General features: G+C 69.8%; 51 protein-coding genes and 2 tRNA genes (1 of these 53 cut by a window edge). 30 read left to right on the top strand and 23 right to left on the bottom strand.

The genetic code is table 11. The features are described from left to right. Positions 1-151: 151 nt before the first annotated feature. On the bottom strand, positions 152-511 hold the full coding sequence (locus ACHFIV_RS31795; RefSeq protein WP_398976154.1) for a DUF6344 domain-containing protein: 360 nt from the start codon (positions 509-511) through the stop codon (positions 152-154). A 282-nt stretch (positions 512-793) separates the two neighbouring features. Between ACHFIV_RS31795 and ACHFIV_RS31790 the strand changes: the two genes are divergently transcribed. Beyond that, positions 794-928: a DLW-39 family protein gene (locus ACHFIV_RS31790; protein WP_003958712.1), complete on the top strand. Its 135-nt coding sequence runs from the start codon at positions 794-796 to the stop codon at positions 926-928. A 580-nt stretch (positions 929-1,508) separates the two neighbouring features. Beyond that, positions 1,509-2,846, top strand: coding sequence for a hypothetical protein (locus ACHFIV_RS31785; RefSeq protein WP_398976152.1), 1,338 nt, complete (start codon positions 1,509-1,511; stop codon positions 2,844-2,846). Between the two features lie 6 nt (positions 2,847-2,852). Here the strand turns inward: ACHFIV_RS31785 and ACHFIV_RS31780 are convergent, their stop codons facing one another. Continuing rightward, complete coding sequence (locus ACHFIV_RS31780; RefSeq protein ID WP_398976151.1) at positions 2,853-4,241, bottom strand: serine/threonine protein kinase; 1,389 nt, start codon at positions 4,239-4,241, stop codon at positions 2,853-2,855. Between the two features lie 102 nt (positions 4,242-4,343). Next, the gene (locus tag ACHFIV_RS31775) at positions 4,344-4,892 is read right to left on the bottom strand and encodes a helix-turn-helix domain-containing protein (RefSeq protein ID WP_398976150.1); all 549 of its coding nucleotides are present in this window, start codon (positions 4,890-4,892) and stop codon (positions 4,344-4,346) included. A 169-nt stretch (positions 4,893-5,061) separates the two neighbouring features. Between ACHFIV_RS31775 and ACHFIV_RS31770 the strand changes: the two genes are divergently transcribed. Beyond that, positions 5,062-5,134: transfer RNA gene (locus ACHFIV_RS31770), tRNA-Ala, on the top strand. Between the two features lie 165 nt (positions 5,135-5,299). Here the strand turns inward: ACHFIV_RS31770 and ACHFIV_RS31765 are convergent. Further along, a complete protein-coding gene (locus ACHFIV_RS31765) occupies positions 5,300-7,801 on the bottom strand; it encodes an ABC transporter permease (RefSeq protein ID WP_398976148.1) in 2,502 nt (833 codons plus the stop codon). After that, positions 7,795-8,529 (bottom strand): ABC transporter ATP-binding protein, encoded by a 735-nt coding sequence (locus ACHFIV_RS31760; protein ID WP_398976146.1) that lies wholly within the window; start codon positions 8,527-8,529, stop codon positions 7,795-7,797. The genes ACHFIV_RS31765 and ACHFIV_RS31760 overlap by 7 nt, the downstream gene beginning before the upstream one ends. 235 nt (positions 8,530-8,764) lie before the next feature. On the opposite strand from ACHFIV_RS31760, the gene ACHFIV_RS31755 reads away from it, so the two are divergent. From ACHFIV_RS31755 to bla, 4 genes are all read left to right on the top strand, one after another. After that, complete coding sequence (locus tag ACHFIV_RS31755) at positions 8,765-9,526, top strand: thioesterase II family protein (protein ID WP_398976144.1); 762 nt, start codon at positions 8,765-8,767, stop codon at positions 9,524-9,526. Between the two features lie 232 nt (positions 9,527-9,758). After that, positions 9,759-11,045 (top strand): sensor histidine kinase, encoded by a 1,287-nt coding sequence (locus tag ACHFIV_RS31750; protein ID WP_398976142.1) that lies wholly within the window; start codon positions 9,759-9,761, stop codon positions 11,043-11,045. Then, positions 11,045-11,689 (top strand): response regulator transcription factor, encoded by a 645-nt coding sequence (locus ACHFIV_RS31745; protein ID WP_398976603.1) that lies wholly within the window; start codon positions 11,045-11,047, stop codon positions 11,687-11,689. The genes ACHFIV_RS31750 and ACHFIV_RS31745 overlap by 1 nt, the downstream gene beginning before the upstream one ends. Positions 11,690-12,042: 353 nt before the next feature. Next, positions 12,043-13,002: a class A beta-lactamase gene (bla, locus tag ACHFIV_RS31740; RefSeq protein WP_398976141.1), complete on the top strand. Its 960-nt coding sequence runs from the start codon at positions 12,043-12,045 to the stop codon at positions 13,000-13,002. 161 nt (positions 13,003-13,163) lie between these two features. Here the strand turns inward: bla and ACHFIV_RS31735 are convergent, their stop codons facing one another. Further along, a complete protein-coding gene (locus tag ACHFIV_RS31735) occupies positions 13,164-13,895 on the bottom strand; it encodes a DUF5324 family protein (protein ID WP_398976139.1) in 732 nt (243 codons plus the stop codon). Positions 13,896-14,249: 354 nt separating this feature from the next. Between ACHFIV_RS31735 and ACHFIV_RS31730 the strand changes: the two genes are divergently transcribed. Next, positions 14,250-14,777 carry a peptidylprolyl isomerase gene (locus ACHFIV_RS31730; RefSeq protein WP_398976137.1) on the top strand — a complete coding sequence of 176 codons (528 nt, stop codon included), beginning with the start codon at positions 14,250-14,252 and terminating at the stop codon, positions 14,775-14,777. A gap of 156 nt (positions 14,778-14,933) precedes the next feature. Further along, positions 14,934-15,854 (top strand): rhomboid family intramembrane serine protease, encoded by a 921-nt coding sequence (locus ACHFIV_RS31725; RefSeq protein WP_398976135.1) that lies wholly within the window; start codon positions 14,934-14,936, stop codon positions 15,852-15,854. A 243-nt stretch (positions 15,855-16,097) separates the two neighbouring features. On the opposite strand, the gene crgA is transcribed toward ACHFIV_RS31725, so the two are convergent. Beyond that, positions 16,098-16,352 (bottom strand): cell division protein CrgA, encoded by a 255-nt coding sequence (crgA, locus tag ACHFIV_RS31720; RefSeq protein ID WP_031090433.1) that lies wholly within the window; start codon positions 16,350-16,352, stop codon positions 16,098-16,100. A 178-nt stretch (positions 16,353-16,530) separates the two neighbouring features. Between crgA and ACHFIV_RS31715 the strand changes: the two genes are divergently transcribed. From ACHFIV_RS31715 to ACHFIV_RS31695, 5 genes are all read left to right on the top strand, one after another. Next, positions 16,531-17,256, top strand: coding sequence for a DUF881 domain-containing protein (locus tag ACHFIV_RS31715; protein WP_398976133.1), 726 nt, complete (start codon positions 16,531-16,533; stop codon positions 17,254-17,256). A 140-nt stretch (positions 17,257-17,396) separates the two neighbouring features. Beyond that, complete coding sequence (locus tag ACHFIV_RS31710) at positions 17,397-17,585, top strand: hypothetical protein (RefSeq protein WP_398976131.1); 189 nt, start codon at positions 17,397-17,399, stop codon at positions 17,583-17,585. Continuing rightward, on the top strand, positions 17,582-18,220 hold the full coding sequence (locus ACHFIV_RS31705) for an aminodeoxychorismate/anthranilate synthase component II (protein ID WP_398976129.1): 639 nt from the start codon (positions 17,582-17,584) through the stop codon (positions 18,218-18,220). The genes ACHFIV_RS31710 and ACHFIV_RS31705 overlap by 4 nt, the downstream gene beginning before the upstream one ends. Further along, positions 18,217-19,542 (top strand): class E sortase, encoded by a 1,326-nt coding sequence (locus ACHFIV_RS31700; RefSeq protein ID WP_398976127.1) that lies wholly within the window; start codon positions 18,217-18,219, stop codon positions 19,540-19,542. The genes ACHFIV_RS31705 and ACHFIV_RS31700 overlap by 4 nt, the downstream gene beginning before the upstream one ends. Before the next feature lie 35 nt (positions 19,543-19,577). After that, positions 19,578-20,306, top strand: a complete 729-nt coding sequence (locus ACHFIV_RS31695; RefSeq protein ID WP_398976125.1) for a class E sortase — start codon at positions 19,578-19,580, stop codon at positions 20,304-20,306. 99 nt (positions 20,307-20,405) lie between these two features. Here ACHFIV_RS31695 and pknB read toward each other — a convergent pair whose 3' ends face one another. From pknB to ACHFIV_RS31665, 6 genes are all read right to left on the bottom strand, one after another. Next, positions 20,406-22,403 carry a Stk1 family PASTA domain-containing Ser/Thr kinase gene (gene pknB, locus ACHFIV_RS31690; RefSeq protein WP_398976123.1) on the bottom strand — a complete coding sequence of 666 codons (1,998 nt, stop codon included), beginning with the start codon at positions 22,401-22,403 and terminating at the stop codon, positions 20,406-20,408. Between the two features lie 171 nt (positions 22,404-22,574). Next, positions 22,575-24,029, bottom strand: a complete 1,455-nt coding sequence (locus tag ACHFIV_RS31685) for a peptidoglycan D,D-transpeptidase FtsI family protein (RefSeq protein WP_398976121.1) — start codon at positions 24,027-24,029, stop codon at positions 22,575-22,577. Beyond that, positions 24,026-25,426, bottom strand: coding sequence for an FtsW/RodA/SpoVE family cell cycle protein (locus tag ACHFIV_RS31680; protein WP_398976120.1), 1,401 nt, complete (start codon positions 25,424-25,426; stop codon positions 24,026-24,028). The genes ACHFIV_RS31685 and ACHFIV_RS31680 overlap by 4 nt, the downstream gene beginning before the upstream one ends. 21 nt (positions 25,427-25,447) lie before the next feature. Further along, a complete protein-coding gene (locus ACHFIV_RS31675) occupies positions 25,448-26,935 on the bottom strand; it encodes a Stp1/IreP family PP2C-type Ser/Thr phosphatase (protein WP_398976118.1) in 1,488 nt (495 codons plus the stop codon). A gap of 129 nt (positions 26,936-27,064) precedes the next feature. After that, the gene (locus ACHFIV_RS31670) at positions 27,065-27,580 is read right to left on the bottom strand and encodes an FHA domain-containing protein FhaB/FipA (RefSeq protein ID WP_031090454.1); all 516 of its coding nucleotides are present in this window, start codon (positions 27,578-27,580) and stop codon (positions 27,065-27,067) included. Between the two features lie 10 nt (positions 27,581-27,590). Further along, positions 27,591-28,448 carry an FhaA domain-containing protein gene (locus ACHFIV_RS31665; protein WP_398976115.1) on the bottom strand — a complete coding sequence of 286 codons (858 nt, stop codon included), beginning with the start codon at positions 28,446-28,448 and terminating at the stop codon, positions 27,591-27,593. 315 nt (positions 28,449-28,763) lie between these two features. Here ACHFIV_RS31665 and ACHFIV_RS31660 point away from each other — a divergent pair. Further along, positions 28,764-28,846, top strand: a tRNA-Leu gene (locus ACHFIV_RS31660). A gap of 578 nt (positions 28,847-29,424) precedes the next feature. On the opposite strand, the gene ACHFIV_RS31655 is transcribed toward ACHFIV_RS31660, so the two are convergent. Next, a complete protein-coding gene (locus tag ACHFIV_RS31655) occupies positions 29,425-29,877 on the bottom strand; it encodes a MarR family winged helix-turn-helix transcriptional regulator (protein ID WP_398976113.1) in 453 nt (150 codons plus the stop codon). Between the two features lie 78 nt (positions 29,878-29,955). Between ACHFIV_RS31655 and ACHFIV_RS31650 the strand changes: the two genes are divergently transcribed. From ACHFIV_RS31650 to ACHFIV_RS31635, 4 genes are all read left to right on the top strand, one after another. Next, positions 29,956-31,029, top strand: coding sequence for a hypothetical protein (locus tag ACHFIV_RS31650; protein ID WP_398976112.1), 1,074 nt, complete (start codon positions 29,956-29,958; stop codon positions 31,027-31,029). A gap of 316 nt (positions 31,030-31,345) precedes the next feature. Then, positions 31,346-32,803 carry a DUF2252 domain-containing protein gene (locus ACHFIV_RS31645; protein WP_398976110.1) on the top strand — a complete coding sequence of 486 codons (1,458 nt, stop codon included), beginning with the start codon at positions 31,346-31,348 and terminating at the stop codon, positions 32,801-32,803. A 56-nt stretch (positions 32,804-32,859) separates the two neighbouring features. Continuing rightward, entirely contained in the window at positions 32,860-33,861 is a 1,002-nt protein-coding gene (locus tag ACHFIV_RS31640; RefSeq protein WP_398976108.1) for a J domain-containing protein, read from the top strand. Positions 33,862-33,909: 48 nt separating this feature from the next. Then, a complete protein-coding gene (locus ACHFIV_RS31635) occupies positions 33,910-34,254 on the top strand; it encodes a rhodanese-like domain-containing protein (protein WP_398976106.1) in 345 nt (114 codons plus the stop codon). Between the two features lie 434 nt (positions 34,255-34,688). Here ACHFIV_RS31635 and ACHFIV_RS31630 read toward each other — a convergent pair whose 3' ends face one another. From ACHFIV_RS31630 to paaA, 5 genes are read right to left on the bottom strand one after another with little or no spacing between them, the layout of a single operon-like run. Then, positions 34,689-35,750 (bottom strand): 2Fe-2S iron-sulfur cluster-binding protein, encoded by a 1,062-nt coding sequence (locus ACHFIV_RS31630; RefSeq protein WP_398976105.1) that lies wholly within the window; start codon positions 35,748-35,750, stop codon positions 34,689-34,691. Further along, positions 35,751-36,251 (bottom strand): 1,2-phenylacetyl-CoA epoxidase subunit PaaD, encoded by a 501-nt coding sequence (paaD, locus tag ACHFIV_RS31625; RefSeq protein ID WP_398976103.1) that lies wholly within the window; start codon positions 36,249-36,251, stop codon positions 35,751-35,753. Further along, on the bottom strand, positions 36,245-36,946 hold the full coding sequence (paaC, locus tag ACHFIV_RS31620; RefSeq protein ID WP_398976101.1) for a 1,2-phenylacetyl-CoA epoxidase subunit PaaC: 702 nt from the start codon (positions 36,944-36,946) through the stop codon (positions 36,245-36,247). The genes paaD and paaC overlap by 7 nt, the downstream gene beginning before the upstream one ends. Beyond that, a complete protein-coding gene (gene paaB / locus ACHFIV_RS31615) occupies positions 36,943-37,233 on the bottom strand; it encodes a 1,2-phenylacetyl-CoA epoxidase subunit PaaB (RefSeq protein WP_398976099.1) in 291 nt (96 codons plus the stop codon). The genes paaC and paaB overlap by 4 nt, the downstream gene beginning before the upstream one ends. Beyond that, on the bottom strand, positions 37,230-38,258 hold the full coding sequence (paaA, locus tag ACHFIV_RS31610; RefSeq protein ID WP_398976097.1) for a 1,2-phenylacetyl-CoA epoxidase subunit PaaA: 1,029 nt from the start codon (positions 38,256-38,258) through the stop codon (positions 37,230-37,232). Before paaA ends, paaB begins: the two co-directional genes overlap by 4 nt. A gap of 115 nt (positions 38,259-38,373) precedes the next feature. Here paaA and ACHFIV_RS31605 point away from each other — a divergent pair, with 115 nt between their 5' ends. Genes ACHFIV_RS31605 through ACHFIV_RS31595 form a run of 3 tightly spaced genes read left to right on the top strand, consistent with a single transcriptional unit; the run spans position 38,374 to position 41,233 of the window. Further along, positions 38,374-39,258: a DUF5819 family protein gene (locus tag ACHFIV_RS31605; protein WP_398976095.1), complete on the top strand. Its 885-nt coding sequence runs from the start codon at positions 38,374-38,376 to the stop codon at positions 39,256-39,258. Continuing rightward, positions 39,255-40,526, top strand: a complete 1,272-nt coding sequence (locus ACHFIV_RS31600; RefSeq protein ID WP_398976093.1) for an HTTM domain-containing protein — start codon at positions 39,255-39,257, stop codon at positions 40,524-40,526. Before ACHFIV_RS31605 ends, ACHFIV_RS31600 begins: the two co-directional genes overlap by 4 nt. Further along, a complete protein-coding gene (locus ACHFIV_RS31595; RefSeq protein ID WP_398976092.1) occupies positions 40,523-41,233 on the top strand; it encodes a TrmH family RNA methyltransferase in 711 nt (236 codons plus the stop codon). Before ACHFIV_RS31600 ends, ACHFIV_RS31595 begins: the two co-directional genes overlap by 4 nt. Positions 41,234-41,307: 74 nt before the next feature. On the opposite strand, the gene paaN is transcribed toward ACHFIV_RS31595, so the two are convergent. Next, positions 41,308-43,008, bottom strand: a complete 1,701-nt coding sequence (gene paaN / locus ACHFIV_RS31590; protein ID WP_398976090.1) for a phenylacetic acid degradation protein PaaN — start codon at positions 43,006-43,008, stop codon at positions 41,308-41,310. A gap of 123 nt (positions 43,009-43,131) precedes the next feature. On the opposite strand from paaN, the gene ACHFIV_RS31585 reads away from it, so the two are divergent. Continuing rightward, positions 43,132-43,722: a TetR/AcrR family transcriptional regulator gene (locus ACHFIV_RS31585; protein WP_398976088.1), complete on the top strand. Its 591-nt coding sequence runs from the start codon at positions 43,132-43,134 to the stop codon at positions 43,720-43,722. A 15-nt stretch (positions 43,723-43,737) separates the two neighbouring features. Here the strand turns inward: ACHFIV_RS31585 and ACHFIV_RS31580 are convergent, their stop codons facing one another. After that, positions 43,738-44,259, bottom strand: coding sequence for an Lrp/AsnC family transcriptional regulator (locus ACHFIV_RS31580; protein ID WP_398976087.1), 522 nt, complete (start codon positions 44,257-44,259; stop codon positions 43,738-43,740). Between the two features lie 209 nt (positions 44,260-44,468). On the opposite strand from ACHFIV_RS31580, the gene pdhA reads away from it, so the two are divergent. The 7 genes from pdhA to ACHFIV_RS31545 all read left to right on the top strand — a co-directional run bounded on the left by pdhA (position 44,469) and on the right by ACHFIV_RS31545 (position 53,120). Beyond that, on the top strand, positions 44,469-45,614 hold the full coding sequence (gene pdhA / locus ACHFIV_RS31575; protein WP_398976085.1) for a pyruvate dehydrogenase (acetyl-transferring) E1 component subunit alpha: 1,146 nt from the start codon (positions 44,469-44,471) through the stop codon (positions 45,612-45,614). Continuing rightward, a complete protein-coding gene (locus ACHFIV_RS31570) occupies positions 45,611-46,642 on the top strand; it encodes an alpha-ketoacid dehydrogenase subunit beta (protein WP_398976083.1) in 1,032 nt (343 codons plus the stop codon). Before pdhA ends, ACHFIV_RS31570 begins: the two co-directional genes overlap by 4 nt. After that, the gene (locus ACHFIV_RS31565) at positions 46,642-48,099 is read left to right on the top strand and encodes a dihydrolipoamide acetyltransferase family protein (RefSeq protein WP_398976082.1); all 1,458 of its coding nucleotides are present in this window, start codon (positions 46,642-46,644) and stop codon (positions 48,097-48,099) included. The genes ACHFIV_RS31570 and ACHFIV_RS31565 overlap by 1 nt, the downstream gene beginning before the upstream one ends. A gap of 131 nt (positions 48,100-48,230) precedes the next feature. Further along, positions 48,231-49,106: an NTP transferase domain-containing protein gene (locus ACHFIV_RS31560; protein ID WP_398976080.1), complete on the top strand. Its 876-nt coding sequence runs from the start codon at positions 48,231-48,233 to the stop codon at positions 49,104-49,106. 389 nt (positions 49,107-49,495) lie between these two features. Beyond that, on the top strand, positions 49,496-50,962 hold the full coding sequence (locus ACHFIV_RS31555) for a molybdopterin molybdotransferase MoeA (protein ID WP_458575939.1): 1,467 nt from the start codon (positions 49,496-49,498) through the stop codon (positions 50,960-50,962). Continuing rightward, the gene (locus ACHFIV_RS31550) at positions 50,920-52,062 is read left to right on the top strand and encodes a potassium channel family protein (RefSeq protein ID WP_398976077.1); all 1,143 of its coding nucleotides are present in this window, start codon (positions 50,920-50,922) and stop codon (positions 52,060-52,062) included. Before ACHFIV_RS31555 ends, ACHFIV_RS31550 begins: the two co-directional genes overlap by 43 nt. Positions 52,063-52,133: 71 nt before the next feature. Next, entirely contained in the window at positions 52,134-53,120 is a 987-nt protein-coding gene (locus ACHFIV_RS31545; RefSeq protein WP_398976075.1) for an NAD(P)H-quinone oxidoreductase, read from the top strand. Positions 53,121-53,432: 312 nt separating this feature from the next. Here the strand turns inward: ACHFIV_RS31545 and ACHFIV_RS31540 are convergent, their stop codons facing one another. Together ACHFIV_RS31540 and ACHFIV_RS31535 are read right to left on the bottom strand one after the other, a co-directional pair. Further along, positions 53,433-53,987 (bottom strand): bacterial proteasome activator family protein, encoded by a 555-nt coding sequence (locus tag ACHFIV_RS31540; RefSeq protein ID WP_398976073.1) that lies wholly within the window; start codon positions 53,985-53,987, stop codon positions 53,433-53,435. A 258-nt stretch (positions 53,988-54,245) separates the two neighbouring features. Further along, a protein-coding gene (locus ACHFIV_RS31535) for an FtsX-like permease family protein (protein ID WP_398976071.1) crosses the window boundary here: on the bottom strand, positions 54,246-55,850 show its 3' portion. It continues 1,308 nt past the right edge of the window; the window shows 1,605 of its 2,913 coding nt (coding positions 1,309-2,913); its start codon lies off the right edge, out of view — the gene reads right to left on this strand; its stop codon occupies positions 54,246-54,248.

The raw sequence follows: 55,850 nt of genomic DNA, 5'->3' as shown, positions 1-55,850 counted from the left end.
GGGCAGGCGTAGCCGCTGACCATCGGGACAGTCGGCGACATGTCCGGGCCGCGCGCCCCGCCTGATGCGGCTGGGAGACGTACGGGCACATGGAAAAAGGCCCCCGCCGGTGTGAACCGGACCAGGGGCCTGGATGGCGTTCGCGGCGCCGTCAGGGCGGCAGCGGGGCCGAGTCCCCGGCAGGGGCGGCGTTGTGGCCGGAGCGGGTGCCGTCCGTCGCGTGCACGGCGTCCGTGGTGTCGGCGGACAGCTGGCGGGTGGCCGGTGAGGAGCCGTGCGCCTCGGCGCGGATGCGCTGCTTCATCGTGGGCGGCAGCGCCCTGTCACGCGGAAGGGTCCATCGCACCGACGGAGTGTGCGCGCTTGCCGGGACAGCGCCCGTGTGTTCGTGGCTCGTGGCCGCCGGCTCCGCGGCCGTTGCCTGAGCGGTGGCGAGACCCAGCGACGCGAGCAGTGCGAAGAAGGCGGTGATGAAGGCGGTCCAGATGCTCTTGACCCTGAAGGTGCTCATGGCCCCTCGCTTTCAGGTGGTCCGGTTTGCTTACCTTTCCGATGATGTGGATCCGGCATCCGGAAACCGGGACCGACGCCCCTGGTGCGCTGATCTTCCGATGAACACCACTCGTATGGTGCAACCGGCCCTGAAGAGCTGTTGCGGGAGGTCTCGAGGCCCCTCGGGAGGGGTCCGGAGGGGGCGTCGGACGGGTTCCGGGGAGGTCACCGATCGGTATCGGCCGGTGTGTATAGTCGGGCGGCAGAAGTCCCTTACGTCAAGGAAAGACGAGGTCGCGCGGTGAAGAAGCTTCTCCTGGTCGCACTGGCCGCCATCGGCGGGCTCCTCGTGTACCGCCAGATCCAGGCGGATCGCGCCGAGCAGGATCTGTGGACGGAGGCGACCGACTCCGTGCCCGCAGGTTCAGGTGTGTGAGACGGAACAGTCTGCTAGAAGCCCCGGCCGCCGAGCGGCCGGGGCTTTCTGCTGTCCGGGGCCGCTGTTGCGGGACCGTGACACCGCGCCCTTGAGTTCGCCCGAGCGAATCGCTAGCTTGCGTGAGCAAAGCGTCGGTGGCGTACAGGTGGGGGTTTTCCGTGAGCACGCGGACGCGGGGACGTGGACACGCCACCGCGGGCGGGCGGCGGTTCCGGCCTGTGGAGCGGTGTTCGCCCTGGTGGCGCCCGTGCCGGCGTCCGGCCGGCGCACGCCGAGGGCGCCTTCCGTATCCCGATGACACTCGGCACGAAGGCGGCCGGAACCGCCCGGGGCCGGCGTACCGACACGGTGCCGCGATCAGGCCGCCATCGGTGCGGAGCTCCCGCACCGGCGGGGGAGCCCGGTGGTACGGAAACGGGCATCGGCGGCAATACGGCGGTGGCGGCAGACAGTGGTGGCGCGGGCGGGGCAGGATGGACCGGCATCGCGGCCGCTGACGGAGCGGGCGCTCTGTCGCCGGGCTCCTGCCCGTACGCAGCCGTGACGGGGCAGGCACGCAGACGACGAGGGGAAGTTCGTGAACAGGCAGCGCAACAGGGGCCGGGTGATGCTCGCGACGCTCGCGGCGGTGTGCGCGGTGGCGGCGCTGCCCGGTCAGGCGCACGCGTCCGACGGCCCCGCCGCGTACACCTTCGACCCGGGGGCGACGGCGGTCCGGGGGGCGGAGACGAACGCGGACGCGGAGGAACTGAAGCCCGGGTCGGTCTACAAGAGCTCCATCAAGCACGGGCAGAAGCTCTACTACCGCCTGGAACTCGACGACACGACCGATGCCTACGTCTCCGCCGTGGCCGTGCCGAAGGCAGGCGGGAAGGTCGCCTACGGGGACGGCATCACGATCAGCGTCAGGGACCTCGACGACACCCGGTGCAGTTCCGGGGACGCGGTCTTCGAGTCGGCGGAGTTCCCACGCCCCATCGCCGCCTACGCCCACCGGACGGTGGAGAAGGACAGCACCACCTGCGCGGCGGGCGGCACGTACAACGTCCTGATCGAGCGGGAGAGCAAGGCGACCTCGTCGCCGGACGCCTGGGACCTGGAGCTGCGCTACGAAAGCGAGCCGGCGCCGAAGGACAAGGAGGCGCTGCCCACCGAGGCACCGGAGGACTGGTCCTCCGCCTCACCCGTTCCTCCCGCCGGCAAACAGGAACGGTCCGGCGGAAGCGGCTTCTACGACGCCACCAGCCTGGAGTCGGGGGAATGGGCGGACGACATCCGGCCCGGACAGACCCGCTTCTACCGGGTGCCCGTCGACTGGGGCCAGCAGATCTACACCACGGCGGCGCTGAGCAACAGCGGCAAGTCGACGGAGTACCTCGGCAACGTCCTGGCGCTGGCCCTGCACAACCCCGCACGCGGCCCTGTGGACGACGCGACGCTCTCGTACTCCGGGGCTCCCACCTCGGTGTCCATGGACCCGCTGCCGCCGGTGGCGTACGAGAACCGCTACGACTCGGCGGCGGATGTCAGCGCCATGCGCTTCGCGGGCTGGTACTACCTGTCCGTGGCGCTCTCCCCCGACGTCGCCGAGCACTACGGGGAGGAGCCCATCGGGCTGACGCTCAAGGTGAAGGTCGTCAACGACAGCAAGCCGTCGCCGTACCGGGGAGACGCCGGCATCTTCGGAGTCACGGACGCGGACAGGGACATGGCCAGGAGCGGGCAGAGCGCTCCCGAGGCCGTCGAGAGCGGCACGATGAAGATGGTGGCCGCGGCCGGTATCGGCGCGGGTTCCTTGCTGGTGCTGGGACTCGGGGCGTGGACCCTGCTGGCCAGGCGCCGGGCCGTTCCCGCCGCCTCGCCGCCCGGCACGGGCGGGGAGCCGCCGCTCGGCGGTCCGCCGCCGGCGTGGTGAGGGAGATCAGCCGGGGAGCTGGGTGAGCGCCCAGATCCCCACGGCGAAGCAGATCAGGGCCACCACCAGGACCGGGACCGCCACCTTCAGGGGCGGTCCCGGCCGTCGGGCGGGCGGTGCGACGTACCCGGGAGCCGACAGGTGCTGGGCGGTGTAGGCGCGAGTGGGCGGCGCCCCGTACGGCACGGCCGCCGTGGCGGCCCGGGCGGCATCCGATGCGGTGTCGGCGGCATAGGGGGACGCCGTGGGAACCGGGGCGGGGGCGGGCGGTGTCTGCGACTGCGCTTGGTGCGGAAGGGGCGCTGGGTGCTGCGGGGGCGGCGCGAGATGGAAGCTGCCCGTCTCCGACATCGAGGGCGGCGGCGGCGCGTCCTGCGACGGCGCGTACGGCGCCGGGTGCCCGAGGTCCTGCGGCGCGTACGGCTGTCGCGACGGCTGCGGTGCGGGCGGAGGGCCACCGGCGGCCAGGGCGGGATCCCGGGGCCCGTCTGCGGGCGTTGCGGGTGCGGCGGCGCGGTGGGGTCCGTCGGGGCCGAAGCCCGCCGGCAGAGGGCCGATCTGGTCGAACACCTCCACCGGATCGTCGTCCGGACCGGCATCGGGCAGCATCTCCACCGCCGCCGTCAGTGCCTTGCGCGCACCTGTGGCCGTACGGAAGCGGGCGTGCGGGTCCGGCTGCAGCAGACCGGCGAGGACCTGCCACAGCGGCTCCGGCACCCCCTCGGGCGCTCCCGGGGTCCCGTGCGCGGCGAAGTACTCGATCAGGGCCTTGGAGTCGGGCTTCTGCCCCTGGAGCAGGTAGAGCGCCACGAGACCGACGGCGAACAGGTCCGCCGGGAAGTCGGGCTCCGCGCCCATCATCTGCTCAGGAGCGAAGTAACCGGGCGTCCCGACCACGTAGTTGGTCTCCGTCAGGCGCGGCTCGCCCTTGCGCATCGAGATGCCGAAGTCGGAGAGACGCAGGTGCGGCCGGCCCGTACCGGTGGCCTCCATCAGGATGTTGGCCGGCTTGATGTCACGGTGCACGACCCCCTCGGCGTGCACCGTGGACAGTCCGGACAGCAGCTGATCGAGCAGGAGACAGACGAAACGCGGGGGCAGCGGACCGTAGTCACCGATGACGTGGGCCAGCGAACCGCCGCTGACCAGGTCCATGGTGAACAGGACCTTGTCGTCGTCGGCGGCCCAGCTGGCGGGGGCGAGAACGTGCGGATGCTCGATACGCAGCGCCTGCTCACGGACGAAGCGCAGCAGTGTGTGCGCGTCGCTCTGCTGCAGGACCTTGGCCGCCACGTACCGGCGGCGCCGGTGGTCCCACGCGCGCCAGACGGCACCGACTCCCCCGCGGCCGATCGGATCGATCAGCTCGTACCGCCCAGCGAAGACCTCACCCATTGCGCTGCGCCCGCTCCCGTTCCCGTTTCGGTTCGTGCCCCGGATGTCGGGACACTGCCACGGCTCGGCCGCACCGGGGCCCGGGGGCCCCGGTGGCCCGTCCTAGCTCTGATGGCCTTCGTAGTGCGCGACCGCGTCCGCGGTGCGCCCTGCTCCGTACACCCTGAGGAACTCTGCCAGTTCCGGGTGGGCCGGGGCGAGGGAGTCCGCGGCATCGATGATGTCCCCGGCCGCCGAGACCGACCGCAGCAGCGACTGGATCTCGCGGACGACCCGGCGCACGGTGGGAGCGCCACCGGTGGTGGAGGTCTGACCGGTGTTGGTCAGGACCGAGCCGCCCTGCGACTTCTTGATCTCTTCCATGCGGTCGGTGGCCTCTCCCGCACTGACGCTGCCGTCCGCGACCTGGCTGGCGAGCTCCTGAAGTGCCTGGACCCGCTGGACGACCGCGGGATTGCCGATCTTGGCCCGCTGCCCGCTCATCAACTGGGAGAGCATGGGTGCGGACAGTCCGAGCACCGCCGCGAGGCGTGCCTGGTTGAGGCCGAGGTCGTCGATCAGCCTGCGGAAGAGCGCCCCCAGCGGCTCTCCGTACCAGCTGCGCTGGAGCTCCCGGGCTCTAGCCGTGGCCTCTTGTTGCGCTGCGTCCATTGCGTCTCCCCTTCGCTGCGGCTTCGCTGCTGCGAACCTCGTCGTGCATCTTACGGAGAGCGGTTGCGGGCCGGGAGTCCCAATCCTTTTGCAGGATCAGGGGGGTCACCCGGTACTCTGTTCTGCGACGGACGTCGCGACATGCATGTGTCCTGTGATGTCCTGTTCCGGGGCCTTAGCTCAGTTGGTAGAGCGCTGCCTTTGCAAGGCAGATGTCAGGAGTTCGAATCTCCTAGGCTCCACATCGCAAAAGGGCCTCCGAGCTGCGGAATCGCAGCTCGGAGGCCCTTTTGGTGTCGGAAGGGAAGTGCCGGGACGGGGCGCCGCGCCCAGCTGTTCCGGGCCCGCATCACGTGGTGACGGCCGCGTACCGCCCCGGGAGGCGGATGCTTGCGGGAGGGCGCGGACTACTCGCGCGTCCCGGCCAGTTCCACCGGCCGGGTGCGCAGGGCGAAAGAGGCGGGCAGCACGGCGGAGACGACGGCCAGGAGGGCGCTTGCGGCGACGACCGCGCCGATGAACCCCCAGGGCACGACGACCGCCGACCACACGCCCAGCAGCCCCAGCGCGCCCCAGACCCCGAGCAGGTTCAACGCGGCGACGGCGTTGCCGATCACGGCTCCCACCGCGACCACGACCAGTGCCTCCACCGCGACCAGGCGCAGGACCTGCGGTCTCGTGGCCCCGGAGAGGCGGAGCACCGCGAAGTCGCGGACCCGGTCCGAGGTGGCCATCACCAGCGTGTTGGCCAGGGCGATGCCCGTGTAGACGAGAGCGATGCCGAGGATCATCAGCAGGCCGAGCCGGGTGTTCTCGCTGGAGCGGGGGTAGTGCTCCTCCACCCACTCGGACTTCGTGAGCACCTCGGTCCCGGTCGCGGCACCGGCGTCGCGCAGGGCCGTCGCGACGGCCTCTCGGTCGGAGCCGTCCCGCACCTTGACGTCGATGCGGTCGATTCCGGCGCCCGCGGCGTTGCGAGGGGTCACGTACACCCCGTTGCTGCCGGTGCCCGTGGCGAGGACGGCGGCGACCTTCAGCGAGACCTTGCGGCCGTCGCCCAGCCAGACGGTCACCTGCTGACCCACGGTCGTGGTCAGCCACTCCTCGTTGACGACGATGCTCCGGTCGTCGAGGTCGGTGAGCCTGCCCGCCACCACGGGCAGGGCGGAGACGGCGGCCAGGTCGGCGGGGGTCACGGCCTTCGCCTCGGACGTGACCAGGGCCGTGCCCTCCTCGAGCACGGTCACCCCGGTGGTACGGGAGGCGCTGACCGTCGTGCCTTCGTCCTCGATGTCCCGGAGACGCTGGACGAACTGAGGGGAGACCGGCCGGCCTTCACCGTCCGAGGTGATCACGAAGTCCGCGACGGTGTGGTCGCGTGCCTCGCTCGCCCTGGCCGTGTTGATGGTGGCCGTCGTGCCCATGAGGGATGCGGCGAGGGCGACGGTGACGATGACGGGGGCGGCCACGGCGGCGGTCCTGCGGACACCGGCGTCGGCGTTCTCCCTGGCGAGCAACCCGATCGCGCCGGGCAGCCGGGCGGGCAGCCAGGTCGACATCCGGACCAGCGGCTGTACCAGGACCGGCGCGAGCAGCGCGCAGCCCACGATCAGCACCATCGGCTGGGTGATGTACGTCTTGCGCTTGAGCAGGTCCCCGGGGTCGGCGACCAGGGCCGTGCCCAGCAGTCCCAGCCCTGTCAGCAGCACGAGAGTGGCCAGCAGCCACCGGCTCACCGGCATCGCCCGTCTGTCGACCGCCGATTCACGCAGGGCCTCGGCCGGGCCGGTCCTGCCGGCGCGGTAGGAGGAGACCAGCACACCGGCCATCGCCACGAACAGGCCGGTCCAGAAGGCGGTGTGCAGTGGCCAGGCCTGGTTGCCGATGGCGAACCAACGGGGCGCGATTCCCACGTCGACCATCCAGCCGGCGAGGCGCGGTGCCCCGGCGGAGCCCAGGCAGCATCCCGCGGCGGAGGCCAGGACGCCGATGACGAGGGCTTCCGCGCACACCATCCTGCGCACCTGGTGCGGTGTGGCGCCCGCTGTGCGCAGCAGGCCGAACTCACGCCTGCGCTGGGCCACCGCGAAGGAGAACGTCGAGGCGACGACGAAGACGGACACGAAGCCGGTGATGGCCGCCGCGGTTCCCAGCAGCGCGTTGACGGAGACCAAGGCCTCGTCGTCGCGGTCCGGATCGGGGTCGGCGCGGCGCCGCTCGTCGCCGGTGAGGACGCTCATGCCTGACTTCTCGTCGGCCACCGCCCGCACCTCGTCGGCAGCAGCGTGCACCACCACGGCGTCGATGGGCGGGGAGATCCTGGCGGCCTCGGCGTCGGTGAAGAACACGGCGGTCTCGAAGCCCGCGGCGGCCACGGTGCCGACCACGGTCCGCGTGGTGGTCCCGGCCGGCGTGGCGACCTTGATCCTGTCCCCCGTCCGCACCTCGGCGCCGGGCCCCACCGTCACGACGACCTCACCGGGCGCTGAGGGGGCGTGTCCGCCGGAGAGCCTGTAGGGCGTGGAGCTCGCGACCGACCAGGGGTGGCCGACCGTTCCCTCGCCGTCACCGTCCAGGTCCGTGTCCTGGACGGTGACCGGGAAGGTCCGGTCGTGGAGCGTACGACCGAGACCGGCCAGTTCGGAGGCCAGCTCCCCGGGCACCGGGCGGGGGTTGGCCAGCGGCTGGGTCCGTATGCCGATCTGGGTGTCGACCCGGAGCCGGTCGGAGGCCTGGACGACGACGGGGGCCTGCGCGAAACGTTCGGGGCCACGGTCCGGGGCGCTGAGGGTGGCCGCGAGGGCGAGCCCTGTGGCGGCGATGAGCCCGACGCCCAGGGCCAGGGCGATGAAGGAGCCGACGAAGGTGACCCAGCGGATCCTCATGCCCTGCAGCGCGAGCCTCAGCACGGGACCGCCGCCGGGTTCGTCATGCGCGCGGCGACGTGCTCGGCTGAGGGGGAGTACAGCTCGTCCTGCACCCGGCCGTCGGCCAGGAACAGCACCCGGTCCGCGTAGGAGGCGGCGAGCGGGTCGTGCGTCACCATGATCACTGTCTGGCCGCGGTCCACCATCGAGCGGAGCAGGGACAGCACTTCACGGCTGGTGGTGGAATCCAGGGCGCCGGTCGGCTCGTCCCCGAACAGCACCTCGGGCCGGGTCACCAGGGCGCGGGCCAGGGCCACGCGCTGCTGCTGGCCGCCGGACAACTCGCTGGGCCGGTGCCCGGCCCGCTCGCGGAGCCCCACCTGCTCCAGCACCTCCAGCACCTGGGTCCGTTTCGGGCGGCACCCGGCCAGCCGCAGGGGGAGCGCCACGTTCTGTGCGGCGGTCAGCGAGGGCAGCAGGTTGAAGGCCTGGAAGACGAACCCGATGCGCCTGCGGCGCAGCAGCGTCAGCTTCGTCTCGCTGAGCCGTGTCAGATCCGTGTCGCCGAGGAACACCTGGCCACTGGTGGGCCGGTCAAGACCTGCGGCGCACTGGAGCAGGGTTGACTTGCCGGAGCCCGAGGGGCCCATGACGGCGGTGAAGGTGCCCTGGGGAATGTCCAGGCTGACCCGGTCGAGCGCGGTCACCGCGGCGTCGTTCCTGCCGTAGGACCGGGTGACCGAACTGAGCCGGACGGCTGCTTGATTCATGGTGTCCACTCAATAGCGGCGACGCTTCCGGCACATCGCAGCGGAGCGGAATCCTCGTGGTGGAGGTAGCTCCACCATCCGGTGCACGATGGCTGCACCCGCACGGGAGGCAGCGAACCGGGAGCGGGGGCCTGCCGGACCAGACGGCCGCGCGGGTGCAGGACGCGCGTCGGCACGCGCGGCCGGACCAAGACGTGCACGAGAGGCCCGTGGGGGGCCGGAGAGGCGGATTGACGTGACGGCCATCGATGCCGGCGGAGAGACCAAGTGGTTCCGGACGCACCGACGGAACGGGAGGCTCAGGGCCCGGCTGGTCTGTTTCCCGCACGCGGGCGGCACCGCGGCGTTGTTCCACGACTGGCCGGGGCGCATCCCTGCCGATGTGGAGGTGCTCGCCACCCAGTACCCCGGCCGGCAGGAGCGGATCGCCGAGCCCTGCATCGAGGACATGACCGAACTGGCCGACCGGATCACTGATGCGCTGGAACCCCGGGTGACGGGGGACAGGCGGCTGCCGCTCGTCCTGTTCGGGCACAGCCTCGGCTCGGCGGTGGCCTACGAGGTGGCGCGTCGCCTCGACGAACGGCACGGCGTCGTTCCTGACCGCGTCATCGTGTCCGGACGCGGTGCGCCCCACGCCGGGCGCGGCGGCACGCTTCACACCCTGGACGACGACCGGCTCATCGCCTCGGCCCGGAGACTGGGCGATCTGGCCTCGTCCGCCTACGACCACCCCGATCTTCGGCCCCTGCTGCTGCCCTCCCTGCGCAGCGACTTCCGGCTGATCGAGTCCTACCGGCCGCGGGACCCGGTCCCGCTGCGGGCACCGGTGACCGCGGTCGGCGGCGACCGGGACCCGGGCTGCCGGGTCGCGGAACTGGAATCCTGGTCGGCGCTCACCACCGGTGGCTTCGAGAGCCGGGTCTTCCCCGGCGACCACTTCTACCTCGTGCCGGCGGAGGCGGAGCTGCTGTCGCTCATCGCCGGACACCTCTGAGGAAACGCAGGCACAGGTACCCGGCCGTCGCCCCTCCTGCCGCTCCCCGCCCCAGCGTGGGCCAAGCCGGCAGCGAGGTGGTGCCCCAAGCGGCCCGCTGCCTCCCAAGGCGGTGGTGGCGGCCTCCGGCACCTGGTGACCGGAAGGCCCCCTCCGGGAGAGCCGGCGCCCACCCCGAGGGTGGAGCCAGCTGGGTGGTCCGCCCGCCCCGGCGTCTCATAGCGTGCCTTCCATGCACTCCCCCAGTCTCTGGCGAGCACTCCAGGATCGCCGCTACGTCCGCAGCAGTTGGCCGTGGCGCTCGGCGCTCTATCTCCTGACCAGCGTGCCGCTCGGTATCCTCACGCTGGCCACGATGCTCCTGCTGGCCGTCGCGGGGAGTGTGCTCACGGTGGTCCTCATCGGTGTCCCCCTGCTCCTCATCCTCGTCCTCAGCGGCATCCCGTTGGCCGCCCTGGAACGTCGCAGGCTGCGGCTCCTGGACAGCGCTCCGGTCCCCGGGCCGCACCGTGAGCCGCACGGCACCGGGCTGTCCGTCTGGTTGCGCACACGACTTCAGGAGCGTGCCACCTGGCGGGAGCTGGGTTACGCGCTGCTGTTCGCCTGCCTGCTGTGGCCCCTCGAAGCGCTCGCCCTCGGCACGGTCCTCACGGTGTGCGCCGGCCTGATCACCACGCCCGCGATGATGTTCGCGGGCGGCGACGAGGAGGCGCGTGTACTCAAACTCTGGATCGCCGACTCCTATCCGGAGGCCTTCGCCGCCCTGCTGGCCGGGGTCCTGCTCCTCCCGGTACTGGCCTATCCGCTGGGTGTACTGGCCGCCGGCCGGGCGCTGTTGACGAGGCAACTCCTGTCCATCCCGGAGACCGCTCTGGACTCCCGTATCCAGGAGCTGGGGCGCTCCCGGATGCGTCTGGTGGAAGCCTTCGAGGCGGAACGCCGCCGTATCGAACGTGACCTGCACGACGGGGCGCAACAGCGGCTCGTCGCCCTGTCCATGACGCTGGGCCTGGCCCGGCTGGAGAACCCCGCCGATCCACTCGGCGGTCTGCTCACCAAGGCGCAGGAGGAAGCGGGGGCCGCCCTGGTGGAGATCCGGGAACTGATCCGGGGCATTCATCCCCAGGTCCTCACCGACCGGGGCCTGGAGGCGGCCGTGGAGGACGTCGCCGACCGCTCCGCGGTTCCGGTGGACGTGAGCTTGGAGCTGCCCGGCCGGATGCTCGAAGCCATCGAGACGGCCGTCTACTTCGCGGTCTGCGAGGCACTCGCGAATGTGGCGAAACACAGCCGCGCGACCCAGGCGACCGTGACCGGACGGGCCGCGAAGGGCACGCTCACCGTGCAGGTGGAGGACAACGGGATCGGAGGCGCCGAAACAGCCGAAGGAACGGGCCTCCAGGGCGTGGCCGATCGCATCTCGGTGCTCGGGGGCCGCCTGTTAGTCTCCAGTCCGCCCGGGGGGCCCACGGTGTTCCGTCTGCAAGTCCCCTGTTCGCCCGCACGATCGAGGGAGTGATGTTGCGCATCGTACTGGCCGAGGACAGCGTGCTCCTGCGGGAGGGCCTGGTCGGCCTGCTGGAGCGTTTCGGCCATCAGGTGGTCGCCGGAGCCGGCACCGCCGGGGAACTGACCGAGGCGGTCCTCGAACACCGGCCGGACATCGTGGTGACGGACGTACGGATGCCGCCCGGATTCTCCGATGAGGGTCTGCGGGCAGCCATCGAGCTCCGCAGGCACCAGCCGGACCTCCCCGTCCTGGTGCTCAGCCAGTACGTCCAGCGCACCTATGCCGAGGATCTGCTCGACTCGTCGGACGGTACGGGCGTCGGCTATCTGCTCAAGGAACGCGTCGGCAACGTCGAGGAGTTCATCGACGCCCTGCACCGGGTGGCCGAAGGTGCCACCGTGGTCGACCCCGAGGTCGTCAGGCAACTGATCCGGCACCGCCGCGACCCCATGGCGCGGCTCACGGCCCGCGAGCAGGAGGTGCTGGCGCTCATGGCGGAGGGCAGGTCGAACGCCTCGGTCGCCTCCGCCCTGTCAGTCAGCGAGGGCACTGTCAGCAAGCACTTCGGCTCGATCCTCACCAAGCTCGACCTGAGCCTGTCCGACGCCACGAACCGCCGGGTCCTCGCGGTCCTCGCCTTCTTGCGGGGCTGAGGGAGCTCGCCGGCCCGGCCGCCGCACCGACGTACGGCAGCGGCCTTCCGGCGCGCCGGGCTGCGTCGTGCTGAGTTCGCCTGGAAGCTGGGCGGTGACGGAGTCGGCCGAGTCCTGGCAGGACGCACCGCACAGCATCACCTGCCGGGCCCCGCACGGCGCCTTGCTCTGCGGTCGCGCAGTCCGGGCCCACCCGGCGGGCGGAGGTCCCGCACCAGCGGGTGCCCACGGATGCGCAGGTGCGCAGATCGAGCCGAGCGCTCTGGCCTACCGGGCGCCGAGCCGTGCGACCTGGTCCGCCGGGCAGAGGCCGACCGGTCCGAACGAAGACCTCAGAAGGAAAGGCCGATCGCATGAGCCCCCGCACCCCACTCTCCCGACGTGCCGCATTCGCCACGCTGGCCGGGATCGCGTCCCTGCAACTCTCCGGGTGCACCTCCTCCCCGGCTGCCTCAGGCCCGCCGCCGACGTCCACGTCCCCCGGCTCGTCGTCCCCCGAGCCTGATACCGAGCGTGCGTTCACGGAGCTGGAGCGCACCTACGACGCCAAGCTGGGCGTCTACGCGCTCGACACCGGCAGCGGCCGGACCGTCACCCACCGGCCCGACGAACGCTTCGCCTACGCCTCCACCTGTAAGGCGCTGCTCGCCGGTGCTGTGCTGGACAAGAACTCCCTCCGCCGACTCGACCGGCTCGTGCGCTACGGCCCTGAGGACATCATCAGCAATTCGCCGATCACCGAGCAGCATGTCGCCACCGGGATGACGGTGCGCGAGTTGTGTGATGCCGCCGTCCGTTACAGCGACAACGCAGCGGCCAACCTCCTCTTCCGTGAGCTCGGCGGCCCCAGGGGGCTACAGGGCGCCCTGCGTGGACTGGGCGATGAGGTCACCCGCTGCGACCGCTACGAGGTGGCACTCAGCGACGCGGTTCCTGGAGATCTTCGCGACACCAGCACGCCCCGTGCCCTTGCCGAGGACCTGCGTGCCTACGTCCTCGGCACCACACTCCCCGCGGACAAGCGAGCAGTGCTGGCCGACTGGCTCAAGCGCAACACCACCGGTGACCACACCATCCGGGCCGGCACCCCTGACGGCTGGCAGGTCGGAGACAAGACCGGTACGGGCGGTTACGGCACCCGGAACGACATCGCCATCGCCTGGCCGCCGGACGGTGCTCCCATCGCCCTCGCCGTCCTCTCCCGTCGGGACATCAAGGGCGCCGAGCGCGATGACGCACTCATCGCCCGCGCCGCCGCGGTCACGTTCGACGCCGTTGTCCGAGCCCGGGCAAAGACGCGACAGCCCCACTGATGCGTCCGCGCAGACATCCCCGCGCGACTTTCTCGTTTCACGTGAAACGGCGGCCTCTCCCTGTTTCACGTGAAACAGGAAGGGGCGCCGAAAGACCGTGAGGTCTTCCGGCGCCCCTTCCTGGTGTCCTTCCCGGGCATGCCGGGTCGGTCATGGGCTTCTCAGGGGCGGCCTTCGTGGCCGCTGCCGTTCGTCTGATCCGAACTGTCTTCGGCGTCGTCCTGCTTGGCCCGCACCTCCGGATCGAGGACAGTCCGGCCGTTGCCGTTGCCGTCGACCGACGTCAACGGAGCACGGTCGTCACCCACCTCTGTGGGGGCAGGGGGCTCGACCAGCCAGTCCGGGTTGGCCTGCTTCTCCCACCACTTCCAGGCGGCACAAGCTCCACCTGCCAGGATGCCCAGCACAAGGAGCCCCTTGGCGGCCCGGCCCGCCTTCGCCCGCCGCTCGTGCTTCCTGACGAGCTTCTGGATCTCCTTGGCAGTCACCTGTCCACGCAGCGCGGCCAAGGCGGCCGTACTGCGAGCAGCGGCCTCCTCGGCCATGGGCCGACTGGCCGCCACGGCGTACTCGACACGCGGCACCGTGTAGTCAGCTGCGGTGCGGGCGGCGCTGCGCGTCCGGGTGGCTGCCCGGTGTGCTGCCTCGTCGACCTTGGGAGGTACATGGGTCAGTGCTTGTTCAATGCGCGGTGCGAGATGTGCGCCGTACTGGACGCGGGCCTGCGCGGCTGCTTTCGACACCTTGGGCGCGAGCAGTGCACGAGCCTCCTGCGCGTAGTGCGCGGCCTGTTCCTTGGCCGTGTCGGCGTAAGGCGCCACCACTTCCGCGGCGTGCTGCGCGCTGTCCTTCGCCGAGTAGGTTGCGGCGCGCACGCTGTCGATGCGGGTCACGGGATCCTCCTCCTTGGTGGCGGGTTGGTACTCCGCCTATCCACCCAGTTCGAAATCATGCCCGCTGGTGCCTCGAGCGCCATGCGGGACGGGCATCCGGGTCAAGAACGTCATTCTCTGGCAATGCGGTGCAAGGGGAGTGCGTCGCCGACGATGTCACGGTTCGTGTCGGCGCGCCGCGTGTCGCGGGGCACCTGGCCGCATGTGCCCCGGCCGGCCAGGAAGTGTGGAAAAGGTGCAGGGAAGTGGGCAACAAGGTGAGTGCCGCTCCGTGGCCCGCCGTGACCGCGCTGCGAGGGCGGAACCCCATGCAAGGATCTGTGGTCATCAGCCAAGACTCACGGAAGGCAGACCGTGGCCGAGCAGCTTTACGCCACTTTGAAGACCAACCAGGGCGACATCGAGATCCGGCTCCTGCCGAACCACGCTCCCAGGACGGTCAAGAACTTCGTCGAGCTCGCCAAGGGTGAGCGGGAGTGGACGAACCCGGAGACGGGCAAGAAGTCCACCGAGAAGCTGTACGACGGCACTGTCTTCCACCGCGTCATCAGCGGTTTCATGATCCAGGGGGGCGACCCGCTGGGTAACGGCACGGGTGGCCCGGGGTACGAGTTCGGTGACGAGTTCCACCCCGACCTCGCGTTCAACAAGCCGTACCTGATGGCGATGGCGAACGCCGGGCCGGGGACGAACGGCTCACAGTTCTTCCTGACGGTGTCGCCCACCGTCTGGCTGACCGGAAAGCACACGATCTTCGGTGAGGTCGCCGACGAGGCCGGCAAGAAGGTCGTGGATGCCATCGCGGCCGCTCCGACCAACCCGCGCACCGATCGCCCGCTCCAGGACGTCCTGATCGAGTCGGTCGTCATCGAGACCCGCTGACCTGGGAGCGGACCGGGCTTCCGGGCCGCTGAGCCGGTGGGCCGGCACCCCGGGGGGAACCAACCGCCCTGCTCATCCGTACTGCTACATAACGGGCGAGTGGGGCGGCCGCATGCGTGCCACCCCTGCGGACGAGGACCGAAGGGGCCGTGACCGATGGACCAGCAGCCACCGGGAGACCAGGGCGGGTCCGTGTCCGCGGACCGGCCGCTCACGTGTTACCGGCACCCCGGCAGGGAGACCGGCATCCGTTGCACGCGGTGCGAGCGCCCCATCTGTACGGACTGCATGGTCGAGGCCTCGGTGGGCTTCCACTGTCCGGAATGTGTCCGTGAAGGCTCCGGTCCAGGCCTAGGCCACCACCGCGCTGCTCGCCGGCCCCGCACCCTGGCCGGCGGAAGCGTCGCAGCCGATCCCAGGCTCGTCACGAAGATCCTTCTCGGTCTCAATCTCGCTGTCTTTCTCGCGGTCCTGATCGCCGAGCGCTCCGATTACCCACTGGTCGATGACCTGCTCCTGTTCGGCCGTGCCTATGCGGGTGACCCCTCGCAGGGCCTCGAAGGGGTCGCGGAGGGGCAGTGGTACAGGCTGGTGACGTCGATGTTCCTGCACCAGGAGGTGTGGCACATCGCTTTCAACATGCTGGGGCTGTGGTGGCTGGGAGGTCCCCTGGAGGCGGCGCTCGGCCGTGTCCGCTACCTCGCCCTCTACCTGCTCTCGGGGCTCGCGGGCAGTGTGCTCACCTACGGCGTCTCCGATCCCGCGCAGGGATCGCTCGGTGCCTCGGGCGCCGTCTTCGGCCTGCTGGGCGCCACGGCCGTCCTGATGCGGCGGATGAACTACGACATGCGACCGGTCATCGCGCTTCTCGTCGTGAACCTGATCTTCACCTTCAACCCGTGGGGTGGGATCGCGTGGCAGGCGCATGTCGGTGGCCTGGTCGCCGGGGCGTTGATCGCCGTCGCCATGGTCCACGCGCCGCGTCAGCGCCGGAACATGGTGCAGTACGGCACCTGTGCGCTTGTCCTCGTGGTGATCGCGGTGGCTGTTCTTGCCAGGACCGCAGTGCTCACCTGAGCGGAATTCGTTGCTCCAGGGGTGCGGTTGTCCACAGACGGTGCCGGATCTTGTGCATGACGTGTGGAACAGGTGTGCCCCCTGTCACTGAACTGGGTTCTACCAGCCAGGACAAGGGGCGTACCCTCTCGCGACGCGTAAGTGTGTAGTCACACCGGCGTCAACATCGAGGGAAGTTATCCACAGATCGTCTGACCTTTTCCCCTACCTGTGGATAACTCTGTGGGTAACTTCAGGGCAGAGCTACTTCCACTGTGTGGAGACTCCGAAGCCACCCGCGATGAAACCGAAGCCCACCACGATGTTCCAGTTGCCGAGGGCGTCGATCGGCAGGTCGCCCTCGGTGACGTAGAAGACCACGATCCAGGCCAGACCGATCAGGAAGAGCGCCAGCATGACCGGCGCCACCCAGCTGCGGTTGGTCAGCTTTATGCTCGTCGACTGCTTCGCCGGCGGCGGCGTGAAGTCTGCTTTCTTGCGGATACGTGACTTCGGCACGAGGGACTCTCCTGTCGATGCGCTGCGTGACCGCGCAGGGATCTGTGGCTGGCGCCGGGGCGCGAGGGGGAATGCTGCCTCCCCGGGGCGTCCGTTAGCGTAGTGCTTCCGTGGCGCCTAAGGAGATAAGGGTACGTTGAGCAATTCTGCCGACTCTCCTCGAGGCCCGGCCCGGCGCATGGCCCGCCTGCCGGTCCAGGGCCTCACCGCTGCCGTCTTCGCCCTGGCCGGACTGATTTTCGTCACCAGCGCCAACACGGCCAAGGGGACCGATATCCGGACCGACTCCTCACTGCTCAAGCTCTCCGATCTCATCCAGGAGCGCAGCGAGAAGAACGCGGAGCTGGACGAGTCGACCGCGTCCGTGCGCGCGGACATCGACACCCTCGCCCGGCGCGACGACGGCAGCACCCGCGAGGAGGACGCCGAACTCGACGCACTGGAGAAGGCGGCGGGTACCACGGAAGTCACCGGTGAGGCGCTCTCCGTCACGCTGAACGACGCTCCGCCCAACGCCACGGCCAACCCCGGTTATCCCGAGCCGCAGCCGAACGACCTGGTCATCCACCAACAGGATCTGCAGGCAGTCGTCAACGCCCTCTGGGAGGGCGGGGCCCGCGGGATCCAGGTGATGGACCAGCGGCTGATCTCGACCAGTGCGGTGCGCTGCGTCGGCAACACGCTGATCCTTCAGGGGCGGGTCTACTCCCCGCCGTACAAGGTCACCGCCGTCGGTGACCGGGGGAAGCTCAGGCAGGCGCTCACCGACTCCCCGGCGATCCAAAACTACCAGCTGTACGTCAAGGCGTACGGGCTGGGGTGGAAGGTCGACGAAGACGACGAGCTGACGCTCCCCGGCTACTCGGGCACCGTCGATCTCCACTACGCGCAGCCTGTGGAGTAGCCCACGGGGCCTTGGCCGGCGGGGGCCGGTGAGGCGCGGGCGGGGACCGTGACGGAAGCCCGGCAGACGGCTTTCCACAGCTGCCCCACGCCTGCGCCCCGGCCGTTTAGTCTGGTGCCGAACCGAATGGAGGCAACAGCATGTACGGCTGGATCTGGCGGAACCTGCCGGGCAACGCATGGGTGCGGGGCTTCGTCTCGCTCGTGCTCGTCCTGGCCGTTGTCTACGCGCTCTTCCAGTACGTCTTCCCGTGGGCGGAGCCACTGCTCCCGTTCGGCGATGTGACGGTGGACGGCGAAAGCACCAGCGAAGCGGGGTCCGGCCAGTGAGCGCGCGCATTCTTGTCGTCGACAACTACGACAGCTTTGTCTTCAACATCGTCCAGTACCTCTACCAGCTCGGCGCGGAGTGCGAGGTGGTGCGCAACGACGAGGTGACCACGGCGCACGCCGACGACGGTTTCGCCGGAGTGCTCCTGTCGCCCGGCCCCGGCACGCCCGAGCAGGCGGGGGTATGCATCGAGATGGTGCACCACTGTGCCGGCAGCGGCATCCCGGTCTTCGGCGTCTGTCTGGGCATGCAGTCGATGGCCGTCGCGTACGGCGGTGTGGTGGACCGGGCTCCGGAGCTGCTGCACGGCAAGACCTCCCCCGTGCTGCACGAGAGCAAGGGCGTGTTCGCCGGCCTGCCGTCCCCCTTCACGGCCACGCGGTACCACTCGCTCGCCGCCGAGCCGACGACGGTACCGCCGGAGCTCGAGGTGACCGCGCGCACCGCCGACGGCATCATCATGGGGCTCCGTCACCGCGAACACGCCGTGGAGGGCGTGCAGTTCCACCCCGAGTCCGTGCTCACGGAGCACGGTCACCTGATGCTCGCCAACTGGCTGGAGCAGTGCGGTGACGAGGGCGCCGTCGCGAGGTCGACGGGGCTCGCCCCGGTGGTGGGCAAGGCCGCCGCGTGACCTCACTCCGCCCCCACGCCGGGCAGGAAGGTCCGTACGCGCAGGGAGCGTACGAGCCCGACAGCACCTACGAGGCGGCGGTGGAGCAGCTCGACGACCCGCTGAACGACCCGCTGCCGGGGCAGCACACCTCGCCCTGGTTCCGGGCGGGGACCGCCCAGGGGGGCGGAGGGGTGCCGCAGGCGCCTCTGGGAGCCGCTCAGGAGCCCGTGGAGGCCGCGGGCGAGTGGTATGACCCGGAGGGGTATCGGAGAGACTGGTACGGGCCGCAGAGGCCGGAAGCAGCCCCTGCGGCGGGCACCGTCCGGGGGACGGCCGTGGCACCTGGTCCGCGGACGCCTGCTCCGGTGCCGGAGGCACTCGGCCCGGACCCCGCGCAGGCCGTCACCGCGGTCCGTCCCGTCCTGAGCGACGAGACAGTCGCCCTGCGGACCGCCGCCCCACCGGGCGTGCCGCACCAGGCGGACTCCGGCGCCGCGGAGCCCGCGTCCGCACCGCCGCCGACGGGCGGCCGGGCCGAGCGCCGGCGGGCGGCGAAGGGGCGCGGAAGACGGCGTTCCGAACCGCGGCGTGCCGGGGAGGCCGACGCGGGCGGGCCCGCGGTACCGATGTCACGTCTGGAGGCCCGGCGCGCGGCCCGTGCCGCGAAGGACAGTCCCGCCGTCGTCGCCAGCCGGGTCGTCGGCGAAGTCTTCATCACCTTCGGCGTGCTGATGCTGCTCTTCGTCACCTATCAACTGTGGTGGACCAACATCCGCGCCGACCAGATCGCCGGCCGGGAGACGAGCAGGATCCAGGACGACTGGGCGAACGGCGAGCGCAACCCCGGTGCCTTCGAACCAGGTCAGGGGTTCGCCATCATGCACATCCCCGAGCTCGACGTGGTCGCGCCGATCGCCGAGGGCATCGACAAGGAGAAGGTCCTCGACCGCGGCATGATCGGGCACTACGCCGAGGGAAAGCTGAAGACCGCGATGCCGTCGGCGAAACAGGGGAACTTCGCCGTGGCGGGGCACCGCAACACCCACGGTGAGCCCTTCCGGTACATCAACAGGCTGAAGCCGGGCGATCCGATCGTGATCGAGACCCAGGACGCCTACTACACCTACGAGATGCGGAGCATCCTCCCGCAGACGTCACCGTCCAACGTGGCCGTGATCGACGAGGTGCCCGTGGGGTCCGGTTTCGACGGCCCGGGCAGATACATCACGCTGACGACCTGTACCCCGGAATTCACGAGTACGTACCGAATGATCGTGTGGGGCAAAATGGTCGACGAACGGCCGCGCAGCAAGGGGAAGCCCGACGCTCTCGTCGGCTGACGCGAGCTGGACGACATCACGACAGGACGGGTGCGGTGGCAGCGAGGACCGAGCAGGAACAGCGCACCGACGAGCCGGCCGCTCCGGCGCGGAGCAGAAGCCGTCATCCCGTCGCGACGGCGGTGAGCCTCCTCGGCGAACTGCTGATCACCGCAGGGCTGGTACTGGGCCTGTTCGTCGTCTACTCGCTGTGGTGGACCAACGTGCTCGCCGACCGAGAGGCCGACAAGCAGGGCAACACCGTCCGCGACCGCTGGGCGGGGGGCCCGGGAGCCCTGGACACCAGGGACGGCATCGGCTTCCTGCACGTACCCGCCATGAAGAACGGCGAGGTGCTGGTCAAGAAGGGCACCGACGCCGAGACCCTCAACAACGGCATCGCCGGCTACTACACGGACCCCGTGAAGTCGGCACTCCCCTCCGACCCGCAGGGCAACTTCGCGCTCGCCGCCCACCGGGACGGGCACGGGGCCAAGTTCCACCACATCGACAAGGTCAAGAAGGGCGACGCCGTCGTCTTCGAGACCAAAGACACCTGGTACATCTACAAGGTCTACGCGGAGCTGCCGGAGACGTCCAAGTTCAACGTCGACGCGATCGCACCGGTGCCCGAGGAGTCCGGCGTGAAGAAGGCCGGGCGCTACATCACGCTGACCACGTGCACGCCCGTCTACACGTCGAAGTACCGCTACATCGTGTGGGGCGAGCTGGTGCGGACCGAGAAGGTGGACAGGGACCGCACGAAGCCGGCGGAGTTGCGGTAGCAGAGGAACCGACGCCACAGAGCCCCGGTCACCGTTGAGGTGACCGGGGCCCTGTGCCCGTTCGCGGTGTCCTGGCGCGGTGTGCGCCGACCAGTCCGCCTAGCCGAACGGCCCGCCGAAGATGTTGCCGTCCCCGCCACCGTCCGAGCCGCCGATGGTGGTGAGGGTGACCGTCTGGCCCTTGGGAACCTGTGCGTTGGCCCCCGGGTCGGCGTTCACCACCAGGGCGTTCGGCTTGTCGGGCGCGTTGGGCGCGAGCGCGACCACGAGACCCAGACCCTCGAGCGCGGCCTTCGCCTCCTGGTAGCGCTTGCCGACGATGTCACCCGGAATCGTGACCTGTTCGGGCTGGGCCGGACCCTTGGAGACCTTAAGGACGATCTGGACGTCCTTGGCCTGCTTGCTGTTCGGCGCGGGAGTCTGTTCCACCACGGTGTCCACGGGCTGGTCCGAGTCGACGTCGGTCCTGGACACGTTGACGAAGCCGACGCCCTTCAGCTGCGCTTCGGCGTCGGCGAACGACCTGCCGACCACGCCCGGCACGTTCTGGGTCGCCTTCTTGGCCACCGTGATCGTGACCTCCGTGTCCTTCTTGACCTTCGCGCCGCCCTCCGGGTCCTGCTTGGTGACTGTGCCCGGAGTCGCCTCGGACTCCACCGCTTCGACCCGCACGGTGAAGCCCGCGTCCTCCAGCTTCTTGCGCGCGCTGTCCTCGGACTTCTCCAGGACGTCCGGGACCTCGACCTTGGGGGCGCCGGTGGAGACGACGACCGTCACGGTCTCGCCCGTGGCCATCTGGGCGTTCCCCTCCGCGGTCGGGGTCTGGCTGCAGATCTTGTCCTTCTCCTGCGTCGCGCAGGGCCCCTTGGACCCCACCTTCAGCACGACCTCCGAGTTGTCAGCGAGTCTCTGTGCCTCTTCGACCGTGGAGCCGACCATGTTCGGCACGTCGATCCTGCCCGCATCGGCGTCGTCGGACGAGCTGAAGACGTAACGGCCGATCAGGATCGCACCGATGAGAACCAGGACGCCCGCGACGACCAGAAGGATCGTCGAGGTGTTGCTCTTCTTCTGGCGCCGGCGGCCCGGCCGGTCGTCGTAGCCGTAGCCACCGTCGTCCGGACTGACCGGGGGCAGCATGGACGTCTGGGCGCCGCCCGGGTCCGTCGCCCGCAGTGCGGTGGTGGGCTGGTCGTTGCCGTAGGCGTCGTACCCGCCGTAGCCCGCAGCGCCCATCGCAGCCGTGGCCGCGACCGGCTGGCCGTCGAGGCACGCCTCGATGTCGGCCCGCATCTCGTCGGCCGACTGGTAACGGTAGTCGGGGTCCTTGGTCAGCGCCTTCAGGACGATGGCGTCCATCTCGGGCGTGATCTCGGGGTCGAAATTGCTCGGCGGCTGGGGCTCCTCGCGCACGTGCTGGTAGGCGACCGCCACGGGCGAGTCACCGACGAACGGGGGCCTGACCGCGAGCAGCTCGTAGAGCAGGCAACCGGTGGAGTACAGGTCGGAGCGCGCGTCGACCTGCTCGCCCTTGGCCTGCTCGGGGGAGAGGTACTGGGCCGTCCCGATGACCGCGGCGGTCTGCGTCATCGTCATCCCGGAGTCGCCCATGGCACGGGCGATGCCGAAGTCCATGACCTTGACCTGGCCGGTGCGGGTCAGCATGACGTTCGCCGGCTTGATGTCGCGGTGGACGATCTGCGCGCGGTGGGAGTACTCCAGCGCCTGCAGGATCCCGACCGTCATCTCGAGCGTCCGCTCCGGCAGCAGCTTGCGGCCGGAGTGCAGGAGCTCTCTCAGCGTGGACCCGTCGACGTACTCCATCACGATGTACGGGATGGAGACCCCGTCGACGTAGTCCTCGCCGGTGTCGTAGACGGCGACGATCGCGGGGTGGTTGAGCGAAGCGGCCGACTGGGCCTCACGGCGGAACCGTGCCTGGAAGGACGGATCGCGGGCGAGGTCGGCCCGCAGTGTCTTCACAGCGACGGTACGACCGAGCCGGGTGTCGTGCGCGAGGTAGACCTCGGCCATGCCACCACGACCGAGCACCGAGCCCAGCTCGTACCGGCCGCCGAGGCGACGCGGCTCTTCCATAACTGATCCAGCCCTCTCCGTCAGTCCCGACCGCACCCGTGTGTGGTCCGGCGGTGCGCTGTTCGCGCTTACGCTACCGGGCGCTCCCGGCGTGATCGGCCCGCACCCGTCAGCTGATATCCGACCGGTATCCCAATGTGCTGGTGTGAACAGAAGTTGTGACGGGTGTCACTACTTTCCGTCGAGTACCGCTTTCATCACGCTCTTGGCGATCGGTGCGGCCAGGCCGCCGCCGGAGATGTCGTCCCGGTTGGCGTTGCCGTCCTCGACCACCACGGCCACGGCGACCGGTGAGCCGCTGTCCGTCTTGGCGTAGGAGATGAACCAGGCGTACGGCTTCTCACTGTTGTTGAGGCCGTGCTGGGCGGTACCGGTCTTGCCGCCCACAGTGACGCCGTCGATCTGCGCGTTGGTTCCCGTGCCGTCCTCGACCACCGTCTCCATCATCTTCTGCACCTTCTGGGCGTTCTCCGCCGAGAGTGGCCGGCTGAGCTCCTCCTTCTCGTGCGTGTAGATGACGTCGAGGTTGGGTGCCTGGCGCTGGGCGACCATGTACGGCTGCATGAGCGTGCCGTCGTTGGCGATCGCGGACGCCACCATGGCCATCTGGAGAGGGGTGGCGCGGTTGGACGCCTGTCCGATGCCGGCCATGGCGTTCTGCGGCCTGTTGTCCTTCGGGTAGATGCTGGCGTCCGCCCGGACCGGCGTGAAGACCTCTTCGTCGAAACCGAACTTGTCGGCCTGCTCGATCATCTTCTCGTTGCCGAGATCGTCGCTCATCTTGCCGAAGACCGTGTTGCAGGAGTAGCGCAGGGCATCGCGGAGCGAGGCGTTCTCGCAGGGGATGTTCCCCTCGTTCTGCAGCAGATTGGTGGACAGGGGGAGCCGCCAGGGCAGCGGGGAGTCCGTCTCCGCGTCGATGTCCGTGTAGAGGCCGTTCTCCAGTGCCGCAGCCGCTGTGACGACCTTGAACGTCGAGCCGGGCGGGTAGGTCTCCCGCAGGGCCCGGTTCAGCATCGGCTTGTCCTTGTCGGTCAGGAGCTTCTGCCGGGCGTCGGAGTCCTTCATGGAGTTGCCCGCGAAGACCGAGGGGTCATACGAAGGGGTGCTGGCCAGAGCCAGGATCGCGCCCGTCTGCGGGTCGATCGCGGCGACGGCGCCCTTCTTGTTGCCCAGCCCCTTGAAGGCGGCCTCCTGGGCGGCACCGTTGAGGGTCGTGACGATGTTCCCGCCGGTCTTCTTCTCGCCGGTGAACATCGACAGGGTGCGGTCGAAGAACAGCTGGTCGCTGTTGCCGGTGAGGATGCCGTCCTCGATGCTCTCCAGTTGCGAGGAGTCGAAGGCCTGCGAGGAGTAGCCGGTGACGGGCGCCCACATGGGCCCGTCCTTCCAGACGCGCTTGTACTTGAAGTCGCTGTCCGTGGTCTCGACGGAGCCCGTGACCGGTTCGCCGTCGACGATGATGTTGCCACGCTCGTGGGCGTAGCGCTCGATCTGGACGCGGCGGTTGTGCTCGTTCGCGTTGAGCTCGTCGGCACGGACGTACTGGAGGTAGTTGGTGCGGACCAGGAGAGCCAGAACGAGGATGCCGCAGAAGATCGCGATCCTGCGGAGTGGCTTGTTCACGGTCGGACCACCTGGGTCATCTCGGCGTCCGGGGACGGTGCGGGGGCAGGGGCGGGGCGGCGGGCCGTGTCACTGATTCTGATCAGGATCCCGATGAGCGCCCAGTTGGCGATGACGGAAGAACCGCCGGCCGCGAGGAACGGCATGGTCATACCGGTCAGCGGGATGAGCCCCATGACACCGCCGGCGACGACGAAGACCTGGATGGCGAAGGAGCCGGAGAGACCGATGGCGAGGAGCTTGCCGAAGGGGTCCCGGGCGGCCAGCGCCGTACGTACGCCGCGCTCGACGATCAGACCGTAGACGAGCAGGACCGCCATCATCCCGGCGAGCCCGAGCTCCTCACCGACGGTGGCGAGGATGAAGTCGGAGTTGGCCGCGAAGCCGATCAGGTCGGAGTTGCCCTGGCCGAGGCCGGTCCCGAGAGTGCCACCGGATCCGAAGGCCATCAGCGACTTGGCCATCTGCTCGCTGGCCGGCTCCTTACCCCAGCCCGCGAAGGGGTCGAGCCAGGCGGTGACACGGTCCTGGACGTGGGGCTCGAACGTCGCCACACCGACAGCGCCGGCTCCGGACATCAGCAGACCGAAGACGATCCAGCTGGTGCGCTCGGTGGCGACGTACAGCATGACGACGAACATGCCGAAGAACAGCAGCGAGGAGCCGAGGTCGGTCTCGAAGACGAGGATCAGGATCGAGAAGGCCCACACCATGAGGATCGGGCCCAGGTCGCGGCCACGGGGCAGGTAGAGGCCCATGAAGCGGCGGCTGGCGAGGGCCAGGGCGTCGCGCTTTACCATGAGGTAGCCGGCGAAGAACACGGCGATGATGATCTTCGCGAACTCACCCGGCTGGATCGTGCCGACACCGGGGATCTTGATCCAGATCTTGGCGCCGTTCACGGCCGGGAAGAACATCGGGAGGATCAGCAGGAACAGCGCGACCAGCATGGAGATGTAGGTGTAGCGCTGCAGGATGCGGTGGTCCTTGAGAGCGATCAGGACGACGACCAGCAGGGCGACGCCGACCGCTGAGAACATCAGCTGCTTGGAGGCGGCCGGGGCGAACGTCTTGAGCGCCTGGAACCGCTCCGACTGGTCCAGGCGCCAGATGATGGCGAGCCCCAGCCCGTTCAGCAGGGTCGCCAGCGGCAGGAGCAACGGGTCCGCGTACGGGGCGAATCTCCGCACGGCGAGATGTGCCACACCGCCGAGCAGTGCGAGACCCAGGCCGTAGCCGAGCATTCCGGCCGGCAGTTCGCCGTGGAGGGCGAGGCCCACGTTGGCGTAGGCGAAAACCGAGATCAGGACGGCGAAGGCAACCAGCGCCAGCTCGGTGTTACGACGGCTCGGCGCGTCGATCGCGCCGATGGTGGTGGTGTTGGTGACAACGCTCATGTGCTGAAGGCCCCCTACGGCTTACTGCTTACCGCACTGCAGGGCCAGCTTCTTCTCTTCCTCCGAGAGGCTGGGGCCGGGAGTGGGAGTCGCGGTCTTGGTCCCCTTGGCGGGAGAAGTGGCGGACGTGCTGTCGGAGGCGTTGCCGGCTTCGCCCTGGTCCTTGGCGGCGTTGGTGTCCGCCTCGGCCGCGCGGCGCTGCGCGTCCTTCTCGCAGGCGGAGGCCTGTGCTTCGAGCTCGCTGATCTTCTTGCGGGCATCGGCGAGGCTGCCCTGGGAGATGGTCGCCTCCACCTTCTTGCGCCAGTACGGCGGGAGGTACTTCAGTTCGATCCGAGTGTCCTCTTCGACCTTCGAGAGGGACACCCAGGCGAGGTCCTGGCTGATGCCGCGGAACAGCGCGACGTTCTCGTCCTTCGCGCCCACGTAGAACTGGGTCTGCGTCCAGCGGTAGCCGCCGTAGACGCCACCGCCGATGACGGCCAGCGCGAGCACGATGTAGAACGACCGCTTCAGCCACCTGCGGCGGCCACGGGGCTTGACGAAGTCCTCGTCGGTGTACGAGGTGAAAGCACCGTCCGGGCCGGACCCGTACCCCATGTCGTCGCCGCTGCCGGGAGGCCCGAAGCCTCCGGCCGGCGGCGCCACGGGGCGGCCGAGACCTGCCGCACGTCCCGCCGGCGTCTCCATGGCGCGGCCGTCGTTCGCCTGCGCCGCCTGGTTCTCGGCGACCGCGCCGACGATGACCGGGGTGTCGTTGAGCTGTCCGGCCAGGGTGTCGTTGCTGTCGACGTCCAGGACGTCGGCGACGATGCAGGTGATGTTGTCGGGGCCGCCACCGCGCAGCGCGAGCTGAATGAGGTCCTGGATCGTCTCCTGGGGCCCCTGATAGCTGGCCAGGGTCTCTTCCATCGTCTGGTGGGAGACGACGCCCGAGAGTCCGTCCGAGCAGATCAGATAGCGGTCGCCGGCGCGGACCTCCCGGATGGACAGGTCGGGCTCCACGTGGTCGCCGCTGCCCAGGGCCCGCATCAGCAGTGAGCGCTGCGGGTGGGTGGTGGCCTCCTCCTCCGTGATCCTGCCCTCGTCGACGAGACGCTGCACCCAGGTGTGGTCCTGGGTGATCTGCGTCAGGACGCCGTCACGCAGGAGGTACGCGCGGGAGTCGCCGACGTGGACGAGACCGAGGCGCTGACCGGTCCAGAGCAGGGCGGTCAGCGTCGTGCCCATCCCCTCCAGCTGGGGGTCCTCCTCGACCATGACGCGCAGCTGGTCGTTGGCCCGCTGGACCGCCGTGCCGAGCGAGGTGAGGATGTCGGAGCCAGGGACGTCGTCGTCGAGCTGGACGAGTGTGGAGATCACCTCGGAGCTGGCGACCTCTCCGGCCGCCTGGCCACCCATGCCGTCGGCGATCGCGAGGAGGCGGGGGCCGGCGTAACCGGAATCCTCGTTGCCTTCCCGGATCATGCCCTTGTGCGATCCGGCGGCGAAGCGCAGGGACAAGCTCATGCGCACCTCGCCCGTCGGTTCGGGGTACAGCCGGTCTCGAGCCACACTGCCCACCCTCCGGTCGGGAGCCGCGCCAGGTCCGTCGTCAGGACTGCCGCGACTCGCTCGCTCCGCTCGCTCATTGTCGTACTACTTCCGCAGCTCGATGACGGTCTTGCCGATGCGGATCGGCGCGCCCAGCGGAACAGGTGTCGGGGTGGTGAGCCGGGTCCGGTCGAGATAGGTGCCGTTGGTGGACCCGAGGTCCTCGACGATCCACTGGCCGTCACGGTCCGGGTAGATCCTGGCATGCCGACTGGACGCGTAGTCGTCATCCAGCACGATCGTTGAATCATGTGCCCGGCCCAGGGTGATGGTCTGCCCCTGGAGCGCGACCGTGGTCCCGGTGAGGGTGCCTTCGGAGACGACCAGCTTGGTGGGTGCCCCACGACGCTGGCGCCCGGACTGCTGGCGCTGCTGAGGCGGCGCTGCTTGCTGTTGGCGGCCCTGCTGCGGTCGGGCGTCACCGGCAGTGCGGCGTGAGCCGCGCTGCGTGACGCGCGTACCGAACAGGTCGCTGCGAATGACCTGAACGGCCACGATTACGAATAGCCACAGAACAGCCAGGAAACCTAGCCGCATGACCGTCAGGGTCAGCTCTGACATTGCCCCCGCTTCACCCTTCGGCTTGCCGGTAAACGATGGTGGTGCTGCCCACGACGATCCGCGAGCCGTCGCGGAGCGTAGCGCGGGTGGTGTGCTGCCCGTCTACCACGATGCCGTTGGTAGACCCGAGATCCTGGATCGTCGAGGGCGTTCCGGTCCGGATCTCACAGTGCCGGCGCGATACGCCGGGGTCGTCGATCCGCACGTCGGCGTCGGTGCTTCGTCCCATCACCAACGTCGGGCGGGAGATCTGATGGCGGGTGCCGTTGATCTCGATCCAGCGCCGCACCTGGGCGTCCGGCATGGGGCCGGACGCGGTCGGCGGGCGCCAGTCGCTGGAAGGGCCTCCAGGGCGCCCGGCGCCCGGCGGAGGGGCTGGAGGCATGGGAGGGGCGGAAGCCGGCGGGTAGCCGTACCCGCCCTGCCCCTGAGGGGCGGCGGGCCGGTTCGGCTGGGCGTGGGGAGGGCCGCCCTGCTGGCCCTGCTGTGACGAACTCGACGCCAGGGTCCTGCTGCGTACGCGGTAAAGACCCGTGTCGAGGTCGTCCGCCTTCTCCAGGTGGACCTTGATCGGGCCCATGAAGGTGTACCGCTGCTGCTTGGCGTAGTCACGTACGAGGCCGGACAGCTCGTCGCCGAGCTGGCCGGAGTACGGGCTGAGGCGTTCGTAGTCAGGGGTGCTCAGCTCGACGATGAAGTCGTTGGGCACGACGGTCCGCTCACGGTTCCAGATCGTCGCGTTGTTGTCGCACTCGCGCTGGAGAGCTCCCGCGATCTCGACCGGCTGCACCTCGGACTTGAAGACCTTGGCGAAGGTGCCATTGACCAGACCTTCGAGACGCTGCTCGAAACGCTTCATGACTCCCATGGGGCACCTCCTCCGGTGTCGTCATCGCTGTGCTGCTCACTGATCGTATCCACGCGTAGGGAAATCGGCTGGTTCCCCTTGTCTGGACAGTGGATGAGTGTCACCTCTCACACGGATCGTAGAGGTGGCCTCCTCACAGTGTCCCGCACTCCGGGTGCACTCAGGAGGAGTGGGGCCGGGCTTTCCGCGTTCCCGGTTCCCCTCGTGGGTCCGGCGAAACAACGGATGTGAATCCACCCTGTCCAGCGTGCTAATCTTCCGGATGTCGCCAGGCGCTCACACCACACGGTGAGAGAGTCTGAAAGCACCACTCATGCGCGAGTGGCGGAACGGCAGACGCGCTGGCTTCAGGTGCCAGTGTCCTTAGGGACGTGGGGGTTCAAATCCCCCCTCGCGCACAACAGGCAGTCGCTTGCGATTGCCGGGTTGGTTCGACAGAACCCCCGCACCGGAGAGATTCGGTGCGGGGGTTCTTCGTTGTGTGCAATTGCCTAAGGGGCTCGGCGTGGTGCGTCAGGATCTGGCCACCCCGCGGGCCCGTGGGGTGCCCTCCGGGTTACCTCGGACGAGAGTAGTTCGGGTGCGAGGGGCGTTGATTCGCGTGTGACGGGCCCTGTGACGAAGCACGCACCCGGGGTGGGAGTGCTACCGGGACGTTCTCTGTTTCACGTGAAACGTCCGATCCGCACCGAATAGGCGTTCTGCTCGGACCGCTCTCGGAAGGTGCCTCGTCGAGCGGTGAGGCCCGGGTGAGGGACCTGGCCGCCCGTCGACGGAGGCGTGGCCTTCAATGCGATCCCGGGCCTCCTGATCGCAAGCGGGCTCCGCCGTGGAATCGCCGAGCAAGGAACCCGGGCGTGAGCCGAAGGGCATTGTTGTGGGCGGAGAGGTTGCGATCGGCCGCCGGGTCGCTGGTCGCCGCCGGGGTCGCCCGTTGATGGATCGGTGATCCCTGTTGGGCCGGCTGCCGGCTCCTTCACATGGGTGTGCCGTCTTCGCCCGCGGAGTTGTACCGCAGCAGGTACTCCGCGAACTGTTCCAGATCGTCCGACGTCCACGCGCTGAGTCGTTCCCGGTAGGCGGTCTGCCGACTGGCCTGCGTGGAGGCCAGTGCCTGGACGCCGGCGGCTGTGGGGTGCAGTACCTGTATGCGCTGATCGTCCGGATCCGGGTGGCGCTCGACCAGGCCGAGCCTCTCCAGCGCCGCGACCTGTCGGCTGACTGTCGATTTGTCCAGCATGTAGTGCGCTGCCAGATCGGCGGCACGGCAGCCCTGCCGGTGGTCGATGTGGGCGAGCAGGGTGTAGGAGACCAGTGGTAGATCCGGGTGTAGCCGGGCGGCTGCGGACCGTGCGCGGCGTGCGAAAGCGGTCAGCTCGCGCTGGATGACATCCAGGGACTCCTCGCGACGGCGGCGGGCGTCTGCCACTGAAATCACCTCCTTGATTTAGTTGTATGCTACAACAGACGTGTAAGTTGTAAAAGCCAACTATGAGGAGTGGCCCGCATGTCCGCACGTCCGATCGCGGTCCCCGGCTCAACTGCCGGGGCGCTGCGTCATGTGCTCAGCCATCTCGTGACGCCGCTGTTGATGTGCATCGGTATGGGGCTTGCCTACCTGGGGGCCTTTCACGCCCCGGCGCCGCACGACCTGAAGGTGGACGTCGTCGGCTCCGGTGCCAGCGCGCAGGTGCTCGCGCAGACTCTGCAGGACAGGAGTGACGGCGCGCTGAACGTGCGCACCGTGGCGGATCGCGCCGCTGCCGCCAACCATCTGCGTGACCAGCAGAGCTACGGCGCTTACGTGCCGGGCGGGCGGCCGGAGCTGATCGTGGCGACCGCCTCGTCGGACACCAGCGCGACAGTGGTCGAGAAGATCTTCACCGAGGTCGCCGCCGACCAGGGAGCCCCCCTCCGCGTGACGGACGTGGCGCCCACGTCGGACGGTGACCCGACCGGTCAGGGAATCTTCTTCCTGCTGGTGGCGGTCAGTATCGGGTCGTACGCGTCGGTCGCGGTGATCGGAGGTGCGGGTGCGGTGCTGGCACTGCGGATCAGGGCCGGGCTGGCGATCGGCACCTCGCTGGTGGTGAGTCTGATCGGTGCCGCGTTCGCGGGCCCGGTGTTCGGCTTGGTGGACCATGGGCTCGGCGGGCTCTGGGCGATGGCATGGCTCTACTCGGCGGGCGTCCTGCTGATCGGCGTGGGCCTGCACACCTTCCTCAAGCGGTGGACCACGCTCGGTGTGATGCTGCTCTTCGTCATGCTCAACTTCACGAGCTCCGGCGGGATCTTCCGGCCTGAGCTCCAGCCGGGCTTCTTCGGATCCCTGCACTCCTTCTGGAACGGCGCGGGCTTCGTCGAAGGTGTGCGCAGCCACGTGTACTTCGGCGGTCATGCCCTTGGCGGGCATCTGCTCGTGCTGGCTCTGTGGTTCGGGGCCGGACTGATCGTGATGGGGGCGGCGGCCCTCGCCGAGGTGAAGCGGTGCCGCGAGGCCGCGGGGAGGGCGCGTCAGGCGGCCCTCCCGCGGGTGGCGGCCGAGGCCGAGGAAGAGATGGAGGAGACCGTCGGAGTGTGAGACCGGTATGGCCGGTCAGCCGCAGTTCCGCTCGCGATCAGGCTCCGGCCGCTGCCGGCCGTCGCCGGCCCTTGCGGTCGGGCATCGCTTGTTGTGGCCGATCCACCTCACCGGCCCGGTCCGTCGTGCCGGTCCTGCTTCGGTACCTGTCCCGGGCGGTGGGCCGCCCGGGCTCCCGGCCCGTCGCGCAGGCTGTCCACAGGTGCTTCCTGAGTTGTCCACAGGGGCAGACGGCTGTCACGCGACGGTTGTACCGTCGTCCGCACGTGATGTTGCGGGGACGGAACGGCTGGACGAGGCGGGGAGGCGACGCTCCATGGGCGAGGTCGGGATGACGGGGCCGTCGGAGCCAGCAGCAGGAGACGGGCGCATTCCGGTGGTGCCCGGCTTCGCGCGGCGCGTGGCCGGAGGGGTGCGACCGGCAAGGCCCGGGGCGGCGTCACCGAAAGCGGCCGGCAAGAAACTGAGGAAGAAGGTCCCCCGGTCGGCGCACAGCTCCCTGACCCTGCCGGCTGGAAGGCCGGACGCGGCCCAGGCGGTCGAGGAGTCCAACAAGGGCCGGGTGCCAGGACTGACGCCCATCCGGGTGGGGCGGATGGCGGCCACGCCCTTCGCGTTTCTGCGCGGCTCGGCCGGTTTGATGGCTCATGACCTGACGGGCACACCGGTCACGGGGGTGGGTGCCCAGCTCTGTGGTGACGCGCACGCGGCCAACTTCGGCCTCTACGGCGACGCGCGCGGCAATCTGGTCATGGATCTCAACGATTTCGACGAGACCGTGTTCGGTCCCTGGGAGTGGGATCTCAAACGGCTCGCCACTTCGCTGGTCCTCGCGGGCCGGGAGGCTGGGGCGGACGAGGACACCTGCCGGCAGGGCGCGCACGACACGGTGGGCGCGTACCGGCGCACGATGCGCCTGCTGGCCGGGTTGCCCGCCCTGGACGCGTGGAACGCCATCGCGGACGAGGAGCTCGTCTCGCACACCGATGCGCGAGACCTGCTGGGGACGCTCGAGCGGGTCTCCGCCAAGGCTCGCAACAACACGAGTGCCCGCTTCGCCGCCAGGTCCACCGAGGAGTGCGAGGACGGCGGTCGCCGCTTCGTCGACGCACTACCCGTCTTGCGCCGCGTGCCCGACGCGGAGGCGGCTGCCGTCGCGACGGGGCTCGAGAGCTACATCGGGACGATCTCGCAGGACCGCGTTCCGCTGCTGGCCCGCTACGCGATCCACGATGTGGCCTTCCGGGTGGTCGGCACGGGGAGCGTGGGGACCAGGTCGTACGTGGTGCTCCTGCTCGATCACCGTGGCGAGCCGCTGGTTCTGCAGGTGAAGGAGGCGCGGCCATCCGCGCTGGCCCCCTACCTCCCGCAGGTCGGCTTCGAAGTGCCCGGAGTGGAGCACGAGGGGCGCCGGGTGGTGCTCGGGCAGAAGCGGATGCAGGTCGTCAGCGACATACTGCTCGGCTGGGCGGAGGTCGACGGCAGGCACTGTCAGGTACGGCAGTTCAGGAATCGCAAGGGAAGCGTGGATCCGTCCGCGCTTGCGGCGGACCAGGTGGACGACTACGGGCGGATGACCGGGGCGCTCCTGGCCAGAGCCCATGCGCACAGCGCCGATCCTCGGCTGCTCGCGGGCTACTGCGGTAAGAACGCGGAGCTGGACGCGGCGATGGCCGATTTCGCCGTGACGTACGCGGACCGGACCGAAGCAGACCACGCCGAGCTCGTCCGGGCTGTCCGAGCCGGCCGGATAGCCGCGGAACTCGGCGTCTGAGCGGCCCGCGGTCACCTGCGGCTCCATGTCGCGCGCCGTGGCCATACGCTGGACGGGTGACCCACGAAGCCGCCGGGGTGCCGACCACCCGGAACGACGAAGACCGGCAGGACCAGGACCGCCAGGACCGATCGCAGCACGCGCGTGATGTGTCGTCGGGTGACGACCCGCGAGCGGATCAGGACAACACGCCGCAGACGGGTCCCGCCGCAGATGACGCGGCTGGTTCTCCGGTCGGCGACGGTGAGGCGGGAGGTGCCGCGGCCACTGAGGGCAGCGGCGCGCCCCGGCCCGAGGAGCGGCTTGCCAAGGCCGTGCGGGTGGCCGAGCAGGCGCTGATCGAGTTCGAGATCGCCGTCGAGACGTTCCGGGTCGAGGTGGAGAATTTCAGCCGGCTGCATCACCAGAAGCTGGGCCCGATGTACGCCCGCCTCGACGAGCTCGATGCGCTGATCGCGGAGGCGCGGGCGGCGAGGACCGGTGACCCGGAGGATGTGCGCAAGGCCCAGGAGGCTCGGGCGATCGTCATGCCGATGCCTGGCGTCGACGAGCTCTTCCACGACTGGATGGACTCGGACGGTCTCTCGCCCGAAGCTTCGGCCATGCTCACCGAGCAGCCCGTCCGCCCGCCGAAGAGGGTCAGGCCGGGCGAGGAGGCGCGCAAGCTCTACCGGGAGCTGGCCCGCCAGGCCCACCCGGATCTCGCGCCGGACGAGAAGGAGCGAGCACGGCGCGATGAATTCATCGCTCGGGTCAACGCGGCCTACGGGCGCGGCGACGTGGCGTTGCTGAAGGAGCTTGCAGCGGAATGGGCGGCCGGCCCTGAGACGCCGGAGCTGCGGCTGAGCGAGAGTGAAGAGCTGTACGCGCGCCTGGAGTGGCTGAGCCGGCGTAAGGAGTTGCTGACGGTTCTCGCCAAGGAGCTGGAGGACAGCGCGATCGGTTCCATGCTGCGAATGGCGCCGGACGACCCCGACCGGCTGCTGGACGACATCGGCGAGAAGCTCCTGGCGGAGGTCTCGCAACGTGAGAACGAGCTGGCGGGCTTGGTGCAGTAGCGTGCCGGAAGAAGACCCTGGTGCGTACGTACGAGAGAAGGCACTCCCATGAATTTCGCTCCGCTGCCCTCGGTGGACGCCGCGGCGGTTCCGCCCGACGGCTTCGTGCTGGACGTCCGGGAGGACGACGAATGGGCTGCAGGGCACGTCGAGGGCGCGCTGCACATCCCGATGAGTGACTTCGTCGGCCGCTTCGGCGAACTGACCGAAGCGGCCGAGGACGGCCGGCGCGTGCACGTGATGTGCCGCGTCGGAGGCCGGTCCGCCCAGGTCACTCAGTATCTCGTGCAGCAGGGCATCGACGCCGTGAACATCGACGGCGGCATGCAGGCATGGGACGGTGCCGGGCGCCCGATGGTCACGGACAACGGGAGCTCGGCCTTCGTCCTCTGACGGCCCGGCACCGTCTTCGCCGAGCCGTGCCGTCTGTGCCGAGCCGTTCTCTCTGCGCCGGGCTGAGCCGCGCCCACGCCGTAGCACCTGTCGCAGTCGCAGTTCTGTTCCACCGGCCTTGGCGCCGAGGAGCTGCCTGAGCCGTCGCCCAGGTCGGCCGCAGGACTGCTGCCAGGGTCACTGCCCGGCCATCCGGCCGGCCGCAGTGCTCCTGTCTTATTGCTGCTGTGCGGTGCACTGCTGGGCGACGTGACCGCGATGCGCCCCGGCTGCCGTGCGACGCGACGACGCGTGACGTGTCTGTGCGGCCGCTGCTCGTACCGGTTACAGGGCGGGACCGGGCGTACCGGGGCTTCGGCCGCTGTGCGCCCGGCGTCGGCCGACGACAGGTGCTTCTTCTGGAGCGATGGCCGGGCAGGGCGTGGTGGGGGACGTCAGCGGTCGAAGTCGAGCTCGACCTCCGGGGTGAGTGGGTGTGACTGGCAGGCGAGAACGAAGCCGGCCCCGGTCTCCTCCGGTTCCAGTGCGAAGTTGCGGTCCATCCGTACGTCCCCCGAGACGAGGAAGGCCCGGCAGGTCCCGCACACCCCTCCCTTGCACGCGTACGGAGCGTCCGAGCGGCTTCGCAGCACCGTGTCCAGCAGCGATTCACCGTCCTGGACGGGCCAACTGCCCGACCGCCCGTCGAGTGTCGCCGTGAGCGTGCTCTCCGACGGAGCTGCTACCCGGGCGGCCGCAGGCACAGCCGTCGCCTCGTCGGTGACATGGAAGATCTCCTGGTGAATACGGGCACGGTCGGCGCCGAGTGCGCGCAGCGCGTCCTCCGCTCCCTTGACCAGGCCCAACGGCCCGCAGAGGAACCACCCGTCCACGTCGGGCACCGGCAGGAGTGCGGGCAGTAGCGCGGTGAGGCGCTCGCGGTCGAGCCGGCCCGAGGGAAGCCCCGCAGCCTGCTCCTCCCGAGAAAGCGCGGTCACCAGCTGGAAGCGGTCGGGGTAGCGGTCCTTGAGGTCCGCCACCTCGTCGAGGAACATCGTCGACGCAGCCGTCCGGTCGCTGCGGACCAGGCAGAAACGTGCCAGGGGTTCCCGTGAAAGCAGCGTGGCGGCCATAGAGAGCACGGGTGTGATGCCACTGCCGCCGACGATGGCGGCGAAGAGGCCAGGGCGAGGATCGAGGACGAACCGACCCGTCGGAGCCATCGCCTCGACCTGGTCGCCGACCGTCAGCTCCTTGATGGCGTACGTCGAGAACGCACCTCCGTCGACCATACGGATGCCTACCCGGACCAGGGGCTCGCCCGGCTTTTCGGTGGCAGGAGCGCAGATGGAGTACGACCGTCGGATCTCCTGGCCGTCGACGCTGTAGCGCACGTTGAGGTGCTGGCCGGGGGTGTGGCGGAAGGTCTCGCGCAGTTCGGCTGGGACGGCGAACGTGACGGCCACCGCGTCGTCCGTGATTCGTTCGATCGCGCTGACCCGGAGCGGATGGAACACCTACAACTCCTTGAAGTGATCGAAAGGTTCGCGGCACGTGACGCAGCGGCGCAGGGCCTTGCACGCCGTGGAGGAGAAGCGGCTGAGCAACTCGGTGTCGGTGGAACCGCAATGCGGGCAGCGCACCGAGAGCGTCAGAGGGACCGGCCCTTCCGGGCCGCTCCCCGGACGCGGCGGTGCTATGCCGAACTCCGCGAGCTTGCGGCGCCCCTCGTCACTGATGTCGTCCGTCGACCATGCGGGTGCGAGGACCGTGACCACGGAGACCTCCCCGATACCGCGGTCATGCAGCACTCGTTTGATATCGGCGGACATGGCCTCGATGGCCGGACAGCCGGTGTACGTCGGCGTGAGCCGTACGGTGACCTTGTCCGGCCCGTCCACCCTTACTCCGCGCAGTACGCCGAGCTCGTCCAAGGTGAGGACCGGCAGCTCGGGGTCGGGCACGGCGCCTGCCAGCCGGTGGAGCTCAGCTTCCAGCGGCGTCTCGGTGGTCACCATGACGCCCCCGGGTGACTGCGGTGCAGATGTTGCATCTCGGCGAGCATCCGCCCGAACGGTTCGGTGTGCAGGCCCTGGCGGCCCGCTCCGGCGGCCCAGGCCCCGGCCTGCGGCCCCGACGGGAGGGTCAGCGTGGCCCGGCTCACCACGGAGGTGACGGCGGCCAGCCAGTTGTCGCGCAGGGCGGGGAAGTCGACGTCGACTCCCTCGACGGGTTCGAACAGCTCGCCGGTGAACCGCCACAGTGCGTCCAGGGCGAGCTGCATGCGTGTATGACTCTCCGTGGTGCCGTCACCGAGTCGCAGGACCCACTGCTCCGCGTGGTCCCGGTGGTAGGCCACCTCCTTGACGGCCTTGGCCGCGAGATCCGCGAACTCGCCCACTCCGGTGGCCAGCTCGGCGTACAGAAGGTGCTGGTAGACGGAGAAGTAGAGCTGGCGGGCGATGGTGTGGGCGAAGTCGCCGTTCGGCTGCTCCACCAGCTGGACGTTGCGGAAGGCCCGTTCCTCACGAAGGTAGGCCAGTTGGTCCTCGTCCCCTACGGACGAGAGAAGCAGTCTGGCCTGCCCCAGCAGGTCCAGAGCGATGTTGGCCAGGGCCACCTCCTCTTCCAGGACCGGGGCGTGACCCGCCCACTCCCCCAGTCGGTGCGAGAGCACCAGCGCGTCGTCGCCCAGGGCGAGGGCCGCGGTCACAGGTGCTTCACCCCCTCAGGGATTTCGTAGAACGTGGGGTGACGGTAGGGCTTGTCGCCGGCGGGTTCGAAGAACGAGTCCTTCTCGTCGGGGGAGGAGGCTGTGACAGCCGTGGAGGGCACCACCCAGAGGGACACACCTTCGGAACGGCGCGTGTACAGATCACGGGCGTTGCGCAGGGCCATCTCGGCGTCCGGCGCGTGCAGGCTGCCCGCGTGGGTGTGGGACAGCCCGCGCCGGGAGCGCACGAACACCTCCCACAGAGGCCAGTCGGTCGAGCTGCTCATGCGGTCGCCTCCCCGGGCTGAGCGGTCGTCCCGGCTGTTCCGGGCCGTACCGCGTGCTTTTCTGCATACGCCGCTGCCGCGTCACGGACCCAGGCGCCTTCCTCGTGAGCCGTGCGCCGCTGGGTGAGCCGTTGCTCGTTGCAGGGACCGTTGCCCTTGAGGACTTCCTGGAACTCCGCCCAGTCGATGGCTCCGTAGTCGTGTTGTCCGAGCTCCTCGTTCCACCGGATGTCAGGGTCGGGTAGATCGAGACCCAGCGCCTGTGCCTGCGGCACACAGATGTCGACGAAACGGCGGCGCAGTTCGTCGTTGGAGTGCCGTTTGATCTTCCAGGCCGTCGACTGTGCAGAGTGCGACGAGGCGTCGTCGGGCGGGCCGAACATCATCAGGGAGGGCCACCACCACCGGTTCACCGCGTCCTGCGCCATCTCGTGCTGGGCAGGGGTGCCCCGGCTGAGGGCGAGAAGCAGTTCGAACCCCTGGCGCTGGTGGAAGGACTCCTCCTTGCAGATCCGGACCATCGCCCGCGCGTAGGGGCCGTAGGAGCAGCGGCAGAGCGGTACCTGGTTGGTGATAGCGGCGCCGTCCACCAGCCAGCCGATCGCACCTACGTCCGCCCAGGTCAGCGTGGGGTAGTTGAAGATCGAGGAATAGCGCTGCCGACCGGCGTGCAGTTTGTCGAGGAGCTCCTCGCGGCTGGTGCCCAGGGTCTCCGCCGCGCTGTACAGATAGAGGCCGTGTCCCGCCTCGTCCTGGACCTTGGCCATCAGAATGGCTTTGCGGCGCAGCGAGGGAGCCCGTGAGATCCAGTTGGCTTCGGGCTGCATGCCGATGATCTCGGAATGCGCGTGCTGGGCCATCTGGCGGATCAACGTGGCCCGGTAGGCGTCGGGCATCCAGTCCCGCGGCTCGATCCGGTCGTCGGCCGCCACGGCGGCGTCGAAGGACGCGAGTCGCCCTGCTGCCGCTTCGTCCACCGTGCCTGCTGTTCCCTGCGTCGTCTGGTCCGCAGTCACTGCCGCCATCCCGGGCTCCCTACCGACCGATCGTTCGGTTCCTTGGCTTCAATGGTGAGTCGGGGGCCCGTAGGGTGTCAACCCTGTGGATAACTGAGTGGTGATCGACGGTGATCGGGGCGGGATGGATGCGGACCACGGTGGGCGCACCGGAGATGAGAAGAAGCTCGCCTGGCCCGGTGTGACGAACCGCCCGTACGGGGATCAGGCCGCGGAGTCGGAACCGCCCGGGATACCGGAGGCCGGGGCCGGTGTTCCGCCGGGCCGGACCGACGCGACGCCGTGCGACACACCGCCCCGTTCGGTACCGGGACCGGCCGGGAACCGCCGGGGCGTCGGTATGGCCGCGCTCTCGCTTCCGTACCAGATCGTGGCGGCGCTGGCGCTTTCCGTCCTGGGAGTGGTGGCCTGCGCACACATCGCGATGATCTTTCTGCACGTCGCGCCGTCCAACACGCTGACGAAGCAGCACGGCGAGGTGGTCGACGACTGGGTGTTTCCCGAGTTCGAGCAGAACTGGAAGTTGTTCGCCCCCAATCCGCTTCAGCAGAACATCTCCGTGCACGTGCGGGCGGAGATCGCCGACGACGGTGCTGACGGCAGTGACATCACGCGCTGGATGGATCTCTCACGAGACGATGGCGAGTCGATCCGCGGCAGCCTTCTTCCCAGCCATGTCGACCAGAACGAGTTGCGCCGCGCCTGGGACTTCTACAGCGGGTCCCATGACAGCGAGAACCACCCCAACGGCTTGCGCGGTGAGCTGTCCGAGCGCTATATCCGCCGCATCGTCATGCTGCGCCTTGCCGAGGAGGGATACGGCGGCACGGTCGAGCGCATCCAGGTGCGGTCCGCCGTACGTTCCGTGGGGGCCCCGGCATGGAGTGACGAGAAGATCAGCACTCGGGCGGAGTACAGAGAACTCCCATGGTGGACCGTCACCACGTCCGATCTTCCCGGAGCGGCGGCGGAAAAACAGTCCTCGCAGGCCGGGAAGGCGGAGGGATGAGCTCCCGTGCCCCCGTCCGGGAGAGCGCCGGAACCGCGGGCCGCGCGCTGTCCGCGGCCGTCCAGCGCGTCACCGCCTCATCCCTCGGTCCCTACCAGAGCGCCGTCGTCCGGATCGGTGTCTCCGCCACCTACCTGCTGTTCCTGTTGCGCGAGCTGCCCCACCGCCACGAGCTGTACGGCCCGGACGGGCCGTGGAGCTGGGACATGGCGCGTCGGCTCATCACCAACAACGACGCCTTCACCGTCCTGATGTGGTCGGACGCCGCGATCTGGTTCGAGACCGTGTACGCGCTCACGCTGGTGTCTGCCGCGCTGCTGATGATCGGCTGGCGGACCCGGGGCACGTCCGTCCTGTTCATGGCCGGTGTCCTGTCCCTGCAGAACCGCAGCATCTTCATGGGGGACGGCGGCGACAACGTCATTCACCTGATGGCGGTCTACCTGGTGCTGACCCGCTGCGCGCGGGTCTGGTCCCTGGACGCTCGCCGCGCGTCGAGGAACGCCGCTCGTCCCGTCGAGGAAGGCCGGTCGGCCCGTGACGTCGCGGGCCCGGCTCTCTGGGGGGTGCTCGGCTGCGTTCTCCTGCCCGCAACTGTCATGGGAGGACTCGGCGGCACGTGGTGGCTGCCTTCCCTCCTCTGGGTGCTGTGGCTCGGCAACGGTGCCTGGTGGGCCCTGAACCGTTACGCACCGGACCACGAGCTGCGGATCCTGTCCGACGTCCTGGCCAACCTGGCCCACAACGCCGCTTTTCTCGTGATCATGGCCGAGGTGTGCCTCATCTACGCGACTGCGGGCTGGTACAAGATCCAGGGCTCCCGCTGGCAGGACGGCACCGCGATCTACTACCCGCTCAAACTGGACTACTTCACCCCGTGGCCCCAGCTGTCCGGCCTCATCGCGTCCAGCGCCCTGGTGGTCATGGTGTTGACGTATGCCACGGTGATCGTGCAGGTCGCCTTTCCCTTCACGCTGTTCAACCGGCGGGTCAAGAACGTGCTGCTCGTCGTGATGATCGGCGAGCACGCCGGAATCTCGGTGCTTCTCGGACTTCCCTTCTTCTCCATGGCGATGATCGCTGCCGACGCGGTCTTTCTGCCGACGGTCTTCCTGATGTGGCTGGGAGGCCGGGTTTCGCAGGCCCGTGAGGGCCTTCTCTCCCGGACGGCGGGCCGGCTACGGCTTCCCGGGCAGCGGCGGCCGAGGAGGGACGACGGGGAGGCCGCGCACGGCGGCGATGACAGGGGCCATACGCTCGTCGGGTGACCAGCGAGACCGGCAGTACCGAAGAGCCCCGGGCGGCGGCCGAGCCCGATCCCACCGCGGAACCGATCCAGTACGACGACGGCTACGGCGCCCCGGTCGGCGTAGGGCCGCACCCGCTGCCCTGGCCCGAGGGCGAGCGCTACGATCCGGGCCTCCTCGCCCACGGTGACCGGCGCAACGTCGGCGACGGCTACCGGTACTGGACGCGGGAGGCGATCGTCGCCGATCTCGACCTGCGGCGGCACGACTTCCATGTGGCCGTGGAGAACTGGGGCCATGATTTCAACATCGGCTCGGTGGTGCGGACCGCTAACGCCTTCCTCGCCAAGGAGATCCACATCGTGGGCCGGCGCCGGTGGAACCGGCGGGGGGCGATGGTCACGGACCGCTACCAGCATGTGCGCCACCACCCGGACACGGCGGACCTGACCGCCTGGGCGGAGGCCGAGGGGCTGCCCATCATCGGGATCGACAATCTTCCCGGAGCCGTGCCGCTGGAACGGACGGAACTTCCGCGCCGGTGTGTGCTGCTCTTCGGCCAGGAGGGGCCCGGGCTGACCGAGGAAGCGCGCGAGCACGCCTCGATGGTGTGCTCGATCGCGCAGTTCGGCTCGACGCGGTCGATCAACGCCGGTGCGGCGGCCGCCATCGCCATGCACGCCTGGGTGCAGCGCTACGCGGACGTTCCCGATCCACGCGAGCGATGACCGGTGGAGCAGCCCCCGCCCCACCGGCTGCCCGCTCCACCGGACGGGTCCCCGGCCTCCGGCCGTGACCTCGTTCAGGCCTGGCGGCGGACCTCCACCACCCGGAAGCGGTTGGACACGAACGCTCCGTCGCAGAGCGCCGCATTGGCGGCCGGGTTGCCTCCAGAACCGTGGAAGTCGGAGAAGGCCGCCGTCTGGTTGACGTACACGCCGCCGGTGAGATTCAGCGAGAGCTGAGCCGATTCGTCGAGGCAGACGTCCTCCACCGCGCGTTCCACCTCGGGCGAGGTGGTGTAAGCGCCGACGGTCATCGCGCCCTTCTCGCGGACCGTGCGCCGCAGCAGGTCCAGCGCGTCAGCGGTCGAGTCGACGGCGACCGCGAACGAGACCGGGCCGAAGCACTCCGAGAGGAAGGCCGCCCCGTCGTCGCGCTTCGCGCCGTCGAGCTTGACGAGGAGCGGCGTACGGACCACGGCGTCAGGGAAATCGGGGTTGGTCACCGGACGCGAGGCGAGCGCGACGTCACCCAGGGCCGCTGCCCCTTCGAGCCGCGCCTTCACGTCCGGATTCACCAGGGCGCCGAGCAGCCCGTTGGCCCGGGCGTCGTCGCCGAGGAGACCGTTCACCGCCTCGGCGATGTCCGCCACCACGTCCTCGTAGGACTTGGCGCCCGCGTCGGTCGTGATGCCTTCGCGCGGGATGAGCAGATTCTGCGGGGTGGTGCACATCTGACCGCTGTAGAGGGAGAGCGAGAAGGCCAGATTGGAGAGCATGCCCCGGTAGTTGTCCGTGGAGTCGAGGACGATCGTGTTGACGCCGGCCTTCTCCGTGTAGACCTGGGCCTGCCGGGCGTTGGTCTCCAGCCAGTCGCCGAAGGCGGTGGAGCCCGTGTAGTCGATGATCTTGATCTCGGGGCGTACCGCGAGGGTCTTGGCAATGCCCTCGCCTGGGCGCTCCACGGCCAGGGCGACCAGATTCGGGTCGAAACCGGCCTCCGCCAGCGCCTCCCGCGCCAGCTGGACGGTGAGAGCCAGTGGCAGGACCGCTCGTGGGTGTGGCTTGACCAGCACCGGATTGCCGGTCGCGAGCGAGGCGAACAGGCCGGGGTAGCCGTTCCACGTGGGGAAGGTGTTGCAGCCGATCAGCAGGGAGACGCCGCGTCCGGCTGCCGTGTACGACTTGTGCAGCTGCAGCGGGTCGCGCTTCCCCTGGGGTTTGGACCAGTCGGCGCTGCGTGGTGTCCGTGTCTGCTCCGCGTACGCGTACGCGACGGCCTCCAGGCCGCGGTCCTGGGCGTGCGGGCCGCCCGCCTGGAAAGCCATCACGAAGGCCTGCCCGCTGGTGTGCATCACGGCGTGGGCCAGCTCGTGCGTGCGCGCACTGATCCGGGCGAGGATCTCCAGGCAGACCAGGGCCCTCGTCTCGGGTCCGGCCGCGCGCCAGGAGCCCATGGCGGCACTCATGGCGGGAAGCAGGACGTCCGGGTCGGAGTGCGGATACTCGACGCCGAGCTCGGGCCCGTAAGGCGAGATCTCTCCGCCCGTCCAGCCGTCGGTGCCGGGCTGGGCGAGATCCAGACGGGTGTTGAGCACGGCGTCGAACGCGGCCTTGCCTTCGGCCGCGCCGAGGCTGCCGGGCAGGCCTCCCTCACCGTAGGCCTTCGGGTGCTCGGGGTGCGGGGACCAGTAGGCGCGCGTGCGGATCGCCTCGAGGGCCTGGTCGAGCGTCGGGCGGTGGATCTCGGACAGCTTCTCGGGGGAAAGCTCGGCGGCCATGACGGACCAACTCCTCGACGAGCCGGGCAGGGATGTGCTGACGGAGTTAGAGTAACCGAACGATCGGTCGGGACAAGGGGCCCCAAAGAACCTGTGGACAACTCATGGGGGAGGATCGCGGTCATGACCACGGCCAAGCGGGACACGTACACCCCGGAGACACTCCTGACCGTTGCCGTCCGTGTTTTCAACGAGCGCGGTTACGACGGAACGTCCATGGAGCACCTCTCCAAGGCGGCGGGCATCTCCAAGTCGTCCATCTACCACCACGTGGCGGGCAAGGAAGAACTTCTGCGGCGCGCGGTGAGCCGGGCCCTCGACGAGCTCTTCGCGATCCTCGACGAGCCCGGGGCGATACAGGGGCGGGCGATCGCCCGGGTCGAGTACGTCACGCGCCGTACGGTCGAGGTGCTCATGGCCGAGCTGCCGTACGTCACGCTGCTGCTGCGCGTGCGCGGCAACACGGAGACGGAGTGCTGGGCCCTGGAGCGCCGGCGCGAGTTCGACCAGCGGGTGTCCGAGCTGCTCAAGGCCGCTGTGATGGACGGGGACCTCCGAGCGGACGTGGACATACGTCTGGCGACCCGGCTGCTCTTCGGCATGGTGAACTCGCTGGTCGAGTGGTACCGGCCGCAGCCGGGCGGCTCTCCCGAGGCGGAGCAGCTCGCCGACACGGTGGTCCGGCTCGCCTTCGACGGGATGCGGGCCGGCTGACCCCGGCGGGAGACCTCAGGTGAGCTCGGCCGGGCGGTCCGGGCGCGGTCCGAGGTCGGTCTCCTCGAACACCAGCAGCGTGCGGGTGGACAGCACCTCGGGTATGGCCTGGATCCTCGTGAGGACCAGTTCACGCAGCGCCTGGTTGTCCGGCGTGTGCACCAGGAGCAGGACGTCGAAGTCGCCGCTGACCAGTGCGATGTGGGTGGCGCCCGGGAGGGCCAGAAGCTGCTCACGGACGGTGCGCCACGAATTCTGCACGATCTTGAGAGTGATGTAGGCGGAGGCGGCCTGTCCCGCACGTTCGTGATTCACGCGTGCGCTGAAGCCGCGGATCACGCCGTCCTCGACGAGCCTGTTGATCCGGGCGTAGGCATTGGCCCGCGAGACGTGTACACGTTCTGCGACGGCCCGTATCGAGGCGCGGCCATCCGTCCGGAGGATGCGAAGGATGGCGTGGTCGGTGGAATCCAGCGGTCGTGCGGGCGGAGTGCGGACCGGCTCCCCGCCCGCATCGGCCATTTGTTCAGCCGGCATCTGCCCGCGCCTCCCTGTTGTGGACGACCTGCCCCTATCCCAGGCTGTGGAGAACCGTTTGTCCACAGGCTGAGGGTGCCTGTAGCCAAATTGCGCCCACGACCGAACAATCGGTAGGTGAGGCACACCACACCGGTCCCTGCCCGTGCCCCGACATACCTGCAGATTTCGATGACCTCGATACATGTCGATGCCAGGAGGCGCTTGTCATGACGGTCCAGGAGCTGCCCGGCGCAGCCGCCTACCGGCCCACGCCGCCCCCGGCCTGGAAGCCGCTCACCGATCCCGCGCCGCTGCTCCCGGACCCCGAGCCGTACCGCGTGCTCGGCACGGACGCCGCGGCCGGCACCGACCCCGAGCTGCTGCTGAGGCTCTACGCCGAGCTGGTGCGCGGTCGCCGGTACAACGCGCAGGCCACCGCACTGACCAAACAGGGAAGACTCGCGGTGTATCCGTCGAGCACCGGTCAGGAGGCGGGTGAGATCGCCGCGGCGCTCGTACTGGAGGACCGGGACTGGCTCTTTCCCAGCTATCGCGACACCCTGGCCGCGGTGGCGCGCGGGCTGGACCCCGTCGAGGCACTGACATTGCTGCGGGGGGACCGGCACACCGGTTACGACCCGCGTGAGCACCGCATCGCCCCGCTGTGCACTCCCCTGGCCACCCAGTTGCCGCATGCCGTCGGGCTGGCACACGCGGCGCGTCTGAAGGGCGACGACGTGGTCGCCCTCGCGATGGTCGGCGACGGCGGGACCAGCGAGGGCGATTTCCACGAGGCGCTGAATTTCGCGGCCGTCTGGCGGGCCCCGGTCGTGTTCCTCGTGCAGAACAACGGCTTCGCGATCTCCGTGCCCCTGGCCAAGCAGACCGCGGCGCCATCCCTGGCTCACAAGGCCGTGGGATACGGGATGCCGGGACGCCTGGTCGACGGCAACGACGCACCCGCGATGCATCAGGTGCTGAGCGAGGCGGTGACACGGGCCAGGAGAGGTGAGGGTCCGACGCTGGTGGAGGCGGTCACCTACCGCATGGACGCCCATACGAACGCCGACGACGCCACCCGTTACCGGGGCGACAGCGAGGTCGAGGCCTGGCGCGCGCATGATCCGATCAGGCTCCTCGAACGGGAACTGACCGGGCGCGGCCTGTTGGACGAGGACGGCATCGCGCGGGTGCGGGAGGCAGCGGAACGGATGGCGGAGGGGCTGCGGGAGCAGATGAACGCCGACCCGGTACTCGACCCGATGGATCTGTTCTCCCATGTCTACGAGGAGCAGACCGGCCAGCTGCGGGAGCAGGCGGCCCAGCTACGGGACGAGCTGGACGCCGAGCACGGCGCGGAGGAGGGGCGATGACCACCGCTGCTGCGACGGCCGGTGGGCGGACCGGCAGGACGAAGCCGGCCACGATGGCGCAGGCGCTCGGACGGGCGCTGCGCGACTCGATGGCGCAGGACCCGACGGTTCACGTCCTCGGGGAGGACGTCGGCACGCTCGGCGGCGTCTTCCGCGTCACCGACGGTCTGGCGAAGGAGTTCGGCGACGACCGCTGCACGGACACACCACTGGCCGAGGCGGGCATCCTCGGCGCGGCCGTTGGTATGGCGATGTACGGGCTGCGGCCCGTGGTGGAGATGCAGTTCGACGCGTTCGCGTATCCGGCGTTCGAGCAGCTGGTCAGCCACGTCGCCAAGATGCGGAACCGTACGGGCGGAGCCATGCCGCTGCCCATCACGGTGAGGGTGCCGTACGGCGGCGGGATCGGTGGGGTCGAGCACCACAGCGACTCCTCGGAGGCGTACTACATGGCGACCCCCGGCCTGCATGTCGTCATGCCGGCCACGGTCGACGACGCGTACGGACTTCTGCGGGAGTCGATCGCCTCCGACGATCCGGTGGTGTTCCTGGAGCCGAAAAGGCTCTACTGGTCCAAGGCCGACTGGTCTCCGGACGCTCCGGCTGCCGTCGAGCCGATCGGGCGTGCCGTGGTCCGGCGTCCCGGGCGCAGCGCGACCCTGATCACCTACGGTCCGTCTCTCCCCGTGTGCCTGGAGGCAGCCGAGGCCGCCACGGCCGAGGGATGGGACCTCGAGGTGGTCGACCTCCGTTCGCTTGTTCCCTTCGACGACGAGACCGTCGCCGCGTCGGTGCGCCGCACGGGACGTGCGGTGGTGGTCCACGAGTCGTCCGGTTTCGGCGGCCCTGGAGGTGAGATCGCGGCGCGGATCACCGAGCGGTGCTTCCACCACCTGGAGGCACCGGTCCTGCGTGTCGCCGGATTCGACATCCCCTATCCGCCGCCCATGCAGGAGCGGCACCATCTGCCGGGCGTGGACCGGGTGCTAGACGCGGTCGCCCGTCTTCAGTGGGAGGCCGACAGCTGATGGCGCAGGTACTCGAATTCAAGTTGCCGGACCTGGGCGAAGGCCTGACCGAGGCCGAGATCGTGCGCTGGCTGGTCGAGGTCGGCGACGTCGTCGCCGTCGATCAACCGGTCGTCGAGGTGGAGACGGCCAAGGCGATGGTCGAGGTGCCCTGCCCCTACGGCGGCGTCGTGACGGCGCGGTTCGGCGCGGAGGGTGCTGAGCTCCCGGTCGGCGCCCCGCTGCTGACTGTGGCGGTCGGGTCGGTGGAGGAACCGGAGACCAGGCCCAGGCCTTCCGGCGAGCCCTCCGGACAGGACGACGGTAGCGCTGAGTCCTCCGGAAAGGGCGCCGCTGACGGGTCAGGCAATGTGCTGGTCGGCTACGGCACGGGTGCGCCCGCCCCGCGTAGGCGCAGAGTCAGGCCTGCCCGGGCCACGGCTTCGGAACCGGTCCCAGCTGCGGCCACGGCCTCGGAGCCGGCCCCGGCCGCAGGCATGATCTCGGCCGGATCCAAGGCCCCGCTCCACGCACTGGATGCGGCGACGACGGCTCCGGTCACCGGCGCGGTCGAGCCGCAGGGCCCGATCGCCGTCATCTCCCCGTTGGTGCGGAAACTGGCGCGGCAGCACGGTCTCGATCTCCGGCGGATCACCGGCACGGGACGGGACGGGCTGATTCTGCGTACCGACGTGGAAAGCGCGATCAAGGCCGCCGGTGAAGAAGTCACCGTAGGGGCGGCCCCGGCGGCCCCTGCGGCCCGGCCGGAGGCCGACACATCGATCGAGCGGATCGCGCTGCGCGGGGTCCGCGGTGCGGTCGCCGAGAAACTGTCACGCAGCCGGCGCGAGATCCCGGACGCCACGTGCTGGGTCGATGCCGACGCCACCGAGCTGATGGCGGCACGGAGAACCATGAACGCGGGTGGATCCGCCGGAGGGGCGAAGGTGTCGGTGCTCGCCCTGCTGGCCCGCATCTGCACGGCGGCCCTCGCGCGGTTCCCCGAGCTCAACTCGACGGTGGATGCCGAGGCCCGGGAGATCGTGCGGCTTCCCGGAGTCCACCTCGGCTTCGCCGCCCAGACGGAGCGCGGCCTGGTCGTGCCGGTGGTCCGGGACGCTCACACAAGGAACGTGGAGTCGGTCGGGGCGGAGATCACCCGGCTGACCGAGGCGGCCCGGGACGGGCGGCTCACCCCGGCGCAGCTCACCGGAGGGACATTCACGCTGAACAACTACGGGGTGTTCGGCGTCGACGGCTCGACCCCCATCATCAATCACCCGGAGGCAGCCATGCTGGGCGTGGGCCGCATTGTGCCCAAGCCCTGGGTGCACGAGGGCGAGCTGGCGGTCCGCCAGGTGGTCCAGCTGTCGCTCACCTTCGACCACCGGGTCTGCGACGGTGGCACGGCGGGTGGCTTCCTGCGGTACGTGGCCGACTGCGTGGAACAGCCGGTGATGCTCCTGCGCACGCTGTAGCGGCCCTACCGTGAGGCCCAGCCCCCGGGCCCCATGCCCGGGCCCAGGTCCATGCCTAGGTCCAGGTCCCGGTCTCGCGAGTTCGGTCCCCGGAGGATTGTCGGCCGCGAGCGGCCCGCATACTCGGGAGCATGACCGCCTATGACGCCATCGTCCTGGCCGGAGGCGCTGCGAAGCGCCTCGGGGGAGCCGACAAGCCAGGACTGCGAGTGGGCGGCCGAGCGCTGCTCGACCGGGTGCTGGCCGTATGCTCCGACGCCGGGGTCACGGTGGTGGTGGGTGGTCGCAGGCCCACGGTGCGTCCGGTCACGTGGACGCGCGAAGTGCCCGAGGGCGGCGGACCGTTGGCCGCGCTCGGCGCCGGCATGCGGCACACGGACGCGGACAGGGTCCTGGTGCTCTCGGCGGATCTGCCGTTCCTGGCAAAGGCGACCGTCCGCTCGCTGCTGGCCGCTGTGGAACCGGGGGACCGTGAGGGTGCGCTGTGTACCGATCCGGACGGCAGGGAACAGCCGTTGGTCGCGGTCTACCGGGCCGAACCACTCCGCCGTGAACTCGCCCTCATCGCCACCGAACACGGCAGCCTCGCCGGGCTCCCGCTGCGGTTGCTGACGTCGGAACTGAACGTGACCCGCGTTCAGGCCGGTCCTCTGGCCTCGTTCGACTGCGACACCTGGGAGGACATTGCTGCCGCCAGGGCGAGGATCAGGGAGCATGGGACCGTGCTGGACGAATGGATCACCGCAGTCAAGAACGAACTGGGCATCGAACTCGACGTCGACACCGACGTTCTGCTCGACCTCGCCCGTGACGCCGCGCACGGTGTCGCCCGGCCCGCCGCGCCGCTGACCACCTTCCTGGTGGGGTACGCGGCGGCGATGGCGAGCACCGGCAAGAGCCCGGAGGCCGCGGCCGAAGCGGTGGCTGAAGCCTCTCGCAAGGCCACCGCCCTCGCGCTCCGGTGGGCGGAGGAGACGGAGGCGGGCAGCGGGCCCGGGACGCCATGACCGCACGCGGAGACGATGCGCAAGCGGTCGAGGAAGAGCGGGCGGCCGAGGCGGAGCGGGCGGCGGAGGAGGAGCGCGCTGTCGAGCAGGCGCTGGCGCTCGTAGGGCGTCAGTCCATGGCCGCACATGCTCCAACGGGCCGGTCCGGCGCGTTGGCTGCGTCCTCTGAGCCGGCAACGGCAGAGCCAGGGACGCGCGCAGCCCCTGCCTCGGGCGGCCCCGCGCCGGACGCGCCGCGGTCGGAGCCCCCGGCGCCCGCCACTGGTTCGACACCGAGTGCCCGGACGCCTGATTCCCCGGCGCCAGACCTCCGGCCCGCAGCTCACCCGGTGGCAGGTACCCCTGCCGAAGGAGTCCCGACCACCGGGTTCTCTGCCGAAGGAGTCCCGATCACCGGTGCCTCTGCCGCAGGGGCCTCGGTTTGCGGTGCCTCTGCCGCAGGTGGCAGAGCCGCAGGTGACGAGACCGGGGGTGACAAGACCGGGGGTGACAAGGCCGCAGGTGACCAGGCTGTAGGCGACAGGGCGACTGGTGACAAGACGGCAGGTCACAGGGGCGCAGGCGCCTTGGCCTCGGGTGCTTCCGGCCGTCGCGGGCCGTCGCCGCACCCTGGCTCACCGCTTACTCCGCATGCCCATCGCGCCGGAGCCACCACCTGGGCGGGGGCGCGTGCCCTGGCCGAACGAATCGGCCGTACCGTCCCGTCGGCCGCCCACCGACTGCCGCTGGAACGGGCTCTCGGCCACGTCCTGGCCGAGGCCGTTGTCGCGCTCACTGATCTTCCCTCGTTCGACACCTCCGCCATGGATGGCTGGGTCGTCGCCGGACCGGGACCGTGGAGCGTACGGAAAGGGGAAGGGCTACTGGCCGGGCGTGGTTCCACAGAGCCGCTTCCGGACGGGCAGGCCCTGCGTATCGCCACAGGGGCCCGCCTGCCGGTGGACGCAACAGCCGTGATCCGCAGCGAGCATGCCCGCTTCGATGAGGCGAGGGGGATGTTGCACGCCACCCGCGAAGTCGTACCGGGTCAGGACATCCGGCCCCGGGGTCAGGAGTGCCGGTCCGGTGACGAGCTCCTGCCCAGGGGGACAGTGGTGACTCCGCCAGTGCTCGGACTGGCGGCTGCTGCGGGGTACGACGCTCTCGTCGCCGTACCCCGGCCCCGGGTGGATGTCCTCGTCCTCGGAGATGAGCTCCTTACGGCGGGACTCCCGCGAGAAGGGCTGATCCGGGACGCGCTCGGGCCGATGCTGGCTCCCTGGCTCCGTGCCCTGGGGGCGGAGGTCGCCCAGCCCCGGAGACTCGGCGACGATGCCGGAGCGCTTCGGCGGGCGATCGTCTCCTCAGACGCGGATCTGATCCTCACCACGGGCGGGACAGCTGGCGGTCCGGTGGACCATGTCCACCCGGTCCTGGCCGAGATCGGGGCCGAGTTGCTGATCGACGGGGTGGCCGTGCGACCGGGCCATCCCATGCTCCTGGCGCAACTCGCCGGGGGCGGCCCCTGCCTGGTGGGACTGCCCGGCAACCCGCTCGCCGCGGTCTCCGGACTGCTGACCCTGGCCGAGCCGCTGGTCAGGGGAATCGCCGGCAGGCCTGACCGGGAGCCTTACCGGGCGGCTGTTCACGAGGAGGTACAGGGGCACCCGCACGACACCCGGCTGATCCCTGTGGTCCACCGCGATGACAGTGTCAAGCCCCTCCACTACAACGGCCCCGCCATGCTGCGTGGGATCGCCGCCGCGGACGGGCTGGCCGTGGTGCCGCCGGGCGGGGTACGGTCCGGCACCGAGGTGGAGATCCTCGAACTACCGTGGGCCTCGGCGTCGCCGTGGACGGAAGGGTGTTTCACGTGAAACTTCCCGGCCACGACGCGATGGCCAGGCAGGCCGAAGAACACGTCGTACCGACTCGGGTGCTCCTGCCCCGACGGGTGGTCGACAGACCCCTGCGCCAAGTGGCCAAGCGGCTGGCGATGGCTCTCACGGTGCTGGCCACCACGGTCTTCATCGTCTGGGCGGACCGGGACGGCTACCACGACAACGCCGACAACAAGGTCGACTTCCTCGACGCCGTCTACTACGCGACGGTGACGTTGTCGACGACCGGCTATGGCGACATCGTCCCGTACAGCGACCCGGCCCGGCTCGTCAACGTGGTGCTGGTGACGCCGTTGCGCGTGCTCTTCCTCATCATCCTGGTCGGCACCACTCTCGAGGTCCTGACGGAGCGGACCCGGGAGGACTTCCGGCTGAACCGTTGGAGAACCAACTTGCGTGAACACACCGTGGTCGTCGGCTTCGGGACGAAGGGCCGCTCGGCCATCCAGACGCTTCATGCCACCGGCCTGAAAAAGGACCAGATCGTCATCGTCGACCCGGCCGGCAAGGTGATCGAAGCGGCCAACGCCGAGGGCTTCGTCGGGGTACTGGGCGACGCGACGCGCAGCGATGTGCTGTTGCGGGCCGAGGTTCAGAAGGCCCGTCAGATCATTATTGCGACTCAGCGCGACGACACCGCCGTACTGGTCGCCCTCACCGCACGTCAGCTCAACCGTGGAGCCAAGATCGTGGCTGCCGTGCGAGAGGAGGAGAACGCGCCACTGCTTCGGCAGTCCGGCGCCGATGCCGTGATCACGAGCGCGAGCGCGGCGGGCAGGCTGCTCGGCTTGTCGGTCCTCAGTCCCAGCGCGGGCACGGTCATGGAGGACCTCATCCAGCAGGGCAGTGGGCTCGACCTCATCGAACGGCCGGTGATAAAGGCCGAGGTGGGCAAGAACGTCCGCGAGACCGATGACCTGGTGGTCAGCGTCCTGCGTGGTCACCGGCTGCTCGGTTACGACGATCCGGCGGCCAGTCCGCTGCAGCTGACGGACCGAGTGATCACGATCGTGCGTGCCTCACCGCTGCACACGTCGCCGACGAACCATCCGCAGCAGCCCCACCAGCGCCCCTAGGAGCCCCGGCCGGACACGACGCGGACAGGCCCAACCCCGTCGGGGTCCTCGCAGGGAGTAGCCTCGCGGCCATGTATGCGATCACGATCCCCGAACCCGGCGGCCCCGAAGCGCTCGTATGGGCCGAGGTCCCCGATCCCGTACCAGGCGAGGGTGAAGTCCTCGTCGAGGTCGCGTCCAGTGCGGTCAACCGGGCCGACGTCCTGCAGCGGCAGGGGTTCTACAACCCCCCGGCCGGTGCCTCCCCCTACCCGGGTCTGGAATGCGCGGGCCGCGTCGCGGCCCGCGGCCCAGGTGTGACCGGATGGTCCGTGGGTGACGAGGTGTGCGGACTGCTCGCGGGCGGTGGATACGCGCAGAAGGTCGCCGTGCCCGCCGGCCAGTTGCTGCCCGTGCCCGACGGTGTCGGCCTCGTCGAAGCCGCGGCACTGCCCGAGGTCACGGCGACGGTCTGGTCCAACGTCTTCATGGTGGCTCACCTCCGCCCCGCTGAGACTCTTCTGGTGCACGGCGGTTCCAGCGGTATCGGCACCATGGCGATCCAGCTCGCCAAGGCTGTCGGCGCACGCGTCGCGGTGACTGCGGGAAGCTCCGAGAAGCTGGCGCGCTGTCAGGAACTGGGTGCCGACATCCTGATCGACTACCGCGAACAGGACTTCGTCGAGGAACTGCGCAAGGCGACCGACGGCGCGGGAGCGGACGTCATCCTCGACATCGTCGGTGCGAAGTACCTGGACAGGAACGTCCGGGCCCTGGCTGTGAACGGCCGCCTCGCCATCATCGGGCTCCAGGGCGGCGCCAAGGGGGAACTGAACCTGGGCGCCCTGCTGAGCAAGCGGGCCGCCGTCACGGCCACGTCGCTGCGCGCGCGGCCGCTCGCGGAGAAGGCCGCGATCATCGCGGCGGTACGCGAGCACGTCTGGCCGCTGATCGCCGACGGCGTCGTCCGGCCGGTCGTGGAGCGCACCATGCCGATGTCGGAGGCAGCAGAAGCGCACCGGCTGATGGAGTCCAGCAGCCACGTCGGCAAGATCCTGCTTGCCGCGCCGCAGGCCTGACGCGACCGGTCCGGGCGCGCACGACGCGTTCGCACCCTTCTGCGACCCGTGCCCGCGCTCCGCGTCGCGCCGTGTGGGCGCTTGTCCGTGTCGAGGCAGCGCATGACGAACGGACGCCTGCCCGTTTCACTCGGCCCACGGATGCCCGTCGGTCCGTGTCTGCGGGACAGCCGTGCCGATGGCTCACCCACGGCCAGGGAAAGCCGTGTCAGCATCCGCATGGACGCCGGGGCCCGGCACACGTCGCGTGTGCCGGGCCCCGGGGGCGTACAGCGGTCGGGGTGACCTGGAGCTACAGGTAAGGGGCCGGGACTACAGGTACGGGCCGGAGCGTGCCGGTCCGTGCGGATCGACGCCGCCTTCCTCGTCCTCCTGGCCGACACCCGGAGGAAGCGCGCGGCGCATCTGCTCCAGTTGAGCGCGGGCCGCCATCTGCTGGGCGAACAGTGCCGTCTGAATACCGTGGAAAAGACCCTCCAGCCAGCCGACCAGCTGGGCCTGCGCGATCCGCAGCTCGGCCTCGGAAGGGACGGACTCCTCGGTGAACGGCAGCGAGAGCCGTTCCAGCTCCTCCACGAGTTCCGGCGCCAGACCGTCCTCGAGCTCCTTGACCGAGCTCGCGTGGATCTCCTTGAGCCTGACCCGGCTCGCCTCGTCGAGAGGAGCCGCCCTGACTTCCTCCAGAAGCTGCTTGATCATGCTGCCGATGCGCATGACTTTCGCGGGCTGTTCGACCATCTCCGTCACCGGGACCTCGCGCGCATCGTCGTCACCGCCACCGCCACCGCCGCCGATAGCCATTCCGTCCTGCCCCACAACGAGGACTTGGGGGTGCTCCTGCGACCGTTCATTCCTCGGCATCTCCATGACGCCATTGTCTCCCACACGGGCCTCACCACATGGTGGTGCCCCCGGAAAGGGATGATCACCCTTGTCCGGGAGCACAACCGGGGCGCCAGTGGCCGGGCACCATGGTCCGGACACCAAGGAACCACGGTCGGGGCACCACGGCGCCACGGGCGGGGCGCCACCGGGTGGCAGCACCACGGCACCACGGCGCCACGGGCCGACCCTCCGACGGAGGCCGCCCGGACACCCCGGCATCCTCCGCCCGGTGTCAGGCGGTCATCCCGCTCGACGTGCCAGGGCAAGCCGTGATCCGGCGAACGCGGCGGCCAGCAGCCCTGCCAGCACCGGCACGGCCAGGGCCAGCAGACCGATGGTCTCCCACGGCATCACGACGGGCGTGTAAGCGGAGTCCATGGGCTGTTCCCGCATGGCGGCCATCGCCTTCCGCAGGTCCACCAGACGCAGTGCCACCGCCGGCACGATGCCCGCCGCCGTGCCGAGCAGCACGCCCGTGAGGGCGACCACCACGCACTGGAATCCGGAGAGTGAGCGCCGTACGCCAGGCGGTGCTCCCACCGCGCTGAGCGTGGTGAGATCGGCCTCCGCGTCGGCCTTCGCGAGACCGGTGGTGATGGCGGCGGCGCCCAGGGTCACCACGCCCGCGAAGAGGGCGAGGACCAGAAGGACGACGTCCTCGTCGCGGGACTGCGGACCGTTCTCCGTCTGGAGGTGGACCCCGTCACCGGCCTGTGCGAACGCCGCCGAGACCGCCTGCTGCTCGGCGTCCGTCGGTGTGTGCGCGACGGGGAGGACGCTGCCGTAGTCCTCCGTGTGCAGGCCCAGTTCCTTCGCCGTGCTCCGCGGAAGGATCATGCGGATCCCGGGGGTGGCGGCGAACTTCGCGGGGGCGACGTACACCTTCAGGCGGTCCGTCGTGGTCCTGGTCCTGGCCTTGCCCGGATGCAGCTTGCGGTTCTCCTTGTCTCTGTCGTTGTACGTGTGCACGGCCTTGACGACGACCTGGCCGTTCTCCGCGTACGCCGGGTTGAGGAGCACGGGGGTGCCCGCCGCGAGTGCCTCGGCTGCCTCGGGGTCGGCGAGCTTCACGTACGAGGTGAGGAGCGAGGCATCACCCACCATGATCTTGCTCTCGCCTGTGTGGAAGGCGGCCGCCGCGACGTACTCGTCCGTGCACGCCGGGGTGTTCATCAGTCTCTTGTGGTCCCCGGCGGACAGGCCTTCGGCGAGCTCGGTGGCACCTGCCCCCTGGAGCGGGCAGTCGTGTCCCTCGCCGGCGGGCTTGACGAGTTCGAGCGTGCCGCAGCCGTTCTCCTCCTCGTAGTAGACGGCGCAATCGGAGCCGGCCCAGACCCGTCCGATGTCGGCGCGGCCCCCGGCGAACGCAAGATGCTGCTCCGCGGCCGCCCGGGCCCGGGGCAGCTGGTCCACGGCCGACGGGTCGGAGGCCACGAGTGCCGCTGTGCCGGGGGTGAGAACCGGGAGGTGGTCGTAGTCGTGCTCCGCCATCACGCTCGACGTGTAGGTGGCGATGGCCACGGTGCCCGCGACCGCCGCCATCACGGCGGCCACCGCCGGAGCCGTGCGGCCCCGGTTGCGGGCGGCGTCGCGCAGCGCCATCCGGGGCGAGAGCGGCAGCCTGGCGCCGAGACGGCCGAGGGACCCGACGATCACCGGGATGCACGCCAGTACGCCCAACTCGGCGACGACCGAGCCTCCGGCAACCAGTGTCGTATCGCCCCTGGTGCCCCCGAGGACGGCGACGGCCACACCGGCGGCGAGGGCCAGGCAGCCCACCACCGTGAGCACGCGGGAACTCCGCCGTGTGCCGCGGCGACCGGTGAGCGATTCGAGGACGGACTG

The organism is Streptomyces sp. ALB3 (assembly GCF_044385685.1).
Lineage (GTDB): Bacteria > Actinomycetota > Actinomycetes > Streptomycetales > Streptomycetaceae > Streptomyces.
This window is presented reverse-complemented; position numbering and strand designations above follow the sequence as displayed.

What these genes read in the sequence shown, in the direction of transcription:
- ACHFIV_RS31795 (WP_398976154.1), bottom strand. Translation starts at nt 511, where the DNA reads ATGAGCACCTTCAGGGTCAAGAGCATCTGGACCGCCTTCATCACCGCC.
- ACHFIV_RS31780 (WP_398976151.1), bottom strand. Translation starts at nt 4,241, where the DNA reads ATGGGTGAGGTCTTCGCTGGGCGGTACGAGCTGATCGATCCGATCGGC.
- ACHFIV_RS31775 (WP_398976150.1), bottom strand. Translation starts at nt 4,892, where the DNA reads ATGGACGCAGCGCAACAAGAGGCCACGGCTAGAGCCCGGGAGCTCCAG.
- ACHFIV_RS31760 (WP_398976146.1), bottom strand. Translation starts at nt 8,529, where the DNA reads ATGAATCAAGCAGCCGTCCGGCTCAGTTCGGTCACCCGGTCCTACGGC.
- ACHFIV_RS31750 (WP_398976142.1), top strand. Translation starts at nt 9,759, where the DNA reads ATGCACTCCCCCAGTCTCTGGCGAGCACTCCAGGATCGCCGCTACGTC.
- ACHFIV_RS31745 (WP_398976603.1), top strand. Translation starts at nt 11,045, where the DNA reads ATGTTGCGCATCGTACTGGCCGAGGACAGCGTGCTCCTGCGGGAGGGC.
- bla (WP_398976141.1), top strand. Translation starts at nt 12,043, where the DNA reads ATGAGCCCCCGCACCCCACTCTCCCGACGTGCCGCATTCGCCACGCTG.
- ACHFIV_RS31725 (WP_398976135.1), top strand. Translation starts at nt 14,934, where the DNA reads ATGGACCAGCAGCCACCGGGAGACCAGGGCGGGTCCGTGTCCGCGGAC.
- ACHFIV_RS31715 (WP_398976133.1), top strand. Translation starts at nt 16,531, where the DNA reads ATGGCCCGCCTGCCGGTCCAGGGCCTCACCGCTGCCGTCTTCGCCCTG.
- ACHFIV_RS31710 (WP_398976131.1), top strand. Translation starts at nt 17,397, where the DNA reads ATGTACGGCTGGATCTGGCGGAACCTGCCGGGCAACGCATGGGTGCGG.
- pknB (WP_398976123.1), bottom strand. Translation starts at nt 22,403, where the DNA reads ATGGAAGAGCCGCGTCGCCTCGGCGGCCGGTACGAGCTGGGCTCGGTG.
- ACHFIV_RS31680 (WP_398976120.1), bottom strand. Translation starts at nt 25,426, where the DNA reads ATGAGCGTTGTCACCAACACCACCACCATCGGCGCGATCGACGCGCCG.
- ACHFIV_RS31675 (WP_398976118.1), bottom strand. Translation starts at nt 26,935, where the DNA reads ATGAGCTTGTCCCTGCGCTTCGCCGCCGGATCGCACAAGGGCATGATC.
- ACHFIV_RS31670 (WP_031090454.1), bottom strand. Translation starts at nt 27,580, where the DNA reads ATGTCAGAGCTGACCCTGACGGTCATGCGGCTAGGTTTCCTGGCTGTT.
- ACHFIV_RS31665 (WP_398976115.1), bottom strand. Translation starts at nt 28,448, where the DNA reads ATGGGAGTCATGAAGCGTTTCGAGCAGCGTCTCGAAGGTCTGGTCAAT.
- ACHFIV_RS31650 (WP_398976112.1), top strand. Translation starts at nt 29,956, where the DNA reads ATGTCCGCACGTCCGATCGCGGTCCCCGGCTCAACTGCCGGGGCGCTG.
- ACHFIV_RS31645 (WP_398976110.1), top strand. Translation starts at nt 31,346, where the DNA reads ATGGGCGAGGTCGGGATGACGGGGCCGTCGGAGCCAGCAGCAGGAGAC.
- ACHFIV_RS31635 (WP_398976106.1), top strand. Translation starts at nt 33,910, where the DNA reads ATGAATTTCGCTCCGCTGCCCTCGGTGGACGCCGCGGCGGTTCCGCCC.
- paaD (WP_398976103.1), bottom strand. Translation starts at nt 36,251, where the DNA reads ATGGTGACCACCGAGACGCCGCTGGAAGCTGAGCTCCACCGGCTGGCA.
- paaB (WP_398976099.1), bottom strand. Translation starts at nt 37,233, where the DNA reads ATGAGCAGCTCGACCGACTGGCCTCTGTGGGAGGTGTTCGTGCGCTCC.
- paaA (WP_398976097.1), bottom strand. Translation starts at nt 38,258, where the DNA reads ATGGCGGCAGTGACTGCGGACCAGACGACGCAGGGAACAGCAGGCACG.
- ACHFIV_RS31605 (WP_398976095.1), top strand. Translation starts at nt 38,374, where the DNA reads ATGGATGCGGACCACGGTGGGCGCACCGGAGATGAGAAGAAGCTCGCC.
- ACHFIV_RS31600 (WP_398976093.1), top strand. Translation starts at nt 39,255, where the DNA reads ATGAGCTCCCGTGCCCCCGTCCGGGAGAGCGCCGGAACCGCGGGCCGC.
- paaN (WP_398976090.1), bottom strand. Translation starts at nt 43,008, where the DNA reads ATGGCCGCCGAGCTTTCCCCCGAGAAGCTGTCCGAGATCCACCGCCCG.
- ACHFIV_RS31585 (WP_398976088.1), top strand. Translation starts at nt 43,132, where the DNA reads ATGACCACGGCCAAGCGGGACACGTACACCCCGGAGACACTCCTGACC.
- ACHFIV_RS31580 (WP_398976087.1), bottom strand. Translation starts at nt 44,259, where the DNA reads ATGCCGGCTGAACAAATGGCCGATGCGGGCGGGGAGCCGGTCCGCACT.
- pdhA (WP_398976085.1), top strand. Translation starts at nt 44,469, where the DNA reads ATGACGGTCCAGGAGCTGCCCGGCGCAGCCGCCTACCGGCCCACGCCG.
- ACHFIV_RS31570 (WP_398976083.1), top strand. Translation starts at nt 45,611, where the DNA reads ATGACCACCGCTGCTGCGACGGCCGGTGGGCGGACCGGCAGGACGAAG.
- ACHFIV_RS31565 (WP_398976082.1), top strand. Translation starts at nt 46,642, where the DNA reads ATGGCGCAGGTACTCGAATTCAAGTTGCCGGACCTGGGCGAAGGCCTG.
- ACHFIV_RS31560 (WP_398976080.1), top strand. Translation starts at nt 48,231, where the DNA reads ATGACCGCCTATGACGCCATCGTCCTGGCCGGAGGCGCTGCGAAGCGC.
- ACHFIV_RS31545 (WP_398976075.1), top strand. Translation starts at nt 52,134, where the DNA reads ATGTATGCGATCACGATCCCCGAACCCGGCGGCCCCGAAGCGCTCGTA.
- ACHFIV_RS31540 (WP_398976073.1), bottom strand. Translation starts at nt 53,987, where the DNA reads ATGGAGATGCCGAGGAATGAACGGTCGCAGGAGCACCCCCAAGTCCTC.